Below are 57,671 nucleotides of genomic sequence, written 5' to 3' on the forward strand. Positions count from 1 at the left end.
CAAGAGCGAAAGTCGGGCATACCGTAAAAATTGAAGTTGAAATTGAAACAAAAGAACAGTTAGAAGAAGCTATCAAGGCAGGAGCAGATATTATAATGTTTGATAACCGTAGCCCAGAAGAAATCCGTGCATGGCTTCCCATTGTTCCACCAACTATTGCGACTGAAGCATCTGGGGGCATCACACTTGAAAATTTAAAGACATATGCCCAATCAGGTATTCAATGGATTTCACTTGGCTCCCTAACACATTCAGTTAAAGCTTTTGATATTAGTGCACTCGTTCAAATGAAAGGAGATCATTCCCTTGTCCATCACTAGTTTATTACAACAGACGTCATTACTTCCAGAGCATTATCGGGCACTATCTGTAAAGGAAATGGAATCTCGTATTTTATCAATAAAGAAAAAATTAGGGCCTAAATTATTTATTCCTGGGCACCATTATCAAAAAGATGAAGTCATTCAATTTGCAGATGCAACCGGGGATTCTTTACAGTTAGCTCAATTATCTGCAGCAAATAAGGAAGCTGAACACATCGTATTTTGCGGTGTGCATTTTATGGCAGAGACTGCTGATATGCTGACAACGAAACAGCAACATGTCTATTTACCAGATATGCGCGCTGGTTGTTCAATGGCTGATATGGCTGATATTTATCAAACAGAACAAGCATGGCCAATTCTTCAAGAACTCTTTGGTGATACGATTATTCCTCTAACCTATGTTAATTCAACTGCGGCTATTAAAGCCTTTACTGGAAGACATGGTGGTGCTTGTGTCACTTCATCGAATGCAAGGGAACTTGTTCAATGGGCTTTTACCCAAAAACAGCGGATCTTCTTTTTACCTGACCAACATTTAGGAAGAAATACTGCCTATGATTTAGGTATACCTCTTGAAAATATGGCTGTTTGGAATCCACATAAGAACATGCTCGAAACAAAAGAGCCTCTTGAAAATATTCAGGTTATACTTTGGAAGGGTCACTGCTCTGTGCACGAAGGTTTTACCGTTCAACATACAGAGGTTATTCGTAAAAAACACCCAACTATGAGCATTATCGTTCACCCTGAATGCAGCCGTGAAGTGGTAGCAGCAGCTGATGATGCAGGCTCCACAAAATACATTATTGATACAATCAATCGAGCTCCAAGCGGATCTGCATGGGCAATTGGAACAGAAATGAACCTTGTCAATCGCATTATTAAGCAGCATCCTGATAAACATATTGTCTCCTTAAATGAAAACTTTTGTCCTTGTTTAACAATGAATCGCATCGACCTTCCGCATTTGTTATGGAGCTTAGAAAGTATCGAGCAAGGGCAACCTCATAACCGTATACAAGTAGATGAACATACTACTGCTGAAGCTCTTAGCTCACTTGAAAGAATGCTAGCCAGAGGATAAATAGTTAAACTTTTTAAACAGAAAGGTTATAAGACATAACCTTTCTGTTTCATTCTGTTGATAAACTATTTAGTCAATGAAATTTTTTTGAAAAATCGGGTAAAGTCCTTTCAATTCTATGAAATGAATTGGAGGGATTTTTATGTTCTTTACTACTTCAAGACAGACCATCGAAAAAAATCGGGAGGCTTATTTAGCTATGTATGATAAGAGCCACCTGTTAGTGCAATTGGATCAATTAATTGATTGGCAATCGATTTTAAAAAAGTTGATGCGCTATTATTCAAATACACCTACCGGGCGTCCGTCTAAAGATCCGATTATTTTGGTGAAGATATTATTGATTCAAAGTCTAGAAGGGTTTCGATCTGTCCGTTTGACGTGTAAACAAGTTCAATCAAATGCCACGTATCGTTGGTTTCTAGGGATTCATCTATTTGAAAAAGTACCTCATCATAGTACAATTTCTCGTTTTTTATGGGAACGTCTGAAAGGACCTCCATTTTGGTTAGCGTTGTTTAATGAACAAGTGTGGGCCATTCATCAGGAAGGATTTATTGCGAATAAAACGTGGGCTGCAGATGAAACGGAGTTAAAGGCCAATGCCAATAAACGTTTTCGTCAACGGCTCCTTGTGAAAAAAATGGTTGAAGAGAATGAGAACGATTTAAAACGAATCAATCAATTCCGCGAAAAACAAGGAAAAAAACCATTAAAGCCGGCCCTATCTAAAGTGATATTTCATCCAACGAATTTTAGTCCTGTCGATGAAGATGCGCGCCTATCCGTTAAACATGTGGAGAGAGGGCAATTTGCGTATTATGAACATCGTATTGTCGATACATTACATGGATTTATTATTGCCTCTGAAATCACAGCAGCAAATAGACCTGGACATCAAATTTTACCTCAGCAGCTGAATCAATTGCATGAACTATTTCAGCAGTATGCGAAAGAAATTACATTAGATGCTGGCTATTATAATGCACAATGTGCGAATGAGCTCTTTAAACGAGGCTTTTTTGTCTCCATACCTTATAAAAGAAGCCAGACAAAAGAACATCCAAGCTGTCGGCGTCATCAATTCAAAAAGTTAAACGAAACGACGTATGCTTGTCCAATGGGCGTACCGTTTCGTTATACAACATCAACGCGCAAAGGCTATCACGAATTTAAAGCATCAAAAGGAAGCTGCAAAAACTGCCCGTACGCTTTAAACGAAAAAGACCGTATTTTAAGGCTTTCTATTCATCAAAAAACCTATGATCGTCTAAGAGAAATGAGATTATCATGGAAAGGGAAAATTTTAAAAACTGTCCGACCACAAACGATTGAACTAAGCTTTGCCCATAGCAAAGAATACCACGGTCTCCGTTATGCCAGATACCGTGGTATACCCAAAGTAAAAACACAAGTTTTGATGATCGCACTCATTCAAAACTTTAAGAAATGGACCAAGCTCCGTTCACTAAAACAAGTTGGACTCCATCTCACATATAAAATTATAGAAGATTCTTTTGAATAATTCAAAAAATCCCTGTGGAAATTCACAGGGATTTCATTGACAGGGTTGTTTTTCAACAACGTGAAACAGAAAGGTTATAAGACATAACCTTTCTGTTTTTGTTGATATAACACCCGCTTTCAATAGTGCTAATGGCTTCCATTTTCGTCTGCATTGCTATAATTGACAAGCCTTTATGCCCCATGATACTGTCAATTTGGAGGTGATACTAAATGGCTTTTCAATCGAAAAATATCTTTATCAATTTACCAGTAAAAGATCTAAACAAATCCATTCGTTTTTTTAAGGAATTAGGTTTTGAGTTCAATCAACAATTTAGTGATGAAACAACAGCCTCAATGATTATTAATGAGAATATCTTTGTTTTGATAATGGTTGAAGAACGATTTAAAGGATTTAGTAAGAAAGAAATTACAGATACTACTACTTCTGCAGAAGCAATCTTATGTCTTTCTGCCGAAAATCGAGAACAAGTAGATCAATTAGTGAATAAGGCACTTGCCTCTGGTGGTAAACCTTATAGTGAACCACAAGATCATGGATTTATGTATGGTTGGGGCTTTCAGGATGTAGACGGGCACATCTGGGAAGTAGTTTATATGGATGAAAATGCATTGAATCAAGAGTAAATTTTGTATCTATGAATATAAAAAAACAGTAGATGCATTTGCATCTACTGTTTTTAGTATGACCCGTACGGGATTCGAACCCGTGTTACCGCCGTGAAAGGGCGGTGTCTTAACCACTTGACCAACGGGCCCATGGCGGAGAAGGAGGGATTTGAACCCTCGCGCCGGTTACCCGACCTACACCCTTAGCAGGGGCGCCTCTTCAGCCTCTTGAGTACTTCCCCAAAATAAAAAATGGCTCCGAAGGCAGGACTCGAACCTGCGACAACCTGATTAACAGTCAGGTGCTACTACCAACTGAGCTACTTCGGAATAATGGTGGGCCTAAATGGACTCGAACCATCGACCTCACGCTTATCAGGCGTGCGCTCTAACCAGCTGAGCTATAGGCCCTTGGAGCGGGTGATGGGAATCGAACCCACGACATCAGCTTGGAAGGCTGAGGTTTTACCATTAAACTACACCCGCATAAATGGTGGGTCAGGACGGAATCGAACCGCCGACACTTAGAGCTTCAATCTAATGCTCTACCAACTGAGCTACTGACCCATTTCGTCCATGCTAAGCTTGCTCACTCTTTTGCTTCTCATGACTTTGATTTTAAAAATGGCGGTCCCGACCGGGATCGAACCGGCGATCTCCTGCGTGACAGGCAGGCATGTTAACCGCTACACCACGGGACCTTTTGGTTGCGGGGGCCGGATTTGAACCAACGACCTTCGGGTTATGAGCCCGACGAGCTACCACTGCTCCACCCCGCGATAATTTTATGCTGTTTCGAGTTTTTAAAGCACCATTTATAAAAATTTAAAACTGGAGGAGGTAGAGGGATTCGAACCCCCGCGCGGTGTTACCCGCCTGTCGGTTTTCAAGACCGATCCCTTCAGCCAGACTTGGGTATACCTCCGTTACAATATATAAATGGTGGACCTTGCAGGACTCGAACCTGCGACCGGACGGTTATGAGCCGTCTGCTCTAACCAACTGAGCTAAAGGTCCTTTAAGATGGCGGCAGAGGGGATCGAACCCCCGACCTTACGGGTATGAACCGTACGCTCTAGCCAGCTGAGCTACGCCGCCAGGATCTTTATACTGGTTAATTTACTTATGGTGGAGCCTAGCGGGATCGAACCGCTGACCTCCTGCGTGCAAGGCAGGCGCTCTCCCAGCTGAGCTAAGGCCCCATAATTTTTGGAAATGGTCGGGAAGACAGGATTCGAACCTGCGACCCCTTGGTCCCAAACCAAGTGCTCTACCAAGCTGAGCTACTTCCCGTTGTTCTTTTGGCGCGCCCGACAGGAGTCGAACCCATAACCTTCTGATCCGTAGTCAGACGCTCTATCCAATTGAGCTACGGGCGCATTTAAAAATGGTGCCGAGGACCGGAATCGAACCGGTACGGTAGTCACCTACCGCAGGATTTTAAGTCCTGTGCGTCTGCCAGTTCCGCCACCCCGGCACATTTGGAGCGGAAGACGAGGTTCGAACTCGCGACCCCCACCTTGGCAAGGTGGTGTTCTACCACTGAACTACTTCCGCATGTGCATAAGTTTTTTATCTGGCAATGAAAATAATGGTGCGGGTGAAGGGAGTCGAACCCCCACGCCTTGCGGCGCTAGATCCTAAGTCTAGTGCGTCTGCCAATTCCGCCACACCCGCTTATTATTATTTCTAAATGGTGAGCCATGAAGGACTCGAACCTTCGACCCTCTGATTAAAAGTCAGATGCTCTACCAACTGAGCTAATGGCTCGAAAAAATGGTGCCGGCTATAGGAATCGAACCCACGACCTACTGATTACAAGTCAGTTGCTCTACCTGCTGAGCTAAACCGGCATATGGTGGAGGATGACGGGCTCGAACCGCCGACCCTCTGCTTGTAAGGCAGATGCTCTCCCAGCTGAGCTAATCCTCCTGGGTGTTATGCCTAGCGACGTCCTACTCTCACAGGGGGAAGCCCCCAACTACCATCGGCGCTAAAGAGCTTAACTTCCGTGTTCGGTATGGGAACGGGTGTGACCTCTTTGCCATCATCACTAGACTTATTCGACCTCCAATACACGGCGTATTACTGCGTCAGCTGCTCTCGTTCAATCAGTCACGTAATAAGTACGCTCCTTCAATCACTTGTTTGCTTCCTTGTACTACTTGCGTCTTGAAGCTCTCTTTTTTTGTTGAAAGAATTGTTCTTTCAAAACTGGATAAACGGTGCATTGAATGCTTCAAACATATTGGTTAAGTCCTCGATCGATTAGTATTCGTCAGCTCCATGTGTCACCACACTTCCACCTCGAACCTATCTACCTCATCGTCTTTGAGGGATCTTACTTACTTGCGTAATGGGAAATCTCATCTTGAGGGGGGCTTCATGCTTAGATGCTTTCAGCACTTATCCCGTCCACACATAGCTACCCAGCGATGCCTTTGGCAAGACAACTGGTACACCAGCGGTGTGTCCATCCCGGTCCTCTCGTACTAAGGACAGCTCCTCTCAAATTTCCTACGCCCACGACGGATAGGGACCGAACTGTCTCACGACGTTCTGAACCCAGCTCGCGTACCGCTTTAATGGGCGAACAGCCCAACCCTTGGGACCGACTACAGCCCCAGGATGCGATGAGCCGACATCGAGGTGCCAAACCTCCCCGTCGATGTGGACTCTTGGGGGAGATAAGCCTGTTATCCCCGGGGTAGCTTTTATCCGTTGAGCGATGGCCCTTCCATGCGGAACCACCGGATCACTAAGCCCGTCTTTCGACCCTGCTCGACTTGTAGGTCTCGCAGTCAAGCTCCCTTGTGCCTTTACACTCTACGAATGATTTCCAACCATTCTGAGGGAACCTTTGGGCGCCTCCGTTACCTTTTAGGAGGCGACCGCCCCAGTCAAACTGTCCGCCTGACACTGTCTCCTGCCCCGCTAAGGGGCATGGGTTAGAATTTCAATACAACCAGGGTAGTATCCCACCGACGCCTCCTTCGAAGCTGGCGCTCCGAGATCTCTGGCTCCTACCTATCCTGTACAAGTTGTACCAAAATTCAATATCAGGCTACAGTAAAGCTCCACGGGGTCTTTCCGTCCTGTCGCGGGTAACCTGCATCTTCACAGGTACTATAATTTCACCGAGTCTCTCGTTGAGACAGTGCCCAGATCGTTACGCCTTTCGTGCGGGTCGGAACTTACCCGACAAGGAATTTCGCTACCTTAGGACCGTTATAGTTACGGCCGCCGTTTACTGGGGCTTCAATTCGCAGCTTCGCTTGCGCTAACCACTCCTCTTAACCTTCCAGCACCGGGCAGGCGTCAGCCCCTATACGTCACCTTACGGTTTTGCAGAGACCTGTGTTTTTGCTAAACAGTCGCCTGGGCCTATTCACTGCGGCTCTCATGCGCTTGCACGCTCAAGAGCACCCCTTCTCCCGAAGTTACGGGGTCATTTTGCCGAGTTCCTTAACGAGAGTTCTCTCGCACACCTTAGGATTCTCTCCTCGACTACCTGTGTCGGTTTGCGGTACGGGCACCTCTCACCTCGATAGAGGCTTTTCTTGGCAGTGTGAAATCAGGAACTTCGTCCATACGGACTCGCCATCACAGCTCAACGTTACAGTGTGCGGATTTGCCTACACACACGCCTTACTGCTTGGACGCGCACAACCAACGGCGCGCTTACCCTATCCTACTGCGTCCCCCCATTTCTCAAACGGTGAGGAGGTGGTACAGGAATATCAACCTGTTGTCCATCGCCTACGCCTATCGGCCTCGGCTTAGGTCCCGACTAACCCTGAGCGGACGAGCCTTCCTCAGGAAACCTTAGTCATACGGTGGACGGGATTCTCACCCGTCTTTCGCTACTCATACCGGCATTCTCACTTCTAAGCGCTCCACCAGTCCTTCCGGTCTGACTTCAACGCACTTAGAACGCTCTCCTACCACTGACATCGTAGATGTCAATCCACAGCTTCGGTGAATCGTTTAGCCCCGATACATTTTCGGCGCAGCGTCACTCGACCAGTGAGCTATTACGCACTCTTTAAATGATGGCTGCTTCTAAGCCAACATCCTGGTTGTCTGTGCAACGCCACATCCTTTTCCACTTAACGATTACTTTGGGACCTTAGCTGGTGGTCTGGGCTGTTTCCCTTTTGACTACGGATCTTATCACTCGCAGTCTGACTCCCGTGTATAAATATCTGGCATTCGGAGTTTGTCTGAATTCGGTAAACCGGGATGGCCCCCTAGTCCAAACAGTGCTCTACCTCCAGTATTCTCATCACGAGGCTAGCCCTAAAGCTATTTCGGAGAGAACCAGCTATCTCCAAGTTCGATTGGAATTTCTCCGCTACCCACACCTCATCCCCGCACTTTTCAACGTGCGTGGGTTCGGGCCTCCAGTAAGTGTTACCTCACCTTCACCCTGGACATGGGTAGATCACCTGGTTTCGGGTCTACGACCACGTACTACATCGCCCTATTCAGACTCGCTTTCGCTGCGGCTCCGCCTTCTAAAGCTTAACCTTGCACGTAATCGTAACTCGCCGGTTCATTCTACAAAAGGCACGCTATCACCCATTAACGGGCTCTAACTACTTGTAGGCACACGGTTTCAGGATCTCTTTCACTCCCCTTCCGGGGTGCTTTTCACCTTTCCCTCACGGTACTGGTTCACTATCGGTCACTAGGTAGTATTTAGCCTTGGGAGATGGTCCTCCCGGATTCCGACGGAATTTCACGTGTTCCGCCGTACTCAGGATCCACTCAGGAGAGAACGAACTTTCGACTACAGGGCTTTTACCTGCTCTGGCGGACCTTTCCAAGTCGCTTCATCTAACTCGCTCTTTTGTAACTCCGTATAGAGTGTCCTACAACCCCAAGAGGCAAGCCTCTTGGTTTGGGCTCTTCCCGTTTCGCTCGCCGCTACTCAGGGAATCGATTTTTCTTTCTCTTCCTCCAGGTACTTAGATGTTTCAGTTCCCTGGGTCTGCCTTCAAGACGCTATGTATTCACGTCAAGATACTACGCGATTAAACGTAGTGGGTTCCCCCATTCGGAAATCTCCGGATCAAAGCTCACTTACAGCTCCCCGAAGCATATCGGTGTTAGTGCCGTCCTTCTTCGGCTCCTAGTGCCAAGGCATTCGCCGTGCGCCCTTAATAACTTAACCAAGTTATTAAGCCTATAAAAAAACTTAAAAAATAAATGTGTTTGTTACAATTTCAATGTCGTTTTATCCAGTTTTCAAAGAACAAGTTTTGAAGTATTTCATTCAGAAAGAATGAACCTTCAAAACTGAACGCAAAACGTAATCTTACAAACCCAAGGTTTGTATTCCGAAATAATCCTTAGAAAGGAGGTGATCCAGCCGCACCTTCCGATACGGCTACCTTGTTACGACTTCACCCCAATCATCTATCCCACCTTCGGCGGCTGGCTCCAAAAGGTTACCTCACCGACTTCGGGTGTTACAAACTCTCGTGGTGTGACGGGCGGTGTGTACAAGGCCCGGGAACGTATTCACCGCGGCATGCTGATCCGCGATTACTAGCGATTCCGGCTTCATGTAGGCGAGTTGCAGCCTACAATCCGAACTGAGAACGACTTTATCGGATTAGCTCCCTCTCGCGAGTTGGCAACCGTTTGTATCGTCCATTGTAGCACGTGTGTAGCCCAGGTCATAAGGGGCATGATGATTTGACGTCATCCCCACCTTCCTCCGGTTTGTCACCGGCAGTCACCTTAGAGTGCCCAACTAAATGATGGCAACTAAGATCAAGGGTTGCGCTCGTTGCGGGACTTAACCCAACATCTCACGACACGAGCTGACGACAACCATGCACCACCTGTCACCGTTGCCCCCGAAGGGGAAACTATATCTCTACAGTGGTCAACGGGATGTCAAGACCTGGTAAGGTTCTTCGCGTTGCTTCGAATTAAACCACATGCTCCACCGCTTGTGCGGGCCCCCGTCAATTCCTTTGAGTTTCAGTCTTGCGACCGTACTCCCCAGGCGGAGTGCTTAATGCGTTAGCTGCAGCACTAAGGGGCGGAAACCCCCTAACACTTAGCACTCATCGTTTACGGCGTGGACTACCAGGGTATCTAATCCTGTTTGCTCCCCACGCTTTCGCGCCTCAGCGTCAGTTACAGACCAGAAAGTCGCCTTCGCCACTGGTGTTCCTCCAAATCTCTACGCATTTCACCGCTACACTTGGAATTCCACTTTCCTCTTCTGCACTCAAGTCCCCCAGTTTCCAATGACCCTCCACGGTTGAGCCGTGGGCTTTCACATCAGACTTAAAGGACCGCCTGCGCGCGCTTTACGCCCAATAATTCCGGACAACGCTTGCCACCTACGTATTACCGCGGCTGCTGGCACGTAGTTAGCCGTGGCTTTCTAATAAGGTACCGTCAAGGTACAGCCAGTTACTACTGTACTTGTTCTTCCCTTACAACAGAGTTTTACGATCCGAAAACCTTCTTCACTCACGCGGCGTTGCTCCATCAGGCTTTCGCCCATTGTGGAAGATTCCCTACTGCTGCCTCCCGTAGGAGTCTGGGCCGTGTCTCAGTCCCAGTGTGGCCGATCACCCTCTCAGGTCGGCTACGCATCGTCGCCTTGGTGAGCCGTTACCTCACCAACTAGCTAATGCGCCGCGGGCCCATCCTATAGCGACAGCGAGATGCCGTCTTTCAGTCTCTTGCCATGAAGCAAAAGAGATTATTCGGTATTAGCCCCGGTTTCCCGGAGTTATCCCAAACTATAGGGTAGGTTGCCCACGTGTTACTCACCCGTCCGCCGCTAACGTCAAAGGAGCAAGCTCCTTTTCTGTTCGCTCGACTTGCATGTATTAGGCACGCCGCCAGCGTTCGTCCTGAGCCAGGATCAAACTCTCCATAAAAGAAATTTGATTAGCTCAAATTGTTTTGCTGGCATCATGTTTGATGTCCAAAATTGTGTTTTGTTCACTAGCTAAGCTAGCTACTTAAAACTTTATTGATTACGTTTTGCTTGTTCAGTTTTCAAGGTTCATTTTTATTTAAGTCGTTTTCAGCGACTTTATTATCTTATCTCATTCTCAACTAGAAGTCAACAACTTTTTAAAAACTTTATTTTCAAGCGTTCCTTCTTGTTAAGGACAAGTAATAATATATAATATAGCATTTAAAAAATCAAGCATTTTTCATAAAAAAATTAAAAATCTTTTTAATATCTATTACAAACAATAGAATTCCTGCTAATACAATCGATCCACCAATGATTTGTGTCATGATTAAATACTCTTTAAATATCACCAAAGCTAAAAGAGCAGCTCCTACAGGCTCAAATAATATAGCTATTGAAACAACATTCGTACTAACATATTTAATAGACCAATTAAACAAAGTATGACCAAGTAAATTTGGTATTAATGCTAATAAGATAAACCATATCCAATCCATCGAAGAGTATGGTCCAAAAGATTCCCCTTTAACCAATACATATATAAATAAAGTAATGGTACTCACAACATATACAACCATCGTATAGGTTACCAAGGATAATCTCTTACGTACGTCCTGTCCTAATAAAAAATAGGCAGTTGCTAGTGCACAAGCAATGAGTGCTAGTACATCTCCATAAAAGGCTGTTCCACTTACATTAAAATCGCCCCAACCAATTAAAACACTTCCTATTATTGCAATCGATCCTGCTATGATTGTTTTCATCGTTATTTTCTCTTTAAAGAAGAAGTATGTGCCCACAAATGCAAACAACGGTTGTAGCGTTACTAAAACTGTTGAACTTGCTACTGAAGTATAGTTGAGTGATTCAAACCATAATATAAAATGAAATGCTAAAAAAATCCCCGCAACGGAAGAAAATAGCCAATCACGTCTTTTTAAGGTTATTAACTCCTTTGTATATCCTCTTAAAAACAATGGCGCCATGATTAAAACGGAAAATAGCATGCGATAAAATGCTATAATTCCCGCTTCCGCCGATGCTAATTTCACAAAAATAGCTGACATCGATACTGAAATTACACCAATTACAATTGGGATGTATGGATGAATTCTTGGCTGTTCCATAAAACCCCACCTCCCTGAAAAAATACTTATATGTCCTTACCTCCATGTTGTACAATACAAAAAAGTGATGCACATATAATAATGACAGTTTGCATATCTCTTAGCAATACGAAATATCAATGGAGGGTCGTGTATGGAAACATTATTGGAAAATATGATTACATATGAAGTTGGCATAAAATTAGTTATTGCAGCCACATTAAGTTTAGTAATCGGTATCGAAAGGGAATTAAAGAAAAAACCAGTTGGATTAAAAACAAGTTTAGTGATTGCTACTTTCAGCTGCTTATTAACGATTATCTCCATTGAAACAGCCTACTCAACCCCCGCAAGAGAAGATATCAACATTACGATGGACCCTCTTCGTTTAGCCGCGCAAATTGTCAGTGGAATTGGCTTTCTTGGTGCAGGAGTCATTCTAAGACGCGGCAATGACAGCATTACGGGTTTAACAACCGCTGCTATGATCTGGGGAGCCGCTGGTATCGGTATTGCGGTTGGGGCGGGATTTTACATGGATGCAACATTAGCGGTTGTGATCATTGTTTTTGGAATTGAGGTACTATCACCTTTTCTTATGAAAATTGGACCAAAGCGAATTCGTATGCGAGAAATTCTATTAAAAGTTCAAATTGATGATGACAACCATACAGAATCATTTCTATTATTTTTAAAGGACAACAACATTATCATTGAAAACATACGCATTAAAGATGTGCACTTAAAAAATGATAGTGTTTTACATGAGTTAGATTTACGCCTTTCCTTAATCGTCTCGGATAATTTGTTGTCATTTTATCGTTCATTACGAGCACTATCTTATATAGAAAAAATCGAAATGGAAATTTTAAACTAGTTGGAGGATTTTTTATGGCAGAACTATTAAAACTATTAAAAGACGGTAACAAACCCTCACTAATGGCTGCATTTGTAAATGCATTTTTAGGAATTATTAAAGGAATCGCCTTTTTCTTTACAGGTAACGTTGCAATGTTTGCAGAAATGATGCACTCTCTAGGCGATGCAGCAAACCAATTATTTGTGTATATAGGTTCAGCACTCTCTAAAAAGGCACCTACCAAACAATTTCCTGGTGGCTTTGGTCGTATTGTCAATTTAGTATGCCTTTTCGCTGTAATAATTGTAGCTATACTTTCTTATGAAACAATAAAAGAAGGTTGGCATCATTTTATTCATCCCACAGGAGAATCTAGCGGCATACTGATTGCCCTAGGCGTATTATTCATCGGGATTGTTTTAGAAGGGACAGTGCTAGCTAAAGCGGCTGCAGAAGTGCTACATGAAGCAGGTCAAGAAAAAGCAGGTATCGCATCTATTCCCAAAGCATTCCCATACTTGAATAGAGCAAAACCGGCAACAAAATTAGTTTTTATGGAAGATTTAGTTGCTACCGGAGGCAACTTCTTAGCCTTTGCTGCAATTTTAATTGCTTATTTTACAGGTTGGGGTCGAATAGAAGGACTTGTTTCGATGATAATCGGGGCCATGATGTTTTATGTAGTTGGTAAGGTATTCCTCGATAATGCACGTGGTGTCATCGGTGAGACAGATGAAGAGATGTTAAACCATATCGCTCACCTCGTAATGGAGGATCCGAATATTAAAGATATTGTGCGTCTTGAAGTGATTAAAGAAGGGGAATTTTTACATGTAGAATTAGTAGCTGAAGCTGATCCCCATTTATCGCTAGCCTTTTTAGATGATGTTCGCGATCATTTAACAGAAGTAATCCTAAGCCAAAAAGGAGTATCTAAAGTAGCTATTTTATTCGACGAAGATGACGGGAAAACAAGCTGGATACACGTTGGCGAAAAGCCAAATAACTCCATGTAATACTTTATACAGACAAATAGCCAATTGCCATTTTTGATATGCTCCCCATTAGGTAGACAGATTAAAAAATAAAATCTGTTTATCTAAGGGGAGTTTTTTCATGGCTCGAAGTAAGCATACAATTGAAGTGAAATTAAACGTTCTTCATTTATTAAATGAAGGCTATTATTCTATCAACGAATTATGTGAAAAATTCTTAGTAACTAAGCAAACTATTCAAATTTGGAAGATTAAATATGAAGTACATGGAGTAGAGGGACTTATCGAAGCAACCTCTTGGACGAAGTATTCCAAAGAATTAAAACTAGAAGCGGTAGAAGATTATCTTAAAGAAAGGTTAACTTTACTGGAGATTCTCGCTAAATATAAGATTAGCAGTATCTCTGTTTTAAAAAAATGGGTGAAAAAGTATACTAGTCATAGTGAAATAAAAGATTCGGGTAAAGGAATGAGCCAAACTATGACTAAAGGAAGAAAGACAACGTTTGAGGAACGTATTCAAATTGTCAACTACTGTTTAAAGAGCCAGAAAAATTATCAATTAGCAGCACAAGCCTATGATGTTTCGTATCAACAGGTATATCATTGGGTGAAGAAATTTGAAGCGACTGGTGAAGAGGGATTACGTGATCATCGCGGTCGAACAAAAAATGAAGTTGAATTAACAGCCGAAGAAAAATTAAGGTTAGAAATCAAACGAATCGAGCGTGAAAATGAACATTTACGTGCTGAAAATCTATTTTTAAAAAAGTTAGAGGAAATCGAAAGGAGGAGTCACTAAGCCAAATTCGCTTACAACAACGCTATTTAGCAATTCAAGAATTACACCAAGAGGAGAAACTTGCGATTCTTTTATTATGTGAAATCGCGGGTGTTTCGCGCGCTGCTTACTATAAGTGGCTAAGTCGCAAGCCATCTAACAGAGAAGTTGAAAATGAAGCCATTTCAAAGGATATTGATCTCCTTTACCACCAAGTAGATGGCATTTACGGCTATCGTCGTATGACGTTGACAATCAATCGTCAACGAAAAGAAAATAATCAAGCGACGGTTAACGAAAAGCGTATTTATCGTTTAATGCAGGTGAGTGGATTGAAGTCCGTTATTAGGCGAAAGAGAAAGCCTTATCGTAAATCCCCAGCACATCATGTGGCGGAGAACGTATTAAATCGGGCATTTACCTCGGAAAAGCCAAATGAAAAATGGTGTACAGATGTCACAGAGTTTAAGTATGGAAACGGGAAAAAAGCTTATTTAAGTGCAATTATCGATTTATATGATGGTTCAATTGTAAGTTATGTGTTCGGTCATTCGAATAATAATTCCCTTGTTTTCAAAACAATAAAATCAGCTATTCAATCATTACAATCAGGCGAGCAGCCATTAATACATAGTGATCGAGGTTTTCAATATACATCGAAGGGATTTAAACGAATTGTGGAAACAGCCAATATGACACAAAGTATGTCCCGTGTTGGTCGATGTATTGATAACGGACCAATTGAATCATTTTGGGGCACATTGAAGTGTGAGAAGTATTATTTGCATAAGTTCGATTCATATGAAGAGTTAAAACTAGCGATTGATGATTATATTCATTTTTATAATTACTATCGTTATCAGAAACGATTAAACGGCTTGAGTCCTTTAGAATTCAGGGCTCAAGCCGCTTAATACATTTTTTATTATTTCCACTGTCTACTTGACAGGGAGCAGTTCAATTTCAGGCAGTTGGCTATTTATTATACTAGTTTTAAATTGGGAATATCCTCATAACCAACATAGACATGGTTTGTAATCATAAAAGTAAGCAATTTATTACAGGCAATCGTTTGTCTTTTACCATTCTGTTGAATTACGATTTTGGAAAATTGTAAGGAGGCTTGACGATTAGCCAATGCATATTCTTCGGCATTTAATATATCTCTGCCATCCACATGACAGCCCAATACGAAATTCCCTGCAAAAGAATCCTTTAATACATTCGGATGCATGGATTGATAATGGACTTCAGCAATTGAATCTTCGATATTCATGAATTGATGGGCTACCAAATAATGTTTTAAAGCACCTTTTAAATCAATTGCAATAGCCGTATCCGCTAAAATTGTTCGATAATAAACAGGAACAATTTCAGCACCCCCCAAATAAGGCTTAACTTCTACAACAATTTCTCCAAAAGGACGAACAAATAATTGTACAATTGCTTTATTTACACCATCCGAAAAAATAACATTCGTTTGCCCAAAACGTAAGCTTTTAAAAAATATGCTTTGATCTACAATGTATCCAGTGATAATTTTATCATTTTCAATTTGCAATGATTTCGCTTCTATACCCAATACTTCTACACAATTTTGCATTTTATAAACGTGTTGCTGAAATGGCATTTCTATACAGCTTAATGTAACAATACGGTTCTCTAGCAATTGTTTCAACATTTGATCCTCTCCTCTTTGTTTAATATTGTCATTATTTTAGTAAAGGTGGCTGAACAACTTCTGAACATCACTACACGAAGTGAGTGATTATGACAAAAAATTATTCTTTTCTATCATTCGAAAATTACCTCATAGTTAAATAATTTACAATATAGGTTGAATGACTCAATAAAAAAACGTGACTTTTATCACTTAAAACAAAGAAAAATATATTATTAACCACTTTTATATCTATCTATTTTATTATATTGCAGGACTATAGAAACTTCTACGACAAATTTCAACACTTATCGTTAATTTTTCTTAACCTTGCAACAAAAAAATATGAGGCTATAAGCATAGCCTCATACCAGACTGTAGACAAAAGCCATTGAGAGGTTCACTCTCGATGGCTTTTGTCATTTTTCTTCCTATTTCTTTTTTAGATTTGGTCCTATACAACCAAATCTAGCATACTCTTCGAGCATAGTTGCTCTCTTAAGCTACTTGCCACGTCCAAGTAGCCAGTTTCTTTAAATTCATGGCAGCAAAAGTAAGCATCGCCTGCATAGACAATTTTTTTAGACCTCTTAAGGTTGTCCATCGCATACCATGCTTTTCTTTTGCATCTGCAAAGATACGCTCAATCGTTTCTTTGCGCTTTGCATAGATTTGTTTGATGTCATTGGAATGGCGTAAATGTTCTGCTTCCTCTACATACGATTCCCAAATATGACGTTGAATGAGTTTTTGATGTTGCTTACTTTCTGTACATTGGGATAGGCTCGGACACTTCGCACAAATCAAAGGATTCGATTTATATTGACGATACCCTTCTTTAGTCGTTGTCGTATACTTCAATATCTGTCCTTGTGGACAAAGATAACAATTATAGTGCTCATCATATATATACTCATGTTTTCGGAAGAATCCATCTTTCGTTTTAGGACGTGTATAAGGAAGAACAGGCAACATTTGATTCTCTAATAAAAAGTTTGTAATTGCGGGTGTTTTATAGGCTGCATCTGCCGCAACAGCTAATGGTTTTTGAACGTTTTCAATGACTTTTTCCACAAGTGGCTGTAATACATGACTATCGTGCACATTTCCCGGAGTTACAATGGCACCCAAGACAAAGCCCTTTTCATCTGTCGCTGCATGAAAAGAATACGCAAACTGTTTCGTACGTTCATCCTTCACGTAATAGCCACTTTCAGGATCTGTCGTGCTTTCCTTTATTTCTTTCCATTCTTCCTTTTCAAACTTCTCCGGGGGAAAGGGCTTTTTTCCGTGTTCCTCACGATCCATATTTAACTCTAATTGAAGTTTCTCTTCATAAGCCCGTGTTTCTTTTCGCACAACTTTTTTATCATACTTTCGTTTATTCGCACTCGCTTTCACATGCGTAGAATCGATAAATAAATGGTCTGCATGGAGGAGTCCTTGATGCATAATCTCCTTTAATATACGATAGAATATCTGCTCAAATATATCAGTGTCTTGAAAGCGACGGACATAATTTTTACCGAAGGTAGAGAAATGCGGGACTTCTGTATGGAAGCCAAATCCTAAAAACCAACGATACGCCATATTCGTTTCAATTTCTTTGATGGTTTGACGCATGGACCGTATACCAAAAACGTACTGAATAAACGTCATTTTAAAGAGAACAACAGGATCAATACTAGGGCGTCCTTTAGCAGAGTAGAGGTTTTCTACTAAAGGATAGATAAATGAAAAATCAATAGCCGCCTCTAGTTTTCGTACTAAATGATCTTGGGGAACTAATTGATCAATCGTTAGCATTTCTAATTGTTCACGTTCATTGATTTGATTTTTCGTCATCATGGTTAATCACCTCGAAAGTGTACTTTTTATCAATAGATGAATTAGGAATTCTTTATGTAGAAGTTGATTGGAACGAAGGGTGGCGACTCCTGCGGGAAAAGCGGGAAAGTCGAGATCCTGGACTGAGCGAAGCGAGGGAAGCAGCTCGACCCCGCCCGCGGAAAGCGTCCGCCCGTAGTGGAAATCAACGGCTTTACTTTATTTTATTGTAAAAGAAAAAAGACTGTAGGCAAACTCAAAATTTCATTGAGTTTGTCTACAGTCTGATATGAGGCTATAAGCATAGCCTCATACATGATGTATTAAAGAGAATTTTGTAAAATAGTTCTTACATCTTCCCCTTGCAATTTATTAAAGTTTCCAAACGGGCCATTTTGCATTGCATGATCTATTATTTGCTGGAATTTCGAATCATCAATATCATAATCAGCTAAACGACTAGGCGCCCCTAATGATGTCCAGAATGCAGATAAACGATCAATTCCCTCGTAAGCAACCTCTTCTACTGTTTTGCCTGTTGCCTCGACTCCAAATACACGTGTGGCTATACCTGCAAAACGCTCAGGATTTACTGGTACACTTAAACGCATCCAATGTGGTTGAAGAATAGCTAACCCCCCTGCGTGTGGAATGTCGTAAACAGCCGATACAGCATGTTCAATATTATGAGATGCCCAATCCCCTCGTGAACCAATTGATAGGAAGCCATTTAAACCAATTGTCCCTGCTAATAAAATGGTTTCACGTAACTCTGTATTTTCTAGATCCTCTACTAATTTTGGAGCTGTCGTAATAACCGTTCGCAATACCCCTTCACACATTTCATCTGTGATAGGAGTATTCGTTGTATTATGGAAATATTGCTCAAATACGTGTGACATCATATCCACAATTCCATACACAGTGTGATTTTTAGGTACAGTCACTGTATATGCTGGATTTAGGATTGAAAATTTCGGGAAGGCTGCTGGACTACCCCAACTTAGTTTTTCTTCTGTAGCGGCATTCGTTATCACAGATCCAGCATTCATTTCTGAACCTGTAGCAGCAAGTGTCAACACTGTTCCTAGTGGTAGGGCTTGTTCTACTAACACTTTACGTGTCACGATATCCCAAGCATCGCCATCATACTTCGCGCCAGCAACGATTAATTTAGAACAATCGATTACTGAACCACCACCAACAGCAAGAACTAAGTCAATTCCTTCTTTTTTGCATATCTCAATACCTCGTCTAGCTGTTTCCACTCGTGGATTTGGCTCTACACCACTTAATTCAAATACGGTTTTATCCGCGAGTTGCAATTTTTCTATAACAGCATCGTATACACCATTCGCTTTAATACTCCCGCCACCATATACAACTAATACTTTGTTTCCAAATTGCTCTAATTCTTTCGGTAATTTTTCAAGTGCATCCTCACCAAAATGTAGTTTCACCGGGTTAAAAAAAGTAAATGAATCCATCTAATTCGCCCCTTTCTAGTTGGATTTTCTCATAATTATGCTAGAGAAAGCAAAGATTACACGCTGTCATCGCTTTGCTATTTCTAAAGAGTTGCTTCAAACTGTTCAGATTTTGTTCAGGTAATAGTTGTATAGTACTTTTTATTACATAAAATAAAAGGAATTTTTGCACATGCTTATTATTGTAATTGTTGTCGTAACTATAATTTTGGGCTTTTTCCTGTTACGATTTTTTAAAATCAAAAAAATAAGGAACGAAAAAAAGATGCTATTAGAACAGCGTCTAGATCACCTTCTTCAATCGAATAAAAATGAAAAAAATGAGTCATCCCATTAGTATAGGAATGACTCATTAGCTTATTTTTACTTAAACCCAACCACGGAAGCGAGAAGCTTCTGCCGTACGGCGAACACCTACCATGTAAGCTGCTAAGCGCATGTTGATGTTACGTGTTGTTGCTGTTGTATATACATTATCAAATGCTTCAACCATTTTTTTGTATAGACGCTCTTCCACTTCTTCTTCTGTCCAATAATAACCTTGGTTATTTTGCACCCATTCAAAGTAAGAAACTGTAACTCCACCTGCAGAGGCTAATACGTCTGGTACAAGTAAAATGCCACGCTCTGTTAAGATTTTAGTTGCTTCTGCTGTTGTTGGACCATTTGCTGCTTCTACTACGATATTTGCTTTCACATTATGTGCATTGTCAGCAGTAATTTGGTTTTCAATAGCAGCTGGTACTAAAATATCACAATCAAGCTCTAATAATTCTTTGTTAGAAATTGTGTTTTCAAATAAAGTTGTTACTGTTCCAAAGCTATCGCGACGATCTAATAAATAGTCGATATCTAAACCTTCAGGATCATGAAGTGCACCATAAGCATCTGAAATACCGATTACTTTCGCACCTAAATCATGCATGAATTTCGCAAGGAAGCTTCCTGCGTTACCAAATCCTTGAATAACAACACGAGCACCTTTAATATCAATACCACGTTTTTTTGCTGCTTCTTCGATTACGATTGTAACACCTTGTGCAGTCGCACGGTCACGACCTTGAGAACCACCAAGTACTAGTGGTTTACCCGTGATGAAGCCTGGAGAGTTGAATTCATCCATGCGGCTATATTCATCCATCATCCATGCCATAATTTGTGCATTTGTAAATACGTCTGGCGCAGGAATATCTTTTGTTGGTCCTACGATTTGACTTACCGCACGAACATAGCCACGGCTTAAGCGTTCAATTTCGCCCATAGACATTTGACGAGGATCACAAATGACACCGCCTTTACCACCACCGTATGGTAGATCGACAATACCACATTTCAATGTCATCCACATTGAAAGCGCTTTAACTTCCTCCTCAGACACTTGTGGGTGGAAACGAACCCCACCTTTAGTTGGTCCTACAGCATCATTATGTTGTGCACGGTAGCCAGTAAATACTTTTGTTGTACCATCATCCATTTTTACTGGGATGCGCACTTGTAGCATGCGAAGCGGTTCCTTTAGTAATTCATACATTGCTTCATCATAGCCAAGTTTATTTAGAGCATCTTGAATGACATCTTGTGTTGATGTGAAAAGATTTAAGTTTTCAGACATTATTAAATCGCCTCTTTGTTTTTTTTAATGATAGTTATCGGCATCATTGTAACATACTTCCGAATTAAAATGTGAACATTTTGTTAAAGTTTAAATACTTTTTCAATTTGTTCAATTGACCAATCTAAATCCTCTTGAGAAATCACAAGTGGTGGTGCAAAACGAATCACTGTATCATGTGTTTCTTTACATAATAGACCTAATTCTTTAAGTTTTTCACAGTATGGACGAGCTGCTTCTGTTAGCTCCATACCGATAAATAAACCACGACCACGTACTTCCTTAATAACTGGGTTGTTAATTTCTTTTAATTTGCCTTTGAAATATTCACCAAGTTCGTGTGAACGCTCTGCTAATTTTTCATCTAATAAAACTTTAATAGATGCAATTGAAACTGCACAAGCTAAAGGGTTGCCTCCGAAAGTTGAACCATGTGAGCCTGGGTTGAATACACCTAAAATACTACGGTTTGCAGCCACACAAGAAATCGGGAATACACCGCCACCTAGAGCTTTACCTAAGATATACATATCTGGTTCTACTTCTTCCCAGTCACAAGCAAACATTTTACCTGTACGTGCTAAACCAGCTTGAATTTCGTCAGCAATGAATAGAACATTGTTTTCACGGCAAAGTTCACGAGCTGCTTTTAAGAAGCCTTCTGTTGGAATGACGATACCCGCTTCACCTTGAATTGGCTCAATTAAAAATGCAGCAGTGTTTGGTGTAATAGCAGCTTTTAAAGCTTCAAGGTTACCATAATCTACTAATTTAACGTTTGGTAGCATTGGACCAAAACCACGACGGTATTCTTCATCAGAAGATAAAGATACAGCTAGCATTGTACGACCATGGAAGTTACCATTACATGCAATAACTTCAGCCTTACCCTCTTCTACGCCTTTAACATCATATGCCCAACGACGAGCTGCTTTAAACGCAGTTTCTACTGCTTCAGCACCAGTATTCATTGGTAATACCATTTCTTTATTTGTTAATTTCCCTACTAGCTCATACCATTCACCAAGGTTTTCGCTGTAGAAAGCACGCGAAGTTAACGTTACTTTATCAGCTTGCTCTTTTAAAGCAGCGATAATTTTTGGATGACGGTGTCCTTGGTTTACAGCTGAATAAGCTGATAACATATCTAAATATTTGTTGCCTTCTGGATCTTTAACCCAAGCACCCTCAGCCTCTGAAATAACGATTGGCAGTGGATGATAGTTTGCTGCACCAAAATTTTGTGTTTGTTCAATAACTTGTTGAGTTTTTGTCATATCCTATTCTCTCCTTACTAATCATGTTGAAAAACTTTATAGAAGAAAGGGACTATGTATCACTATAAGTAGAATGATTAAAAATTTAGCAACAATTCAAACGATAAATTTGCTAACTTCTCCACAGTAAACTACGTCATGGATGTCTACGGTTTTAGCCAGGGTAGTATTACTTGGAGAAGTGTCACAAATTCATTTAGAATGCCTTAATTTCTACTTACTTTGAACAGCCCTCATGTCAATGTGAAAATTAAAGCATTTCTGAAGTTGTTTTAGCTTGCATATGCAGTTGTAGGTAGTCTGGGCCACCAGCTTTTGAGTCTGTACCTGACATGTTGAAGCCACCAAATGGTTGGTAACCTACGATTGCACCTGTACAGCCACGGTTGAAGTAAAGATTTCCTACATGGAATTCTTGACGCGCTTTTTCTAAATTCATACGGTTTTTAGTGATAACTGCACCTGTTAAGCCGTATTCTGTGTCATTTGCGATGTCAATTGCTTGGTCAAAGTCTTTTGCTTTTGCAATCGCAACAACTGGTCCGAAGATTTCTTCTTTCATAATACGAGCTGAAGGATCAACGTCAGCGAATACGGTTGGTTGCACGAAGTAACCTACTGAATCGTCTGCTGTACCACCAGCTACTAGACGGCCTTCGCCTTTACCGATTTCGATGTACTCAGTAATTTTGTTGAAAGCGGCTTGGTCAATTACTGTTGCCATGAAATTGCTGAAGTCTGTTGGGTCCCCAACTGTTAAAGCGTTTGTTAATTCAACAACGCGCTCTACTACTTGGTCATAGACATCTTCTACGATGACAGCACGAGAACATGCTGAACATTTTTGACCTGAGAAGCCAAATGCTGATTTTACGATCGATTGTGCAGCTAGCTCTAGATCTGCTTCTTTATCGACAACGATTGTATCTTTACCGCCCATTTCAGCAATGACACGTTTAATCCAAATTTGACCTTCATTTAACACAGAAGCACGTTGGTTAATACGTAAGCCGACATCACGTGAACCTGTAAAGCTGATGAAGCGAGTTTTTGGATGATCGACTAAGTAGTCCCCAACTTCAGCACCAGAACCTGGTACGAAGTTAACAGCACCTGCTGGAAGACCAGCTTCTTCTAATACTTCAATAAATTTATATGCTATAACTGGCGTTGTTGACGCTGGTTTTAATAACACTGTGTTCCCTGTTACTAATGCAGCTACTGTTGTACCAGCCATAATCGCAAATGGGAAGTTCCAAGGAGAAATGACGATACCAATTCCTAATGGAATGTAGTCATAACGGTTGTATTCACCTAGACGGCTTTCTACTGGGTGGCCATCTTTAATGCGTAGCATTTGGCGACCATAGTATTCCATGAAGTCGATTGCTTCTGCAGTATCTGCATCAGCCTCTGCCCAAGGCTTACCAGCTTCTTTTGTCAATAATGCAGAGAATTCATGTTTGCGACGACGGATAATCGCTGCTGCTTTGAAAAGAACGTCTGCACGAATGGCTGGATCAACTTTTTTCCAAGTTTTAAATGTTTCATCTGCTGCTTGCATCGCTTTTTCAGCTAAATCTTTGCTCGCTTTTGACACGCGACCAATGACTTCTGTTTTCTTTGCAGGATTGTACGAAACGATTTTATCTTCTGTTGTAATGCGTTCACCACCGATAATGAGTGGATAGTCTTGACCTAAGTAACCTTCAACTTTATTTAAAGCCTCTACATAAGCATTGTAGTTTGCCTCTTGTGAAAAATCTGTGAATGGTTCGTGTTTGTATGGAATCATACTTAATCCTCCCTTGTGAGATGTGTTTGGGTATGCAAAAAACATTGACGCAAAATATCTTTGCGTATAAAATATTCTTACACTTATTATAATGCAAAATTTCGTTGCATATTTCAAGTAAAAAATTTTTGAGGTGCACATTTTTATGAAAAATTCTGAACCTTTACTACCTTTTTATGAGTTTATTGCAACAAATGTATCCGTTGGTATTCATGCAGTAGACCTATCTGGCAAAACGATTATTTACAATACGAAAATGAAAGAAATTGAAGGATTTCATTTTGATGAACTTGCGGATCGTTCCATTATTGAAATGTTTTCCTTCCGTCAACATGAAAGTACGTTAATGCGTGTTTTACAAACGGGAAAAAAAGAAATTAACGTTAAACAATCCTACTGGAATAAAAATGGTCATGAAATTACAACAATCAATGATACTTTTCCACTTTTTGTTGAAGGCAAACTGATTGGCGCAATTGAATTTGCACGTGATATTACCTCTCTGGAAAAGCTTGTTTATCAACCCCTTCGTCGTTACGATGAACCATTAACATTTGATATGATTAAAGCTGATTCTGAATCCATGAAGCAGGTTATCGACAACGCTAAAAAAGCAGCTGCTGTAAAATTACCAGTATTATTAATTGGCGAATCTGGCACAGGGAAAGACTTAGTAGCAGAGGGCATTCACCACGCCGCTTCACCTGATCCTGATGCCTTTGTGACACTCGTTAGTCGCCGTTCAGCTCAATCGGTGCTTGATAAATTACAGCAATTATTAGAAGAAGATAAAGATTACACCTTCTTCTTCGAACGTATAGATTTTTTAAGCTTAGACATTCAAGAGCAACTTTTGGATATACTACATTCACTTCCACAGTCCAAATATATGCTAATTGGCAGTGTGGGCAGTGATCCCATTACATTGATTGCCGAAAAGAAGCTGTCAAAATCTCTATATTATTTTTTTGCTACAATGGCCATTACCATTCCTAATTTAACGGATCGAAAAGAAGACATTCTTCCATTTGTAGAAGATTATTTTAGTCGACATCGAGAACGATTTGCTTCACAAGTCACTGATCTTGCACCAGATGTACAGGAATTATTTTTACAATATGATTGGCCAGGAAATCTAAAAGAGCTTGAGCTACTACTGGATGAAATTGTTTCATTTATGACAACGGAATCCACTGTTACTTCAGATTTATTACCTTTACATTTCCGCTTCAAAGTGCAGCAGCAAGATACAAATAATCGTGAACCAGAATTTTTTATGTTCCATCAAAATCACAATGTCATGCCACTCGATGCCTATTTGCGTGAAGCCGAATCATATTATGTGCAAAATGTCTTAAATTTATATGAGGGCAATATTACAAAGGCAGCGAATGCACTTGGTATGAGCAGACAAAACCTGCAATATCGAATCCGCAAAATAAAAAAGCAATAGAAAAAACGAGGATACTTTCATTCGAAAGCATCCTCGTTTCTTTATTGACCAGATTGTTCAATCCAGTCCTGCAATTTATCTTTTAAGGAATTAAAACCATTTGCATCCGATTCATCTACACGGTCCTGCAATGATTTACGTGGTGGTGCATCTTTTTTTCTTACTGTTGCTGGGCGATCCTGTAGCGCTCTCATCGATAAACTAATTTTTTCGGCCTCTTCATCGATTTCAAGAATCTTGACTTCAACTTCTTGCCCAACAGCTAAAAATTCACTAACGTCCTTCACAAAGCCGTATGTTATTTCCGAAATATGCACAAGGCCTTGCGTATTGTCATCTAGTGCAACAAATGCACCGTATGGTTGAATACCTGTAACTTTTCCGGTCAACACGTCTCCTAATTCATATTTTTTTACCATAACCTTTGCCCACTTTCTTTTGTTTGCTACGTATATATCGCTTAAATTATAACATACGTGTAAAAACGGGGCAAAAAATCTCCTTACTCGGAAATGGCTGTAATGATGTAACGTTTTTCACCTTTTCCTGTAGTCACTGTACCTAACTGGAAGGTTAAATGCTGACCAATCATCTGAACTGATTCTGGCTTAACACCTGCTTTAATGGTTGTTTGAGAGGCATCTATGGCATAAAGAACTGTAAAATGTTCCATACCATCAAATTGAACCACTTTATTTAAATCTACATCTTGAGACAATAACCGTTTAGCTGTTTCTTGATCTCCTTTTCCTTGTGCATATAAGAATAGACTTACAACGTTCATTGGATTTAATGAATGTAGGATCATATCATCTTTGCTTGACGTATACGCATTGTATAAACCTTCCGTTTGGATAATCCACCGGTAATCAATTCGTAAGCTAGTCGAACCATCTTCTGATTCCATATAGACATCGTTACGTAAATATGAAAGCGCCATACCAATATCCTGTGTTGTCAGTTTTTCTCTTATTTTGAATGTTCCTTTTCCCTTAAATTCTTCGAGGATAAATTGTGCAGTCAAGCGCATCGAGTCTCCATACTTCCCATTTGCTGTATCATTTAATAGCTTTATATGTTCGGGGGAGTATCTATTTTTGTCATCTGTACCTTTTAAAAGTACGAGCCACGTATTTTCAAACTCTTTCTTTAAATTGTGTAATTGGAAATCAAGTCCTGATAATGATAAGTCTTTTACTAATGTTCTTTCATATAACTTTAAAATACGAGCAGATTCTTCTACAGAAAATCGTAAGTCCTCACCATTGAATAAAGAGCCCATAGCCAAATATTTAAACAAGCCCAAGATATCAGGATGAAGACGGTCAATAGAGACTGGTGCATCTTTCATAAATAGAGGATTTGTTTTAAAACTATAGGTATTCCCATCATGTGACAACTCGAAATATTGTTTTTCGGTCGTTGCAATCAATTCATTTAGTTCTTTAGGATAATCTTTCTTTGCTTGTGAAAGTACCGTATTAAACTGAGAAAGTTCCTTTGTATAATATTTCAAAACATCTTTCGTTGCGTAGTAATATTTGCTAAAGAAATATCTAGATTCGGTAAATGACATCGGTTTTTCATACGTTTCAATTTGCTCTATTAGTTCTCGAGGTGTTTGCAAACAGTCTAATATTTCTTGCTCTAATTGTGTTAAATATTTTGGATCATCAGCCATTCTATTTAAAACTATTTTTTTATTTTTAGCTTTATCATTGTATATATTATCAGCAGATTCAACAAATGTTAGTTTCTTAAAATTTTCCTCAGGTATATTGAGCTCAAGGCGTGTTTTCTCACGTTTTTCAAGATACTTCTTTTGAAATCTAGAAAACCAATCTTCATAGTTGCTTTCTATTTTTTCTTCATCTGAATGAACGAGTGCTGAAGGATGGAACATATAAGACGAAATTAGAATACCTACCAAAAGCACACTGGCAATACTTGCGATCCATACAGCCGATTTTTGCCATCTTGCAGAAGGCTTTCGAACTGGATTCATATTTTCTAGAGACTCCCTTACATTATCCTCAGCTTCAATTTGATGAAGAACACGTTGTGGATCAAGCTTCGCTTCCATTCGTTCATAGGATTTTTTCAGTAGTGCCATACGTTGGTCAAATTGCTTATCATCCATTTTCAACACTCCCATCTTGCATTAATGCTGCCTTTAGCTTTTCCTTCGCTCGTAATAATCGCACTTTCACCGTCGATAACGAAATATTTAAAACTTCAGCGATTTCTTCGTATTTTAATTCGTGGAAATAATACAACACGAGAGGATAACGGTATTTTTCGTCAAGTGCCTGAATAGCACGATGTAGATGCCTGTCCTCTTCAAACAAAAGAACATCCTCTTCAGCAGATGAATGAGTCTTTTGCTGTTGGGCTTGTAGCTTGTCCTCTTTAGCCTGCTGCCGTTGTTCCTTACGATAATAATCACGCGTAGCATTTAATGTGATTTTATAGAGCCACGTGGTAAATCGATCCTGTTTAAATTGGTGTAAAAAGCGATAAAGTTTAACAAATACCTCCTGTGAAACATCAGCTAAATCATTTGTATGTACGCCACATTGAAAGGCAAACTTTTCAACGGTTTGCTGATGTATGCGGATAAGCTCGATATAGGCTTCTTTATCTCCTTGCTGCGCCCTTGCTATTAGTTCAACCTCCGTCATAGCTCTCCCCCCTTTTTGATAATGAAACGAAGTATTCTACCTAATTGTTACATAATTTAAATGTCTTTCCTCATATGTCATCTCTCTATATTTTTACTCCATCAAATGTCTTTCTTGCTATCATCAATTTTCTGATATTTGCTTGTGTTATGAGAATATTGAGGTAAAATAATACTTTAGTATAAGGAGGATTTATTTTCGTGTCGTCGAGGGATCAATTTACAACAAAAATTGGGTTTATTTTAGCTGCCGCAGGAAGTGCTATAGGGTTAGGAGCCATTTGGAAATTCCCCTATATGGCGGGTACGAATGGCGGTAGTGTCTTTATTTTATTATTTATTTTATGTACTTTCTTTATTGGCTTACCCGTCCTCATTGCTGAGTTCATGATAGGTCGTCGAGGTCAAAAGGATGCCGTCACTTCCTTTAAGGAACAAGCACCAGGAAAGCCATGGTATTTGATTGGCTGGGGCGGTATGGTAATCGCAGGCCTTATCTTATCATTCTACAGCGTTGTTGGTGGATGGATTTTAAGCTACTTGGGTCGTGCCTTTACATTTAAGCTAACGAATGCTGGCTCTGACATCAACTACGCTGATTTATTTGGCGATATTATTTCAAGCCCTTTTGAAGCAGTACTTGTACAGGGACTATTTATGTTATTAACAGTAGTCATTGTGTCAGCAGGTATTAAGGGCGGAATTGAAAAAGCCAGCACATGGATGATGCCTCTCCTCTTTATTTTCTTTATTGTCCTAGTTATTCGCTCTTTAACTTTAGATGGGGCTATGGAAGGCGTTAAATTTATGTTTGTACCTGATTGGTCCTATTTAAATGCTGAAACATTTTTAATGGCCTTAGGACAAGCTTTCTTCTCATTAAGTGTAGGTATTGCGGTTATGATTACATATGCTTCCTATTTATCTAAAACAGAGAAGATTGGTAACTCTGCGATTAATGTAGCATCTATGAATATTATTATCTCTTTACTTGCAGGACTTGTTATTTTCCCAGCAGTATTTGCGCTTGGTTATACGCCTGATCAAGGGCCAGGCTTAGTATTCATTATTTTGCCAGCTGTATTCGAGCAATTACCTCTTGGTGGCTTATTCTTAACTATTTTCTTCATTCTATTGCTTTTTGCTACAGTCACTTCTTCCATTTCCATGTTAGAAATAGTCGTGGCAATCGCTATTGGTGATAAACCAGAAAAACGTAAAAAAATTGCTTGGATTGGTGGAATCGTTATTTTCATCTTTGGTATTCCAAGTGCCCTTTCATTTGGCATATTAGCAGATGTAAAAATAGTAGATCGCTCTATTTTTGACTTTGTTGATTTTATGACTAATAGCATCGGAATGCCGATTGGAGCTTTGTTGATTTCAATTTTTGCAGGTTATTATTATACAAGGGATATTTCACGTAAAGAATTAGCTGCGTCTAGCTTCATGTTTAATATTTGGTACATTTTAATTCGCTACGTCTCCCCACTCGCCATTTTTATTATTTTCATTCAGGGGATTTTGCCTTTATTTAAATAAGTACTAGCCTCATGATGCATTAAAAAAGAGGTTGTCCATTGACAACCCCTTTTTTTATAAGGAATATGCAAAATATTTTAAATAATACATTTCGCTTCAAATTTAATGGCAATTAGTTTGTAAGAAATGGCTACACAATCTTCAAACGGTATCCATTGCTCAAACGAATGCTCATATGTTTCTTGAATAACCTTTGCAAGTGTTGATGGATCATCAATCCCTTGCAATGCTGCAACTACATCTGCTGTTTCTGTATCATAATGGTCTGGACCTAAGTGGAATGGATCCCACTCCTCTAGCAGATGGACAGCTGCTTGATTCATTTTTATATTTTCCAAAATACTCACCTATTATCCTTTGATCATACTCGTATGATACCATAGTAAAAAAAAAAGAAAAGAGTGATTTGCTTGTCTATTTTTGATCAAACTATCAAACGTCGATGTACAAACTCTGTAAAATGGGACGCAATGGAAAAGGTTTATGGCCTAAACGATGCCTCAGATATCTTACCAATGTGGGTAGCCGATATGGATTTTGCAGCTCCACCAGCCGTTTCAAAGGCTTTACAGCAACATGCTGAACATACTATTTTTGGCTATAGTTATATGAGTGAAGAAGCGATTCAATCCATTGTAGACTGGCAAAGTAGTCGCCATGACTGGCACATTGAGAAAGAAGCCATTCTATTCTGTAATGGTGTTGTGGCTGCATTAGCTAACAGCATTGTTGCCCTAACTAACCCTGGTGACAAAGTACTCATTTCACCTCCAGTTTATCCGCCATTCTTTAACATACCAAAAAGTAATGGTCGTGAAGTTGTAAGCTGCCCATTGGTTGAAGAAGATGGAATGTTTGTCTATGATTTTGAAGCCTTTGAGCAGGCTTTAGCACAAGATGTGAAAGCCTACATACTATGTAACCCGCATAATCCAGGAGGCTATGTATGGGATGAAGCTACTTTAAAGGAAATTGTACGACTATGTGCTATGTATGATGTCATCATTATTTCTGATGAAATCCATGCTGATTTAATGATCAATGGGGATAAACATATTCCTTTAGCTAAAGTTGCAGGTGATGAAATCAATCGCATTGTTACGTGTATGGCTCCTACTAAAACTTTTAACTTAGCAGGAATTCAAGTTTCATATATGATCGTATCAGATAAGAAAAAACGCTTGAAGCTAGAGGCCATCAATATGGCAAGTGGTCAAGGCTCATTAAATACATTTGCCTCTGTTGCCCTTCATGCTGCTTATACAGAAGGGGCTCCTTGGTTAGATGAATTACTCCCTTATATTTCTGCCAATATGGAGTATGTGAAAGCTGAGTTAGAGCAAATTCCAGGCATTCGTGTTACGATTCCTCAATCCACTTATTTAATCTGGATTGATTACCGAGAGCTGGGGCTTGAAGAGAAGGAGATCATGACTCGCTTACTTGAAATCGGAAAGCTAGCACTAGAACCAGGAACAAAATATGGAGAAGAAGGCCGTGGCTTCCTACGTATGAATGTTGCTTGTTCATTTGATACTGTGAAAGATGGCGTCGAGCGTTTTAAAAAGGTCTTTGCACAATAATAATGGTTGAAAGGATATCTCTCTTTTGGAGATATCCTTTTCTATGTTTAAAAGCTTAATTTTGTGGAAAAGGTTCTTATCAATCGGATTTATAAAGAGGTGTTTTACATGGACATTGTCCCATTAACGATTAAACGTGCCTATATGACCTTCCTTTTTCCCTTCGCCTATTCCGAAAAAAATCGTCAAAAAATCAGTGATGTACTATTAGATGAGGACTTTTCTTTTTTTACCTTGAAAAATACATCACTTGAAGACGCCTTTTATGGTGATTTGACGATTATACATGAGGAGCTTGCCCAATTTTTCTATCCTTTTTTGGAGGATAAATTATTTCCAAACGAAATGAATAGCCCTGACTTTATTCGTTTTTCCAAAGCTTTTTATACACAAGGCGCCTTACACCTTCAAGAAAGTCAAATCAATTATGATTACGAAGTGATGAGTATTGATGTGGCATTATGTCCTTTTGGGAATGGGATTATAACAGTCAGAACAAATATTACAGATCAATCGCATGATCTAAGTGATATCTTAAATTTTATCCACTATTTTAGAGTATTAGAGGCAAAACTAAGAGAGGAAAAAGGTGCAAGTCATCATTTTTCATTTGGTCATTGTTCTTCTACGAGTGAATTATTATTTAAGTATTTTATACCTTATTTAAAGCCCTTTCTATTACATCAACAAGACCATAGCTATGAAGGCTTACCTTTCTTTGAAGATGAGAGAATGTTTGCCTCAGCATATTTAATTGCTGAGGAAGAAGCTAAAATTATACCTGAGCATTTATTTCGATTGGGACAAGTAGATGGTAGGACACCTGCTGGCAAACCCTTTATTTCTAGCACTAATCCTGAATATATCTCTAATTATGTACAAGAGCATGCCCATACACGTTGGGCTCCGAACAGTTATATTATCACCTCGTCACAGGCACAAATAACGATGACAAATAGGCCGTTTGCCAAATGTACACATAGTATTCAAGAATTTATGGGTACGCACTATTACAATTTGTTCATTCATTATTTTTATAAAATGATGCTCTTAAAGCTTTCCTATGAGTATAGTGAAATAAAGTGGGGCAAAGATAAACAGGTTGTCAATGAACTAATCGAGCTCATTACAAAGTTTTCTGCACGCTATTATTTTGAAGAAGTCATCGTACGAACAGAAGGCAGAGAAATTTCTCAATTGCTACGAAAGTATTTCCGTATAAATGAACATTATGTCGAAACGAAAGAAACATTGAATAGTTTGTATCGAACACAGGAAGATCAATCTGATAATCGAAGTAATAATTTACTATTTATTTTAACAGTCTTTACTGTAATATCAGGCATTTATGGGATGAACTTAGTCATTGAAGGTTGGAAGGATAGCAGTGATTTCGATAGCATCGGTAGTTATACACTCTTTGAATGGGTAGCCTTTATTACTGCATTGAGTGGGATTGGTTTATCCCTTGTCCTTGTTTGTGTCACTGCCTTTAAAACACTACGAAACATGGTGCGTCGTGCTAAAAAAAAATATAAATAAAAAGAATCTGTCTCCAGGGAGGCAGATTCTTTTTATTTAAATATTCTGTTGGTTATTTGTACTTTTCTTTTCTGCTAAAATCCGTGCTTCAATTTCCTTAGATTTCATTTCTTGCTTCTTAGAAATTTTTCTAAAAAGCGTAAACACGATAATACATAGAATAAGCATAATTAAAAATTCAAATGCCGCTGGAATATAACCTGATTTGTCTTCTGGGAAATATAAAAATTGATACATAAAGTTTTGCATTTCTACACGTCCTTATACGTATTATTCAAAGACTGTAATTGACTCAATTTTCACATCTTCTAATGGTTTGTCACGGAAATCTTTTTCCACATCCGCAATTTTATCCACAATGTCCATACCTTCTACTACATGACCGAATACTGTGTGTTTATGGTCTAACCAAGGTGTACCACCGTTTTGAGCGTAAGCTTCGATGATTTCTTCAGGGAAGCCTGCACCCTGTAATTGACGAAGCATATCACTTGGAAGGTGCTTCATTTGTACAATAAAGAATTGAGAACCATTTGTGTTTGGACCTGCATTTGCCATTGAAAGCGCTCCACGTAGGTTAAACAATTGCTCTGAGAACTCATCTTCAAAGGAATTACCCCAAATTGATTCTCCGCCCATACCAGTACCAGTTGGGTCGCCACCTTGAATCATGAAGTCTTGAATAACACGGTGGAAAATAATGCCGTTATAGTAGCCTGATTTAGCATGACCTAAAAAGTTCTCAACCGTTTTTGGTGCGTGCTCAGGGAATAATTTAATTTTGATAGCACCTAATGTTGTGTTCATTTCTACAAGCACTTCGCCTGCTTGTACGTCTGTTGTTAATTGTGGAAACATGGAAGTCTCTCCTTTAATGATAAATTTCAGTTTCAATGAAAAAGATGCCTGTGCACCCTTTCTGACCTCATTTTAGTCTAACATACTTCCTACCGGTTTTCTCCCTCAAAGTATTGACGATTTTTGCACTTTTACTATTCCTTTTTAAAACTATATAAATAGGTCCGAGCGAGTATTTGGAATCTATCCAAAATATGTTATTCTGATGAAGGATTTATAGAAAGAGTGGAGGCACACATGAAAAAGGCTTTTGGTTTTTTTATTATCGTTCTATCCCTTCCTGCTTTATGGTGGATTAGCACAAACATTAAAACAGAAATCCATATGGCACAAGCACATGAGGAACAAATGACTAATGCTATACATTTACCTGAGGTAGAGGCCCAGCTACCTGTTACCCTTATTGATCGAAATGGGCAAACATTTAGTGAGGAATATGTCGAATGGCGGCAGCCACTAAGTTTACAAGAAATTCCACAAATTGCCCAGGAAATATTCATTACCAGTGAGGATGCTGATTTTTATACGCATATTGGCTTTGATTTGAGTGCGATTATTCGTGCGGTTGTAGCCAATTCAAATAGCAACACAACCTCTCAAGGTGGTAGTACAATCACGCAGCAGCTTGTTCGGATGCGTTATTTATCTGAAGAAAAAACATATGAACGGAAATTAACAGAGCTTTTTTATGCATATGAATTAGAAAAGGAATTTGATAAAGAAGCCATTTTAACGATGTACCTGAATGAGTCCTATTTTAGCAATCAAGTTTATGGCATTGGCGGAGCAGCCACCTATTATTTTCAAAAGCCACTCCAAGAATTATCCATAGCTGAAATAGCCTTCATTGCGGCCATCCCAAATAACCCCTCCCTTTATAATCCTTTAAAGAATTATGATCAAACTAAAGCAAGGCAGGAGCGCTTGTTAGATACCCTTGCAGCAAATGGGGCTATTACAGAGGAAGAGGCAAAAAACTATAAGGCTGATTCCATTACATTAAATGTGAAAGATAAAATTCAAAGTTATCCAATGTATAGTACTTATGTTCTTCAAGAGTTAAAATGGCTTGTTGCAGAAAAAGAAGGCTATGCGGATCGACTAGGCTTTACAGATAATGAGGAAGAGAAGAAAAAAATTAAAGCGCAATTAGATAATCGACTCAATACATTATTTCAAAATGGACTCATCATTCACACAGCGCTTGATCCAACTAAACAGCAGCATGATGAGGAAAAAATGTCAGCTATTTTAGGAACTAGCCCATTGCAAGCAGCAGGTGCAACTATTGAGAACCAATCAAGAGAAATAGTTAGTCTGTATGCAGGGAAGAACTATGAAAAATTTGATTTCCATCGTGCATTTCAAGGAACACGCCAACCAGGGTCAGCCTTTAAGCCTCTGGCAGTCTATGCACCGTTCTTCGAAACAACAGCTCATACACCTGATTCGATTGTCAACGGTGGTCGTTATTGTGTTGGCTCGTTTTGCCCACAAAACTATGGGGGCTATACGTATGGTGATGTGTCAATTCGTACTGCTTTTCGACATAGCTATAACACATCTGCACTTCGCCTCTTTCAAACAGTTGGGGTTGAAACAGCCTTTGATTACCTTAATCGCTTTCACTTCCGCTCGATTGTAGAGAAGGATCATAATTATGCCGCATCATTAGGAGGGCTCACCTATGGTGTAACAGCATTAGAACTCGCAGATGCTTATACTAGCTTTATTGATGGCTCTTATGTACTTGCTCATAGTATACGCAAAGTCACAGCTTTCGATGGAACAGAACTTTATAGTTGGGATACACAGCGTGAGCAAATTTGGTCTCCTAAAACAGTAAAATACATGCGTGAGCTCCTTGCAGATGTTGTAGCAAACGGTACAGGTCAAGGTGTCTATAGTAACAGCAGCTATGTTGGGGCAAAAACAGGGACAACGAATGACTATCGTGACTACTGGCTTGCTGGACTCAATGACGATTATACCGCTGCCGTATGGTTAGGGTATGATAAACCTCAATCAATGCAGCAATTAGAAGAATACAAAATTCATCATCAATTATTTAATGTTTTGCTTGAGTAGTGAAACAACCAAAAGGTAGTAGTCTTAGCGACTACTACCTTTTCAAAGTGTTAAAAAACAAACCATTAATAAAATTTTTATGAAAGGTGGAAATGGTTTTCCGTTACAGGCTACTTTCTTTCCTGTGGGCGAGCCGGAGTCAAAATGTTAGCTTTTTAGCAACAGTTTTCAAATAAAGTGAAAGTTTCATTATTCTTTATGGAGGATGCTGTTATCATTTTAATAGTATGTATTAATTTGCAAACGGCAAACTTGCCAAAATGCCATTATAGAGCTTTAATACGACATAAACAACTAGAGTTAAAAGAATCGTCCACATAAAAAGCTCAAAGATTAATAGACCGATTGTGCCTCCCATTGATATAAAATGACTCATTTTATAAATCAGGTAAATAAAGTAGGTAAATATTGTGATGACAAAGATACCAATTAAAACATAAATAAATTGGATGGCAAATGCAGAACACATAGCACCTACAAATAAGATAATATAGCCACCTCGAGCCTGACTAACTGTGGCCCCTTCGTTATCCTTTGAAAAGAACAGCATTCCTACCTCATGAATGGTTTCTCCAACAAGCTTAAGGGCAGAAAATAACATAAAAAAAACAATGGCAAAAACAATGAGTAGAAATACACGTAATTCAAAATCTGATAAAAACTCTCGCATTCCCGAATACACACCGATGGCTTGAAAAATCTGTAATGATTTACCAACAGCATACATACCAAATGTCAAACTAAACAATAAAATTGTAATTAATGGTAGATAACCATAGATATATGGGTTCCTCATAAAAAATTTTTTTCCTTTATTTTTATTGATAACTTCCTATTTATAATATAACGAAAATTCTCCAACGACCGCAAGCTAAATCCCAATAGTGCATATGCATTCCCAATTAAAGTACGTTATAATTGATTTACTTACCTGCATAAAGGAGGGTTTTTTTGTTACAAGTACTTTATATTTTTATTCCAATGCTTGTTGCAATATTAGTGCCATTATTATATAAACGCATGAATAATATTCACACAGGTTGGTTTGTTCTTGCTGTACCTGTTACGCTTGCTGTTATTTATACAACATATATTGCTCAAGTTTCTAAAGGTGAAGTATTTACTGCAGAGCTACCTTGGATTCCATCTCTTGATATTTCCATCATCTCATATTTAGATGGACTTAGCTTATTATTCTCATTACTCATTACTGGAATTGGCTCGTTAGTTGTGCTTTACTCCATTTTTTACTTAGATAAACATAAAGAAAAATTACATAACTTTTATGTTTACTTACTGTTATTTATGTCAGCCATGCTGGGAGTAGTACAGTCAGATCATTTAATTACACTCTATTTCTTCTGGGAGCTAACATCCATATCATCATTTTTACTCATCGGCTATTGGTATAATCGGGATGCCTCACGCTTCGGAGCATTAAAGTCTATGATGATTACAGTTGGCGGCGGTTTAATGATGCTAGGTGGTTTCGTTCTTCTTTATTTAATGGGAGGAACCTATTCCATTCGAGAATTGATTGTTATGGCCCCAAATTTAGTAGACCAACCTTTATTCACTTGGTCACTTGTCCTATTACTCTTGGGAGCATTTACAAAATCCGCGCAATTCCCATTCTACATTTGGTTACCAGATGCCATGGAGGCGCCAACACCAGTAAGTGCATACCTTCACTCAGCTACAATGGTCAAAGCAGGTATCTATTTAGTTGCACGATTTACGCCGATATTTGCTGCCTCTGAGCTTTGGGTGTGGCTTGTAACGGGTGTAGGTATCTTAACTTTATTCTGGGGCTCCTTCTTTGCAGTGAAGCAAACTGATTTAAAAGGTATTCTAGCCTTCTCCACAGTGAGTCAGCTTGGACTTATAATGTCACTACTCGGGGCAAGTGCTGTTACTTTTCATGCAAATGGCTCAGTCGATACCATTAAATTTGCTGCATTTGCTGCCATTTTCCACCTTATCAATCATGCAACATTTAAAGGCAGTCTCTTCATGATTGCAGGCATTGTTGATCATGAAACAGGAACTCGAGATATTCGTAAACTTGGTGGTTTAATGAGTATTATGCCAATTAGTTTTACTGTGGCTGCAATAGGAAGTTTATCAATGGCTGGTCTTCCACCATTTAATGGCTTCTTAAGTAAAGAAATGTTTTTAACAGCCATGCTTGCACTTCAAAAGTTTGAATTCTTCGGCTTTGAAACATGGGGAGCACTCTTCCCTATTGTTGCGTGGATTGCTAGTATTTTTACATTTATCTATAGCTTCTATTTTGTTTTCCGAACATTTAATGGGAATTACAAACCAGAGCAGTTACCTCATAAACCACATGAGGCGCCGATCGGTATGCTAATTTCGCCTATTCTTTTAGCGGCTTTAGTTGTGACAATTTTCTTTATTCCAAACTTTATCGGTAATACCTTTGTAAAACCAGCCGTTCAAGCGATACAGCCATTTTTGTATGATTCACCCCAAGCTGTTGATATTCATGTATCTGCTTGGCACGGCATCACCCCAGAGTTATTGATGACAGTTGGGATTATAATAGTTGGGGTATTGTTATTTGTTGCCTTACCAAAATGGCAGGGGATGTATCAACGATTCCCGCAAGCGTTAACATTAAACAATGCCTATGACAAAATCATGCAGGGATTAGATGTTGGCTTAAATCGTATTTCCCGACGCTATATGACAGGTTCTATGCGTCACTATTTACTTTATATGTTTAGCGGAATAACTATTATTGTAATCGGGTCTCTATTCGTGAAAGATGCATTTAGTATTTCATTCCAAGGAGCCTCCCCAATTAATTTGTATGAAATTATCTTGATCGTCGTTTTATTAATTGGTACGGCCATCACCATCTTGGCCAAATCACGTTTAACAGCCATTATTGGGCTTGGTACTGTAGGCTATACAGTCGCCTTATTCTTTGTCATTTTTAATGCACCTGATTTAGCGCTGACACAGCTCGTTATAGAAACGATTTCAGTAGCACTATTTTTATTAGCATTTTACCATCTACCTAAGCTTGGTAAACGCGAGGAGCGAATGAGGTTCCAGTTAAATCGTGCCATTGTTTCCATTGCAGTTGGTGTGATGGTAACACTTGTTGCGCTGTCAGCTCATTCCCAAAAATTAATTCCGTCTATTGCTAAGTACTACGAGGAAACCGTCTATTCTCTAGCGGGTGGTGGAAATATTGTAAACGTAATTTTAGTAGACTATCGTGGTTTCGATACATTGTTTGAAATTACAGTACTCGGCATAGCTGGCATGGCCATCTTAGCTATGATTAAGTTACGTATGAATAGAAAGGAGAACACTCATGAAAACAAATGATGTGATCATACAATTTACAGCTAAAATTGTATTTTTCATTATTTTCTTCTTCTCCATTCATATTTTTTTAGCTGGTCACTATACGCCTGGTGGAGGCTTTGTAGGAGGTCTGTTAACATCAAGTGCACTGGTTCTTTTAGTGTTAGCCTATGATATCAACACAGTCCGTCATATTCTACCTATTAATTACACATATTTAACAGCCATTGGCTTACTATTAGCCCTTGCTACTGCGGCATACCCCATGTTTGTGGGCAAACCGTTTTTCACACATTTCTTTGATTATTTCGATTTACCGCTTCTAGGCAAACAGTCATTACACACGGCTATGCTTTTTGATAGCGGTGTCTATTTGGTTGTTGTCGGCGTTACGATGACCATTATTCAAACGATTGGAGAGGATGAATAATGGAAATAATTATGGCCTTTGTGATCGGCTTTCTTTTTATGGCAGCGGTCTATTTAATCCTATCAAAAAGTTTATTGCGCATTATTATTGGAACAGGTCTGTTAAGTCATGGTGCTCATCTACTCATCTTAACAATGGGTGGTCTTGGTGGTGAAGCTCCACCCGTCTTAAACGAAGGTGCCAAAACATTTGCTGATCCCTTACCCCAAGCACTTATTTTAACTGCGATTGTTATAAGCTTTGGGGTGACAGCATTCTTCCTTGTACTTGCCTACCGTTCCTATCAGGAGCTTAACACGGATGATATTAGCTTAATGAGAGGAAGTGATGAGGATGAATAACTTCCTACTATTACCCATTATCATCCCGTTTTTCTTCGGTATGATTTTAATGTTTGGACAAAAAAATCTAACTTATCAGCGATCATTTTCATTACTTGGGATTGGACTAGCCCTCCTCTCTGCCCTTTCACTGCTTTTAACAGTGAAAGAAGATGGTATTCAAAAGGTCACATTTGGAAATTGGCCTGTTCCTTACGGTATTACAATGGTATCTGATATGGTGTCTGCATTGCTCGTTACAACGACATTGCTTATTGCGCTATTTGTTGTTTGGTATGGCTTCGGTTCTATCACGAAGGAACGCGAACGCTTCTTTTATTACCCTGGTATTATGTTTATTTTAACTGGGGTCAATGGTGCCTTTACAACAGGCGATATTTTTAACTTATTTGTGTTCTTTGAAGTATTGCTAATGGCTTCCTATTTACTCATCGTTTTAGGTGGTGAGAAGGGGCAACTGAAAGGGTCTATTAAATATATTTTAATTAATGTTATTTCTTCGGCCTTATTTGTTATAACAGTTGCCTATTTATATTCTGTAGTAGGGACATTAAACATGGCCGATATTGCGGTAAAAATTGCAGAAATTAATCAACCAGGGATTATTACTGTTATCGCCGTCCTATTTTTAATGGTATTTGGACTAAAAGCAGCCATTTTCCCATTATACTTTTGGCTTCCTACTTCGTATGCAGCAGCCCCGATCCCTGTCTTAACACTTTTTGGCGCTCTGCTCACAAAGGTTGGGGTATATGCCATTACACGTACCTACACACTATTTTTTGTACATGATTTATCCTATACGCATGATTTACTAATGGCATTAGCCATTGCAACAATTGTGGCTGGTTGTATTGGAGCACTCGCTTATTTTGATGTAAAACTCATTATTATCTATAACATTGTCATTGCAGTAGGTGTCATTTTATTTGGTGTCTCTCAAATGAATGAGACTTCATTAAAAGGAGCTATGTTTTATTTAATTCACGATATGCTCATTAAGGCAGCACTCTTTATGTTAATCGGCATTGTCATCTATATTACTGGTACATCGGATTTGCGTAAAATGGGTGGGCTTATGAAAAAATACCCTGCACTTGGTTGGTGTTATTTAATAGCAGCTTTTGGCTTAGCTGGAATTCCACCACTTAGCGGGTTTGTTGGAAAGCTGTTAATTGTTCAGGGAGGCTTTGAGGCTGGAAATATGTGGAGCAGTATTTTCATTTTGGCATCTTCATTGCTTGTTTTACTATCCGTGATTCGTATTTTCCTTTATGCCTTTTGGGGTGAGGAAAAAGAAACACAAGGTACAATCGACAAATCTACCTATAAAATGCTGTTTATGCCTACTGCCGTTTTAGTACTTATTACTGTCGCATATGGTGTCGGTTCTGAATGGATTACGCCATTTATGGATGATGCCGCAAAACTATTAAATGATCCATCTATCTATATAGATGCTGTCATGAAGGAGGAGTAACACTATGGCATTTCAAATGATTTTAAATTTTGTACTTGCCTTCGTCTGGATGTTCCTTTCCTCTAATTACACAGCAACTGGTTTTATCATTGGATTCATTATGGGAATACTTTTACTTATTCTCATGCGGAGGTTTTTCAAGTCTCGTCTTTATGTCTATCGATTATGGGCTCTGCTAAACTTAACGTTATTGTTCTTTAAAGAATTAATTCTAGCAAATGTTCAAGTGTTGAAAGTAGTGTTAAAGCCTAAGCTGGACATGCAACCTGCCTTTTTTGCTTATCCAACTGTTCTAACACAAGACTGGGAAATCACGTTATTGTCGAGTCTTATTACTTTAACACCAGGAACAGTCGTAGTGCATGTATCGGATGATGCGAAAACATTGTATGTACATGCAATTGATATTAACGATGTGGATGAAGCCATTGCTTCCATTCGAGATTCATTTGAAAAAGCGATTTTAGAGGTGAGTAGATCATGACAACATTTATTATTGCTGTAATCGTAGTGATTTGCTTATCTATGATAGCGGTCATTTATCGAATGGTAAAAGGTCCTTCCGCATCCGATCGTGTTGTTGCCTTGGATTCACTTGGTGTTTCACTCATTTCCCTAATCGGACTATTTTCGATTTTAGTGGAAACAAGCTTCTTTCTTGAAATCATTTTATTGCTAGCAATTTTATCGTTTATCGGTACGATGGCTTTCTCTAAATTCATAGAGAAAGGAGATATCATCAAACGTGACAATTCTCGCTAATAGTTTAGTTATCTTTTTCATTACTGTTGGAGTACTCTTTATTGTCGTGACAGCTATCGGACTTGTCCGCTTACCTGATTTGTATACACGTGCCCATGCCGCTTCAAAAAGTGCAACACTTGGCGTCATGTGTGTGCTAATCGGTGTATTCTTTCACTTTTGGCTGATTGAAGATCATTTCAACCCTCGTATTTTACTGGGAATACTCTTTCTCTTTATCACTGGTCCTGTTGGCGGACACATTATGACGCGTTCTTCCTATATTGCTGGTGTTAAGCCATGGAAAGGTACCGTACGTGATGAACTAGGTCCTGAAATTGACAGAATGAAAAAGGAACAAGGTGTAAAATAAACATAAAAATCTGCCCGATTACTAAATCGAGCAGATTTTTTTAGTTAAATATATCCTTTGGCAGTTAAAATATTTGTCAGTTGCTCCACACATTCTTCTATGGAATGCTGTTCTGTATCCAAAATAACTTCTGGGTTAATTGGTTCTTCATATGGAGCGCTAATCCCTGTAAAATTAGCAATTTCAGCATTCCTTGCTTTTTTATACAAACCTTTCGGATCTCTTTTTTCACATGTTTCTACTGAACACTTTACATAGACCTCTAAAAATTCACCATCCTCTACAAGTGCCCGAACTACCTGGCGATCTTCTCGATAAGGTGAAATAAAAGCCGTTAGCACAATTTGACCGCTCTCTATAAATAACTTTGAGACTTCACCTATTCGACGAATATTTTCCTTGCGCCCTGCCTCATCGAATCCTAAGTCACTATTTAAGCCATGGCGCACATTATCACCATCTAATACGAAGGCTTGATTGCTCCTTTCAAATAATCGACGGGCAAAAGCATTGGCCACGGATGATTTCCCTGAAGCAGATAAACCCGTAAACCATAAAATAAAGCTTTGATGTTTATTTTTTGAACGACGTTCCTCTTTTGTAATGGAGGCTTCATGCCAAACAATGTTTGAACTCATTTTACTACCTCCTTACTCATGCCTTTAATTAAAATGTCTACAACTTCTTTACGACTGAATGTACTTGGTGGTACTTCTCCATTTCGTAGCATCTCACGTACCTTCGTTCCTGATAGAATGACATGGGCAGAGCTATCATGTGGACACGTCTTTGTCGTAGCCATGCCTTCACATTGCTGACAATAAAAGCTATGCTCAAATTTTAGTGGGACAATTCCTAATTCATCTTCAGTAAACTGTTCAAAAATCTTTTGTGCATCATATGTGCCATAATAATCACCAACACCTGCATGATCACGACCAACAATAAAATGAGTACAGCCATAATTTTTTCTAACAAGTGCATGGAAAATAGCTTCCTTTGGTCCTGCATACCGCATAGCGGCTGGAAAAATACCTAATTGTACACGACTTTCAGGATAATAGTTTTTTAATAAAACCTCATAGCTCTCCATACGTATAGCAGCTGACACATCATCTGATTTTGTTTCACCAACAAGTGGATTTAGAAATAACCCATCAATCGTTTCAAGTGCTGCCTTTTGAATATATTCATGTGCCCTATGGACTGGATTACGTGTTTGGAAGCCAACAATCGTTTTCCATCCCTTGTCAGCAAATAATTGTCGCGTTTCTACTGGGTCAAATGAATAAGCAGGGAACTTTTGTGTAAGACGTTTAATCAACGTAATTTTTCCTCCGACATAAATGGCAGGTCGATCAAAGAGCTTTTGAACGCCAGGATGTGCTAAATCCTCTGTTCCATAGACAAGCAAAGCCTCTTTTCGTTTATTCGGCTCATAAATATCTGCCACTTCAATAACGCCATATACCTCATCACCATAAACAAGCTTCACCTCATCACCAGGCTGTAAGATGGACGCTTTCTCTTTTGTAACAGGTAATGTAATCGGAATACTCCATACTACGCCTGATGCTAAACGACTTTGTTCCACGACTGACTCATAGTCTACTTGTGTTAAAAAACCATCGATTGGGCTATACCCCCCTATAGCAATTAACTCTAAATCACTCAACGAAATCGCATCCAACTCAATTTCCTTATGAATAGTAGTGATTTCCTTTTCTGGATCAAATGCTTGCACAAGTAGCCCACCATGTGGTTGTAAACTCATTAAAATCTCCTCCTAATTCTAGTTAAATACTAAGTTTTATAGTCAAAATCTAGTGATGACACGATTCAATTTAAATGCCTTCACCTGCATCATAGATAGACTGCTCTTCTTCACGCATCGTACGCATCAGACTAATGACTCCTAGCGTCCCAACGATAATACTGCCATTCAAAATAATGGTATAAAGGTCCTTTTCTAAAAATAGCTGCACTAAAAAATAAGAAATGACTAACGAAAAGATGGGTGATACAATCCAAATGCGTATAATTTTTTTCACAATATGCTTATGGAAGATTTGCTTTCCGTTTTTGGCCATCCCCATTCCGATGATGGAAGAAGAAGTGACTTGTGTTAATGGGACTGGAAGCCCAAAAACTGAGCTTATGCCAACAAGCAGGGCACCTGTACTTGAAATGAGAATGCCCTCTGCCTTTTGAAAGCGCACTATTTTTTTACCGTTTGTTTCAAGCACTCGTTTACCAAGTAGCAGAGCACCTATTGCGACAAATGCACCGCCAAGCACAATGCCCGTTGTCACATCCATCATTCCTGCTCCCACCAACGGTCCAACTGCATTGGCAACATTATTCATCCCCGCTGAAAATGCTTCGAAAAATCCTGCTAATACGAGAAGAACAGTTAAAATTGGATGATCCTTCAGCAGTCCTCTGATTTGTAACTTATATAAAAACTTTCCACATACAAGAGCAATGACAAAGGCAACAAGTGGTACAATCACCCAAAATGAAATGATGACAAGCAGCGAATTAACGAATAATACTTTATAGGCAATTCCTACACCTACAACAGCACCCACTGTTACTTCACTCGTTGATAAGGGAATGCCTAAAAGATTGGCGAAAAATAACGAGCTTGTCGCAGAAATCAAGATAATGATGACGACCTTTACCGTTATATATTCCTGGGGCATAATACCTGAGCTTATCGTTTTGACTACTTCTCCTCCGCCTAATACAGCCCCACTGTAGACGCCTATCGCGCATAAAAGCAATGCTTGCCACGCTTTTTTAATGGCACCTGCCCCATAAGCAACACCCATTGAGGCTGCTGCACCGCTTGCTCCTATGTTCATCGCAAAAAATAAACTAATAGCTATTGCAAAATATTCAAGCATGGCAGAACTCCTTTATTCATGTAACCCACACTCGGTTTTACCAGAACCTTGCCATCTACCTGAACGTAAATCCTCCATTGTAAATGCTGGTTTCGTACAATGCTCACAGCCGATGCTTGGATAGCCTTGATCGTGTAACGGATTGTATGGCAAACTGTGCTTTGAAACATAGCGCCAGACATCCTTCCAAGTCCAATGAATCAATGGACAAACTTTAATTGATTTAAATTTATCATCACGATTTAGAAAGTTTGTTTGTTGACGTGTTGGTGATTGCTCACGACGTAAGCCTGATATCCAAGCCTTTTTACCTGATAAGGCTTCGTGTAAAGGTTTTATCTTACGAATATCACAGCACTTATTTGGGTTGGACTTCCATAGTTCGTCACCATGTTGTGTAGCTTGTTGCTCTAGTGTAAGAGCTGGCTTTTTCATGACAATGTTGAGATGTGGATATTTTTCTTTGACTTTATTAATGGTTTCATATGTTTCTTTAAAGTGTACATCTGTATCCAAAAAAACAATCGTAGCGTTAGGCTTTACCTTTGAAATGAGATCAATTAAGACAATGCCCTCAATACCAAAGCTACATGCATAGACGATTTCATCTCCATATTGCTGATAGCTCCACTGTAAAACCTCTAGTGCTGCCTTATACAAATCATCAACCTGAAAATCAATGATCGGTTCTTGCCAATTTTCATAAGTTAACATCGAATCCCCCTCATAGCAAAAAGGCGTTCTAACAAAAGACACAGAAAAAACAGGTCTTTGTTAAAACGCCTCTAGTTTGACTAGCCAGCTCTATATTTAATGATTGTTCACTAGTAGTTGCTACCTCGTTACACAATCATTCTTCTTATTACCAAATATATACTAAAGTACACCAAGCAGTCAACTAGGTTTTTGAAATATCTTTCCCATACACCCACTTGTTCCTGTTCTCTGCTGTATATGATGAGTGGTATCTAGGACACTCGCATTTAATTTTCAAAATAAATAATCTTTTTTATAATTCCTTGTTGACTAATAGGAAATATATGTTTAATGTATTACTAAAGCTTTAACCTAAATAAAAAAACGCTGATCAGAGGATCTGAAGGCCATCTCCCCATGTTGTCATTTCATTGTGGGTGATGGCTTTTTGCATTCTTAAGACAGAAAAGGGGCGAAATAATGATGAAAAAAAGGAGCTATGTTCTCCAATCATTGGCATTATTAACTATGCTTACGCTTAGTTTAGCTGGCTGTGGAAGTGCTAACTCAGATGAAAAAGCAAGCGGTCAGAAAGATAAGAAGTCTGTAGAGCTACTAAATGTCTCCTATGATCCAACACGCGAGCTTTACGAGGAGTTCAACAAAGATTTTATAAAAAAATGGAAGGATGATACCGGCCAAGATGTCACAATCAATCAATCACATGGTGGATCTGGTAAACAGGGGCGTGCAGTTATTGATGGTCTTGAAGCCGACGTAGTGACACTTGCACTCGCTTATGATATCGATGAAATTGCTCAAACGCGCGAGCTACTGAATAAAGATTGGCAAACCGAGTTTGATCATAATTCGACTCCCTATACATCTACAATTGTGTTTTTAGTACGCAAGGGCAATCCAAAAAACATACAAGATTGGGATGATTTGATTCAAGACGACGTGTCTGTTATTACGCCTAATCCCAAAACATCTGGGGGTGCGCGTTGGAACTACTTAGCTGCTTGGGCTTATGCCGGAAAATTATATAACAATGATGAAACAAAAATAAAAGGGTTTATGAAATCACTTTACAGCAATGTAGAAGTACTTGATTCTGGCGCTCGTGGAGCTACAACAACATTCGTAGAACGTAAAATTGGAGATGTCTTAATTGCGTGGGAAAATGAAGCATACCTCTCTCTCAATGAATTAGGTAAGGATGAATTTCAAATCATCACGCCTTCATTAAGTATTTTAGCAGAGCCACCAGTTGCAGTTGTAGACAAAATCGTAGATAAAAAAGGGACACGTGAAGTCGCTGAAGCTTACTTGCAGCATTTATATAGTGATATTGGGCAAGAAATTGCGGCGAAAAATTATTATCGACCACGTAATGAAACAATTCTAGCAAAATATAAAGAGCAATTCCCTCAGCTTGAACTTGTCTCAATTGATGATTTTGGTGGTTGGGCAAAAGCACAAGCAACCCATTTTAAAGATGGTGGTACCTTCGATGAAATATACGTACCACAATAAGGAGCGTTTTGATGAGCAGTTTAATCATTCCTAAAAAATCGCGGCGAATTATTCCAGGCTTTCATTTATCTCTTGGATATACAATGCTATACGTAAGTTTACTAGTGTTACTACCACTTTCCATGATTTTCATTCATACCATGTCCTTAAGCTGGTCAGCATTCATCGATATCATTACAGATCCTCGTGCTGTTGCTTCCTACAAAGTGAGCTTCAGCACTGCGCTGATCGCAGGCTTACTAAATGTGATTTTCGGTACGATTATTGCATGGGTTCTCGTCCGCTATCAATTTCCCTTTAAACGAATCATTGATGGGCTTGTAGACTTACCCTTTGCATTACCTACTGCTGTTGCTGGTATTGCTTTAACATCTCTCTATGCACCAAACGGTTGGATCGGTCAATTTTTTAATTTTAAAATTGCCTTTACACCTCTTGGCATCATTATTGCTTTAACCTTTATCGGGCTACCCTTTGTTGTACGTACAGTCCAACCCGTCTTGCAAAATATTAGTGCTGAGGTGGAGGAAGCTTCGGCAAGCCTTGGAGCCAACCGTTTACAAACCTTCCGTAAAGTTATCTTACCAGAGCTAGTACCTGCTATTTTAACTGGCTTTTCCTTAGCCTTTGCGCGCGCTTTAGGTGAATATGGCTCGGTTGTTTTTATTGCAGGAAATATGCCGATGAAAACGGAAATTACGCCGTTAATTATTATGACAAAGCTTGAGCAATATGATTATGCGGGGGCAACTGCCATAGCTGTTGTCATGCTTGTGACATCCTTTATTTTGTTGTTCACCATTAACTTGATACAATGGCTAGCCAATCGTCGGTTTGTACATTAGGAGGTACGATATGGAACAATCAACTTTTATTCAGCAGGCTAGTACAGGAAAAAGGAAAGCAGCTACACAGACTGCTGCCTTACAGGAGCCTCGTATTATTCGCTATACGTTAACATGTATTGCTTTAGCTTTTTTAGCTTTCTTTATTGTACTACCTTTAGTATCTATTTTTATTACAGCTTTTCAAAAAGGAGTCGACGTTTACTTTGCTGCGATTACACATCCAGATGCATTAGCTGCTATTAAGCTTACTTTAATCGTCGTAGCTATTACTGTACCTCTCAATGCGATCTTTGGCGTAATGGCTGCATGGGCACTCACAAAATTTAATTTTAAAGGGAAAAATCTATTACTTACTATGGTAGATTTACCTTTTGCCGTTTCACCTGTTATCGCAGGTTTAGTGTTTATTTTATTATTTGGCTCACAGGGACTATTTGGTGATTGGTTGTTTGCACATGATATTAAAATTGTTTTTGCACTTCCTGGCATTGTCCTTGCCACAATTTTCGTCACATTGCCCTTTGTTGCACGTGAATTAATACCTCTGATGCAAACCCAAGGCACATCTGAGGAGGAAGCGTCTATTTCATTGGGGGCAAGTGGCTTTAAAACCTTTTGGTATGTCACGTTACCCAATATTAAATGGGGGTTGTTCTATGGTGTGATTTTATGTAATGCACGAGCCATCGGGGAATTTGGAGCTGTCTCTGTTGTATCCGGCCATATCCGTGGTATGACTAATACGATGCCGCTTCATATCGAAATTCTCTATAATGAATATCAATTTGCAGCAGCCTTTGCAGTTGCTTCCCTAATGAGCGTTATGGCCATCTTTACATTAATTGTGAAAGACATTATTGCTTGGAAATCAAAATCTAGTTAAAAGGAGATGGTCTCAATGAGTATACAAATTCAAAACGTATCCAAAAAATATGGTTCGTTTCAGGCACTAGAGGATATATCTGTACATATTCAGTCTGGGGAGCTAGTAGCGTTGCTCGGCCCCTCTGGATCAGGAAAAACCTCTTTATTACGTGTAATCGCTGGGCTTGAAACAACAGATGTCGGTAACATCTTATTTGATGGTCAATCCATCACAGATCGCCATCCAAAAGAACGCAATGTAGGCTTTGTCTTTCAGCATTATGCCCTTTTCCGTCATATGACGGTCTTTGACAATGTAGCCTATGGGCTGAAGGTGCGCCCTCGCAAAAGCAGACCTTCAAAACAGAAAATCAAAGAAAAAGTGATGGAGTTATTGCGACTCGTGAAGCTTGAAAATTTCTCTGACCGATATCCAACACAGCTTTCAGGTGGGCAGCGGCAACGTGTCGCACTGGCAAGAGCGCTTGCCGTGGAGCCCAAGGTACTGTTATTAGATGAACCATTTGGAGCTCTCGATGCAAAAGTACGCAAGGAGTTACGTCGCTGGCTTCGAAAGCTGCACGATGAGTTTCATATTACAAGTATTTTTGTGACACATGACCAGGAGGAAGCTTTGGATGTTGCAGATCGCATTGTAGTCATGAACAATGGCAAAATCGAGCAAATTGGCAGCCCAGACGAGGTCTATACAAATCCCAAAAGTCCATTTGTCTATGATTTCTTGGGCAATGTCAATCTATTTAAAGGGCGCTTACAAAATGGTAAGCTCATGCAGGGTGAAGTTGCACTTGATGTACCTGATGCCCTGACACATTCAGATGACAATGCGATAGGCTATGTACGTCCTCATGATATTCAGATTGAGAAAACAAGTATTTCAGGTACAGTTCCTGTTAAAATCAGCCACATTCATTTGCTAGGGCCTATCGTCCAAATTGAGTTACGCCGTGAGGATCTTGATGAATTTTTAGAAGCGGAGTTATCGAAAGAACAATTTCATCTTCTTCAACTAAGGGTGGGCGATCAGGTATTTGTAAAGCCGAAACAATTAAAGGTGTTTATTCCTGAGGATTATTCTATATAAAAAACCATGTAGCAAATTTTTCTTTGCTACATGGTTTTTATTTTTAATGAAATTCTCTTCCATCATAGACAGCTGTGACATACCCAGCACGAATGACAAAGTCTCCAAAATGTTCGCCCTCTAAACGTTCCTTTGAAAAATGTAGAAGAATTGGTCGTAGCTCTGCTAAAATTTCCTCCTCACCAATATTTTCACGATAGATTTTATTTAAGCGATTGCCTGTAAAACTTGCACCAAGGTACATATTGTATTTACCTGGCCCTTTGCCAATAAAGCCGATTTCACCCATTGCTGCACGTGAACAGCCATTTGGACAACCAGACATGCGAATAACAATTTCTGTTTCATTTAAGCCAGCCTCATCAATAATGGCATCAATTTTTGTTATAAGAGAAGGTAAATAGCGTTCTGCTTCTGCCATGGCTAAGCCACATGTCGGTAATGAGACACAGGCAATGGAATTGCGGCGTAAGGCAGAATAATGCGCACCGTCTGTTAGCTTGTATTGTTTAATAAGCGTATTTATTTGTTTCTTTTTCTGGGGTGTTACATTGCTAATCATTAGGTTTTGGTTCGGTGTTAAACGAAAATCACCCGTGTGCACCTTAGCTATTTCACGTAAGCCAGTTAACAACTGATAATCCTCAAAGTCTTTTATACGGCCATTTTGAATAAATAACGTATAATGCCAATGACCATCTGCCCCTTTAATCCAGCCAAATTCATCACCTGTACGCTCAAAAGTATAAGGACGAGCCTGCTGAATTTCCCAGCCTAGACGACGCGTTAATTCTTCTTGGAACCATTCAAGTCCTCTCGCATCAATCGTGTATTTAAATCGTGCATTTTTACGGACAGAGCGATTCCCATAATCACGCTGTATCGTTATTATTTTTTCTGCTGTTTCTAATAATTTATCTGGCGTTATAAAGCCAATTTCACGAGCAAGCTGTGGATAGGTTTCATGATCACCATGTGTCATGCCCATGCCTCCACCAACCGCTACGTTAAAACCAACAAGCTGATTGTCTTCAACGATGGCAATCAGTCCGATATCTTGTGAAAAAACATCTACATCATTACTTGGTGGAATCGCAATACCAATTTTAAATTTACGCGGCAAATATTGCGCTCCATAAATCGGTTCAATTTCTACATCCTGACTATCTACTACCTTTTCTCCATCTAACCATAATTCATGATAAGCGCGTGTTCTCGGCAGTAAATGCTCACTTAGTTTTGCAGACCAATTATAAACCTCTTCATGTAATGCAGACTGGTTTGGATTGACATTACACATCACATTACGGTTCACATCTCCACATGCAGCAAGAGAATCCAATAACACCTCATTGATTTCCTGCATATATTTTTTAACATTCCATTTTAAAATGCCATGTACTTGAAATGCTTGGCGTGTTGTTAATTTTAAAGAGCCATTGCCATACTTTCTAGCCATTTCATCCATCACAAGCCATTGCGCTGGGGTAGCTGCTCCACCTGGTGTTCGTACACGTACCATAAATTGATAGGCTGGTTCCAGCTTTTGTTTCTGACGTTCATTCCGAAGATCTCGATCGTCCTGTAAGTAACTGCCATGAAATTTCATAAGGCGATTATCGTCCTCTGGGATACCAGAGCTTAATGGATTATTCATGGTACGTTCGAGTGTTCCACGTAGGTAATTACTTTCGGTTTTAATACGCTCTACATCACTTGGTTTCCCGGGCTGTGGAGGTAACACTATTTTTTCAGTCATTCTTTATCGCTCCTTTAATCCATTACACCTCAGCGTATTGGGCATACCTGAGGGTTTACTTGCTAACAAAGAGATCAACTCATTAATAAGGGAAGGTTTTCGAGAAATTTGTGTTGAACTCCATTAATAAACGTCACGTTGGTAGCGTTTTTGCTGTTTTAATTCATTCACATAGGCTTTTGCTTCCTCTGGTGTTTTCTGTCCTTGCTGCTCAATAATTTGATGAATGGTTGCATCCACATCAGATGCCATTGATTTTTCGTCACCACATACATAAATGACAGCCCCCTGCTCCAGCCACTCATAAAAACTTGCGGCATTTTCTTGCAATTTATGTTGAACATAGATTTTTTGGTCTGTATCACGTGAAAAGGCTACATGCATGTGACTTAATGTGCCAGCAGCTAGCCAACGTTGCCAATCCGTTTGATAGAGGAAATCCGTAACAAAATGCTGATCACCAAAGATGAGCCATGCTTTCCCCTCAATCCCTAACTCTTCTCGCTCCTCTAGAAAAGCTCGATATGGTGCAACACCTGTGCCTGCACCAATCATAATAATTGGCGTTTCATTATTCTCTGGCAATCTGAAATTCGGATTTTTATGAACATAGATTGGTAATGTATCACCTATTTGTATTCGTTCTGCCACACTTCCAGAGCAAACACCAAGACGTTGTCTACCTGCTGTTTCATAGCTTACCTTGCCAATCGTTAAATGAACCTCTTCGCTATTGGCCTTTTGGCTACTAGCAATAGAATAAAGTCGAGCTGGAATTTTACGCAGTAACTCTACAAATTGCTGTGCACTCCAAGTAAATGGTGTAAATTCCTCTACTAGGTCGAGCAAGTCTCTTCCTTTTGCATAGTCCTTCCAGGCTTTTGGTTCTTCAAATAGCTTAGAAAATTCTTTATGCTCTGTATAAGCAGCAATTTTTTCGAGTAACGGTTTAGATAACACCGTAATTTCTAATTTTTTCTGTAGTGCTTCTTTTATTGTTATTGTTTCATCAAAAACAGTCACTTCTGTCTCCGAATCAAATTGAAGTGCTGTCAGCAATGCATTGACTAATTGTTCATCATTCTCTGGCAGAATGCCAATGCTATCGCCAGGTTCAAAATGAAAATTAGCTCCCTCAATCGATAATTCAAGATGACGCGTCTCTTTATTGGAGCCACGACCATTTAGATTTATATTTTCAAGTACTTCAGCGTAAAATGGATTTTTTCTTGAATATGTAGATTCTTCAAGTACTTGCGCCCCTTCGGTGTGTGCTGAAGTAGACGTTGCTGAAGTTGTATGCTGAAGAAATTCCTGTTGAACCGCGGAGAACCACTGTGCAGCTGCATCATCATAATCTACATCGCAATCTATACGAGGAACAATTCTTGTTGCACCTAATTGCGCAAACCGCTCATCGAAGTCCTTACCTGTCTTACAAAAAAATTCATAGGAGCTATCCCCTAAAGCAAGAACCGAATATTGTAGGTGTTCTAATTTAGGCGCCCGCTTGCTATGCAAAAATTCATAGAATTGTATCGCTTGATCTGGTGGATCTCCCTCTCCATGTGTACTCACAATAAGTAATAGATTGGTGATCTTTTTTAAATTACTAGCTTTAAATTTCCCTAATGATGAGACAGTTACATCTACCTGCTGCTCTTTTAAAGCTGCTGCATACTTTTCAGCTAATCCTTGACTATTGCCTGTTTGGGAACCATATAAGATTGTTATTGTTTTGGTAATCGGCTGGGCTGCTGGTGGTGCCTGTTCAACAATTGCTTCAAGAGTTGCTTGGGGAGCACTTAGGTAACCGTTTAGCCAAAATTTTTGTTCAATTGTTAATTTAGGGAGAAGCTCGTTTAATAACTTCACCTGCTCTTCATTAAATGGACTGTTTATTACTTGTAATTTCAATCTTTGCCACCTCACGAATCTTCTTCATTTCATATTTTTTAATTTATCGAAGCCTTATTTTTTCCTTTTTCTCAATCTGAACCACATAGGAATTTTGAACAATCAATGTAATTGATCCGTGGTTCACAGTATTTAACATTTGGCGGACATTATCTAATGCTAGATTTATATTTTCAGTTCTTTTATCTACCATTACGAAACACCTTCCTCTTTAAAATGTAGTAATTCATCAATACGTTCCACTAATACTTTTTTCACATTGTCGTCATAGCCTAAGCTTTCACATAACATAATGTTTTGACTGTCAAAGCCTTGTAATCGCTTGGCAATACTTTGTCTTAAAATGCCTGTAAATAATAAATAAGGGACAATAAAAATTTGCTGTTGCTTCCCTTTAACTTGCAGTAACCAGTCTTCAAAGGTTGGTCCCATTCCGTATAAGAAGCATGTATCAACGGCTTTATAGTGATATTTAGTACGTAGCCTTTTGGCAATTTTGGCTAAATCCCTCTTGACGGCTGGATCACTACTCCCACGTCCTATGAGTAAAACACTCGCATTGCTGTTAGGTTGCTGTTTTTCTATTATCCTAGCTTGTAATGTGTCAATTAATCGTTCATGAATGCCAAGAGGCTCACCATATGTAAACTTTACATATGGGTATAGTTTTTGAGCTTTTGCCATTTCTTTCGGAATATCATGTTTTGCGTGTTGAGCAGCTAGTAGGAGAATAGGCATTACGGCAATCGCTGTTGCCCCTTTCCGAATACAGCTAGCAATGCCTTCTGCAATGGTTGGTGTTGCCAGCTCTAGAAAGCATATTTCCTGAATAGGTACTGTCACTTCTTGTTGTACACCTTGAAGAAAGTTTACGGCCTGCTCTACACCTTCCTTGACACGACTGCCATGTGCAATATATAAAATAGCCTGCATAATCCCACAACCTTATCCCGTTATTTGGATTGGCTGTGCGGGGTTTTGCTCAAACCAATGAATGGTTTCTCTTAAGGTCACAACCTTCCCTACTAATATGATGCTAGGGTTATGAATATTTTCTGTACGCACAATTTCCTCAATTGTAGCTAAAGTCCCCGTAACAGTTCTTTGCTTAGTAGAAACTGTTCCCCAGTGAATAACAGCCACAGGCGTTTTTTCATCACGGCCAAATTTGAGTAATTGTTGACGGATATACGGAAGATTACCAACACCCATATAAATGGCAATCGTATCAATTCCTTTTGCAAGACTTTCCCAACGGATAGCATCTTCTTTTCCATCCTGCATATGCCCAGTAACCATAGCAAAACTTGAACCTAAGTTACGATGTGTGACAGGAATACCTGCATATGCTGGAGCTGCTATACCTGACGTAATACCAGGCACAATTTCAAAGGGAATTTGATGCTTCGCTAACACATTTGCCTCCTCTGCCCCTCTACCAAAAACAAATGGGTCTCCTCCTTTTAATCTTGTGACAACATATCCTTGTTGGGCATAATCAACAAGCGTTTGGTTGATTTGCTCCTGAATCATGGCATGTTGCTGAGGCAATTTCCCGCAAAAGATTAATTTAGCGTCTTTCTTGGCATAGGCTAATAGCTCTTTATTAATGAGTCTGTCATATAAAATGACATCTGCACATTCAATGCAACGTAATCCTTTAATCGTAAGGAGGTCAACATCCCCAGGACCTGCACCAACAATATAAACTTTCCCCATTTCATCTCACTCCTTCTGTCAATTACGCCTCGCTGTCATAGCATTTCAGATTTATTCAACTGACTAATAAGGGTCCTCGAGTTTTCTATAACTGACACTTTGCTTTCGGTATAAAAACATTTACTGAATTAAGATAAAGAAAAAAGGCCAATATTATCCTTAGGCACAAAAATGCCTATGAATAATACAAGCCTCTAGTTTGCTAGTCAGCCACATATTTAATTCTTAGTAATATAATAAGAATAATAAATAATTTAGTATATTCTGTCAACACTAAATTTGATACTTCGTTAGGCGCAAAAAAAAACCAGCTGCCGATTTCAAGATCGACAACTGGTTGATCAAATTATGTGCTTACCATGGTCTACGATAACGCGGACCTGGTCCAAAATATGGACCTGGTGGATATGGTCGATAGTTTGGATAATATGGATTGTAAGGATATTGATTAAATTGAGAGCCTAGAAAACTGCCTAAAAACCCACCAAAAAACGGTGCGCCAAATGGCCAAATAAAGCCTCCAAATCCTCCGCCTGGATAACCTCCGAAATTGCGCATATGCTACCTCCCCTTTTTACTCTATCGTATGAAGGAAGATACATCTATCATATGTAGAATGCCTATTCTATCGGGATTAGTGCATAAATCACAAAAAATCAGCGAGAATAAACTCCCGCTGATTGACACGCTTTATTATTTTTCTTCCCCTAAACGTTGGACAAAATTAGCTAGTGTACGGACCATAACACCAGTACCACCTTTAGGTCCTAAATCATGAACTGCTACTGCATCAGATGTGCCTGCTATATCCAGGTGAATCCATGGTGTATCACCAACAAATTCGCCTACAAAACCGCCGCCGAAAATCATATGACCATCACGACCAGGAGAGTTATTTAAATCAGCTACATCTGATTTTCGAATTCGTTTTTTATCATTCTCTGTTAAAGGCATGCGCCAAACAAATTCATCTGTCTCTTTGGCAGCTTCCATAAATGCTTCAAAAAATGCATCATCATTTGAAAGAGCACCTGTTTTATCCATACCTAACGCAGTAATAACGCCTCCAGTTAAAGTAGCAACATCAATTAGTGATGTAGCACCTTGCTGTTTAGCATATGTAGTTGCATCTGCCAGAACTAAACGCCCTTCTGCATCCGTATTTAATACTTCTACGGTTTTCCCACTGTACGTCGTAATCACATCATCAGGTTTAAACGCTGTATCGGACACCATATTATCTGTAGAACCGATAACGGCTACAACATTTTTATTTGGACGTAATTCACCGATAATTTTCATTGCACCAAGTACAGCAGCAGCACCGCCCATATCACCTTTCATACCAACCATAGAATCCTTTGGTTTTAAAGAATAGCCGCCTGTATCATACGTTACGCCCTTACCAACAAGGCCAATTGGATCTTCAAAATCTTCAGTCGCTTTATATTTTAAGGTAATTAATCGTGGTTCTTCATAAGAGCCTTGGTTAACGCTTAATATACCACCCATACCTAGTTCCTCTAATTGTGCTTTATCTAAAATCTCTACTTCCAAATTGTATTCCACTGCTAGAGATTGTGCATAGTTAGCTAAATCCGTTGCTGTTAGTAGATTTGGAGGTAAATTTATTAGGCTACGAGCTTCATTAACAGCATCTGCATAAATCACACCTACCTCAAAGCTTGCCACCACTTCATCTAAATCCTCTGCTGTAGTCACAAGGTGAACAGCATCAATACGTTTATCTACCTCGTTCGAAGTGGTTTTATAATGTGGAATAGCATAATAGCCAAGGCCAATTCCTTCACCCGCTAAAAATGCTACATCTGCTGTTGAAATTGACTCTGTTGTAAATGATTCAAGCCAGATGGAATACTCTTTTACTTTTAAAGATCTTAATTCTTTCCCTACTAAACCAAATGCTGCGCGAATATCACCTTCTGTTAGGTTTTTACGCTCATC

Annotated in this window: 48 protein-coding genes, 20 tRNA genes and 3 rRNA genes (2 of these 71 running past the window's edge); 23 read left to right on the forward strand and 48 right to left on the reverse strand. The window is 39.4% G+C overall.

The annotated features are described in order from the left end of the window. The 4 genes from nadC to MHB39_RS17670 form a co-directional block, all read left to right on the forward strand. Positions 1-320, forward strand: partial view of a carboxylating nicotinate-nucleotide diphosphorylase gene (gene nadC, locus MHB39_RS17655; protein ID WP_036074902.1) — the final stretch only. 541 nt of this gene lie to the left of the window's left edge; 320 of the gene's 861 nt are visible here — the last part of the coding sequence; the start codon falls outside the window, past its left edge; its stop codon occupies positions 318-320. After that, complete coding sequence (gene nadA, locus MHB39_RS17660) at positions 307-1,410, forward strand: quinolinate synthase NadA (RefSeq protein WP_342544741.1); 1,104 nt, start codon at positions 307-309, stop codon at positions 1,408-1,410. The genes nadC and nadA overlap by 14 nt, the downstream gene beginning before the upstream one ends. A 142-nt stretch (positions 1,411-1,552) precedes the next feature. Then, positions 1,553-2,935 (forward strand): IS1182 family transposase, encoded by a 1,383-nt coding sequence (locus tag MHB39_RS17665; protein ID WP_257520888.1) that lies wholly within the window; start codon positions 1,553-1,555, stop codon positions 2,933-2,935. Between the two features lie 212 nt (positions 2,936-3,147). Beyond that, positions 3,148-3,564, forward strand: a complete 417-nt coding sequence (locus MHB39_RS17670) for a VOC family protein (protein WP_036074904.1) — start codon at positions 3,148-3,150, stop codon at positions 3,562-3,564. 59 nt (positions 3,565-3,623) lie between these two features. Here MHB39_RS17670 and MHB39_RS17675 read toward each other — a convergent pair. From MHB39_RS17675 to MHB39_RS17790, 24 genes are all read right to left on the reverse strand, one after another. Continuing rightward, positions 3,624-3,695 (reverse strand) — tRNA-Glu (locus MHB39_RS17675). 2 nt (positions 3,696-3,697) lie between these two features. Then, positions 3,698-3,788, reverse strand: a tRNA-Ser gene (locus tag MHB39_RS17680). Between the two features lie 11 nt (positions 3,789-3,799). Then, a tRNA-Asn gene (locus MHB39_RS17685) sits at positions 3,800-3,876 on the reverse strand. Positions 3,877-3,880: 4 nt separating this feature from the next. Next, positions 3,881-3,957, reverse strand: a tRNA-Ile gene (locus tag MHB39_RS17690). A 1-nt stretch (position 3,958) separates the two neighbouring features. Then, positions 3,959-4,032 (reverse strand) — tRNA-Gly (locus MHB39_RS17695). A 5-nt stretch (positions 4,033-4,037) separates the two neighbouring features. Continuing rightward, a tRNA-Phe gene (locus MHB39_RS17700) sits at positions 4,038-4,113 on the reverse strand. 58 nt (positions 4,114-4,171) lie between these two features. Continuing rightward, positions 4,172-4,247, reverse strand: a tRNA-Asp gene (locus MHB39_RS17705). Between the two features lie 3 nt (positions 4,248-4,250). After that, positions 4,251-4,325, reverse strand: a tRNA-Met gene (locus MHB39_RS17710). Positions 4,326-4,378: 53 nt separating this feature from the next. After that, positions 4,379-4,471 (reverse strand) — tRNA-Ser (locus MHB39_RS17715). Positions 4,472-4,486: 15 nt separating this feature from the next. Next, positions 4,487-4,563 (reverse strand) — tRNA-Ile (locus MHB39_RS17720). 7 nt (positions 4,564-4,570) lie between these two features. Then, a tRNA-Met gene (locus MHB39_RS17725) sits at positions 4,571-4,644 on the reverse strand. A gap of 28 nt (positions 4,645-4,672) precedes the next feature. Further along, positions 4,673-4,748: transfer RNA gene (locus MHB39_RS17730), tRNA-Ala, on the reverse strand. Positions 4,749-4,762: 14 nt separating this feature from the next. Then, positions 4,763-4,839: transfer RNA gene (locus MHB39_RS17735), tRNA-Pro, on the reverse strand. A gap of 9 nt (positions 4,840-4,848) precedes the next feature. Then, positions 4,849-4,925: transfer RNA gene (locus MHB39_RS17740), tRNA-Arg, on the reverse strand. A 9-nt stretch (positions 4,926-4,934) separates the two neighbouring features. After that, a tRNA-Leu gene (locus MHB39_RS17745) sits at positions 4,935-5,023 on the reverse strand. A gap of 5 nt (positions 5,024-5,028) precedes the next feature. Beyond that, positions 5,029-5,103 (reverse strand) — tRNA-Gly (locus MHB39_RS17750). Positions 5,104-5,138: 35 nt separating this feature from the next. After that, positions 5,139-5,223 (reverse strand) — tRNA-Leu (locus MHB39_RS17755). A gap of 17 nt (positions 5,224-5,240) precedes the next feature. Next, positions 5,241-5,316 (reverse strand) — tRNA-Lys (locus MHB39_RS17760). Between the two features lie 7 nt (positions 5,317-5,323). Beyond that, a tRNA-Thr gene (locus tag MHB39_RS17765) sits at positions 5,324-5,399 on the reverse strand. 3 nt (positions 5,400-5,402) lie between these two features. Next, positions 5,403-5,478: transfer RNA gene (locus tag MHB39_RS17770), tRNA-Val, on the reverse strand. A 10-nt stretch (positions 5,479-5,488) separates the two neighbouring features. Then, positions 5,489-5,604, reverse strand: a 5S ribosomal RNA gene (rrf, locus tag MHB39_RS17775). 190 nt (positions 5,605-5,794) lie between these two features. Then, positions 5,795-8,722 (reverse strand): 23S ribosomal RNA (locus MHB39_RS17780). A gap of 182 nt (positions 8,723-8,904) precedes the next feature. Further along, positions 8,905-10,457, reverse strand: a 16S ribosomal RNA gene (locus MHB39_RS17785). The 16S, 23S and 5S rRNA genes sit together here with 20 tRNA genes alongside, the layout of an rRNA operon. Before the next feature lie 271 nt (positions 10,458-10,728). Then, positions 10,729-11,628, reverse strand: coding sequence for a DMT family transporter (locus MHB39_RS17790; RefSeq protein ID WP_342544743.1), 900 nt, complete (start codon positions 11,626-11,628; stop codon positions 10,729-10,731). Between the two features lie 133 nt (positions 11,629-11,761). Between MHB39_RS17790 and MHB39_RS17795 the strand changes: the two genes are divergently transcribed. The 3 genes from MHB39_RS17795 to MHB39_RS17805 all read left to right on the forward strand — a co-directional run bounded on the left by MHB39_RS17795 (position 11,762) and on the right by MHB39_RS17805 (position 15,156). Beyond that, the gene (locus MHB39_RS17795) at positions 11,762-12,484 is read left to right on the forward strand and encodes an MgtC/SapB family protein (protein WP_016994404.1); all 723 of its coding nucleotides are present in this window, start codon (positions 11,762-11,764) and stop codon (positions 12,482-12,484) included. Positions 12,485-12,498: 14 nt separating this feature from the next. Beyond that, on the forward strand, positions 12,499-13,482 hold the full coding sequence (locus tag MHB39_RS17800) for a cation diffusion facilitator family transporter (RefSeq protein ID WP_016994403.1): 984 nt from the start codon (positions 12,499-12,501) through the stop codon (positions 13,480-13,482). Between the two features lie 100 nt (positions 13,483-13,582). Then, a protein-coding gene (locus MHB39_RS17805; protein WP_342544744.1) for an IS3 family transposase occupies positions 13,583-15,156 on the forward strand; the annotation gives its coding sequence in 2 pieces (ribosomal slippage) (positions 13,583-14,225 and positions 14,225-15,156; 1,575 coding nt in all). 68 nt (positions 15,157-15,224) lie between these two features. Here MHB39_RS17805 and MHB39_RS17810 read toward each other — a convergent pair. From MHB39_RS17810 to pruA, 6 genes are all read right to left on the reverse strand, one after another. After that, positions 15,225-15,923, reverse strand: coding sequence for a hypothetical protein (locus MHB39_RS17810; protein WP_036074919.1), 699 nt, complete (start codon positions 15,921-15,923; stop codon positions 15,225-15,227). Between the two features lie 477 nt (positions 15,924-16,400). After that, entirely contained in the window at positions 16,401-17,750 is a 1,350-nt protein-coding gene (locus MHB39_RS17815) for an IS1182 family transposase (RefSeq protein ID WP_342544747.1), read from the reverse strand. A 302-nt stretch (positions 17,751-18,052) separates the two neighbouring features. Then, on the reverse strand, positions 18,053-19,216 hold the full coding sequence (locus MHB39_RS17820) for an iron-containing alcohol dehydrogenase (protein WP_258860172.1): 1,164 nt from the start codon (positions 19,214-19,216) through the stop codon (positions 18,053-18,055). A gap of 367 nt (positions 19,217-19,583) precedes the next feature. Then, positions 19,584-20,828, reverse strand: a complete 1,245-nt coding sequence (locus tag MHB39_RS17825; protein WP_004233781.1) for a Glu/Leu/Phe/Val dehydrogenase — start codon at positions 20,826-20,828, stop codon at positions 19,584-19,586. An 83-nt stretch (positions 20,829-20,911) separates the two neighbouring features. Further along, a complete protein-coding gene (locus MHB39_RS17830) occupies positions 20,912-22,105 on the reverse strand; it encodes an ornithine--oxo-acid transaminase (RefSeq protein ID WP_004233780.1) in 1,194 nt (397 codons plus the stop codon). A 250-nt stretch (positions 22,106-22,355) separates the two neighbouring features. After that, positions 22,356-23,900, reverse strand: a complete 1,545-nt coding sequence (pruA, locus tag MHB39_RS17835) for an L-glutamate gamma-semialdehyde dehydrogenase (protein WP_342544750.1) — start codon at positions 23,898-23,900, stop codon at positions 22,356-22,358. A 145-nt stretch (positions 23,901-24,045) separates the two neighbouring features. Between pruA and MHB39_RS17840 the strand changes: the two genes are divergently transcribed. Further along, the gene (locus tag MHB39_RS17840) at positions 24,046-25,353 is read left to right on the forward strand and encodes a sigma-54-dependent Fis family transcriptional regulator (RefSeq protein WP_048394476.1); all 1,308 of its coding nucleotides are present in this window, start codon (positions 24,046-24,048) and stop codon (positions 25,351-25,353) included. Positions 25,354-25,394: 41 nt separating this feature from the next. Here the strand turns inward: MHB39_RS17840 and yugI are convergent, their stop codons facing one another. The 3 genes from yugI to MHB39_RS17855 form a co-directional block, all read right to left on the reverse strand. Continuing rightward, on the reverse strand, positions 25,395-25,772 hold the full coding sequence (gene yugI, locus MHB39_RS17845) for a S1 domain-containing post-transcriptional regulator GSP13 (protein WP_004228409.1): 378 nt from the start codon (positions 25,770-25,772) through the stop codon (positions 25,395-25,397). 83 nt (positions 25,773-25,855) lie between these two features. Continuing rightward, complete coding sequence (locus MHB39_RS17850) at positions 25,856-27,493, reverse strand: hypothetical protein (RefSeq protein ID WP_342544753.1); 1,638 nt, start codon at positions 27,491-27,493, stop codon at positions 25,856-25,858. Further along, positions 27,486-28,034: a sigma-70 family RNA polymerase sigma factor gene (locus tag MHB39_RS17855; RefSeq protein ID WP_048394469.1), complete on the reverse strand. Its 549-nt coding sequence runs from the start codon at positions 28,032-28,034 to the stop codon at positions 27,486-27,488. Before MHB39_RS17855 ends, MHB39_RS17850 begins: the two co-directional genes overlap by 8 nt. A gap of 200 nt (positions 28,035-28,234) precedes the next feature. Between MHB39_RS17855 and MHB39_RS17860 the strand changes: the two genes are divergently transcribed. Beyond that, entirely contained in the window at positions 28,235-29,575 is a 1,341-nt protein-coding gene (locus MHB39_RS17860; RefSeq protein WP_257962031.1) for a sodium-dependent transporter, read from the forward strand. 77 nt (positions 29,576-29,652) lie between these two features. On the opposite strand, the gene MHB39_RS17865 is transcribed toward MHB39_RS17860, so the two are convergent. Continuing rightward, positions 29,653-29,913 carry a DUF1871 family protein gene (locus MHB39_RS17865; protein WP_004228396.1) on the reverse strand — a complete coding sequence of 87 codons (261 nt, stop codon included), beginning with the start codon at positions 29,911-29,913 and terminating at the stop codon, positions 29,653-29,655. 72 nt (positions 29,914-29,985) lie between these two features. Here MHB39_RS17865 and MHB39_RS17870 point away from each other — a divergent pair, with 72 nt between their 5' ends. Beyond that, a complete protein-coding gene (locus MHB39_RS17870) occupies positions 29,986-31,158 on the forward strand; it encodes a MalY/PatB family protein (protein WP_342544754.1) in 1,173 nt (390 codons plus the stop codon). A gap of 108 nt (positions 31,159-31,266) precedes the next feature. Then, positions 31,267-32,700: a hypothetical protein gene (locus MHB39_RS17875; protein ID WP_342544756.1), complete on the forward strand. Its 1,434-nt coding sequence runs from the start codon at positions 31,267-31,269 to the stop codon at positions 32,698-32,700. 36 nt (positions 32,701-32,736) lie between these two features. Here MHB39_RS17875 and MHB39_RS17880 read toward each other — a convergent pair whose 3' ends face one another. Together MHB39_RS17880 and MHB39_RS17885 are read right to left on the reverse strand one after the other, a co-directional pair. Further along, complete coding sequence (locus tag MHB39_RS17880; RefSeq protein WP_016995163.1) at positions 32,737-32,949, reverse strand: hypothetical protein; 213 nt, start codon at positions 32,947-32,949, stop codon at positions 32,737-32,739. A 21-nt stretch (positions 32,950-32,970) separates the two neighbouring features. Next, positions 32,971-33,558, reverse strand: a complete 588-nt coding sequence (locus MHB39_RS17885; protein WP_004228389.1) for a peptidylprolyl isomerase — start codon at positions 33,556-33,558, stop codon at positions 32,971-32,973. Positions 33,559-33,795: 237 nt separating this feature from the next. Here MHB39_RS17885 and MHB39_RS17890 point away from each other — a divergent pair, with 237 nt between their 5' ends. Continuing rightward, positions 33,796-35,646: a transglycosylase domain-containing protein gene (locus MHB39_RS17890; RefSeq protein ID WP_333006568.1), complete on the forward strand. Its 1,851-nt coding sequence runs from the start codon at positions 33,796-33,798 to the stop codon at positions 35,644-35,646. Between the two features lie 232 nt (positions 35,647-35,878). On the opposite strand, the gene MHB39_RS17895 is transcribed toward MHB39_RS17890, so the two are convergent. Next, positions 35,879-36,442, reverse strand: coding sequence for a DUF5366 family protein (locus MHB39_RS17895; RefSeq protein ID WP_036078555.1), 564 nt, complete (start codon positions 36,440-36,442; stop codon positions 35,879-35,881). A 155-nt stretch (positions 36,443-36,597) separates the two neighbouring features. Here MHB39_RS17895 and MHB39_RS17900 point away from each other — a divergent pair, with 155 nt between their 5' ends. From MHB39_RS17900 to mnhG, 7 genes are read left to right on the forward strand one after another with little or no spacing between them, the layout of a single operon-like run. Continuing rightward, positions 36,598-39,009: a Na+/H+ antiporter subunit A gene (locus tag MHB39_RS17900; RefSeq protein WP_333006569.1), complete on the forward strand. Its 2,412-nt coding sequence runs from the start codon at positions 36,598-36,600 to the stop codon at positions 39,007-39,009. Beyond that, on the forward strand, positions 38,996-39,418 hold the full coding sequence (locus MHB39_RS17905) for a Na(+)/H(+) antiporter subunit B (RefSeq protein WP_004228380.1): 423 nt from the start codon (positions 38,996-38,998) through the stop codon (positions 39,416-39,418). Before MHB39_RS17900 ends, MHB39_RS17905 begins: the two co-directional genes overlap by 14 nt. Then, entirely contained in the window at positions 39,418-39,759 is a 342-nt protein-coding gene (locus MHB39_RS17910; RefSeq protein ID WP_004228379.1) for a Na(+)/H(+) antiporter subunit C, read from the forward strand. Before MHB39_RS17905 ends, MHB39_RS17910 begins: the two co-directional genes overlap by 1 nt. Next, a complete protein-coding gene (locus MHB39_RS17915; protein WP_333006570.1) occupies positions 39,752-41,239 on the forward strand; it encodes a Na+/H+ antiporter subunit D in 1,488 nt (495 codons plus the stop codon). The genes MHB39_RS17910 and MHB39_RS17915 overlap by 8 nt, the downstream gene beginning before the upstream one ends. Positions 41,240-41,243: 4 nt before the next feature. Next, entirely contained in the window at positions 41,244-41,723 is a 480-nt protein-coding gene (locus tag MHB39_RS17920; protein ID WP_016995166.1) for a Na+/H+ antiporter subunit E, read from the forward strand. Further along, entirely contained in the window at positions 41,720-42,001 is a 282-nt protein-coding gene (locus tag MHB39_RS17925; protein ID WP_004228375.1) for a Na(+)/H(+) antiporter subunit F1, read from the forward strand. Before MHB39_RS17920 ends, MHB39_RS17925 begins: the two co-directional genes overlap by 4 nt. Further along, positions 41,985-42,353, forward strand: coding sequence for a monovalent cation/H(+) antiporter subunit G (mnhG, locus tag MHB39_RS17930; protein ID WP_004228373.1), 369 nt, complete (start codon positions 41,985-41,987; stop codon positions 42,351-42,353). Before MHB39_RS17925 ends, mnhG begins: the two co-directional genes overlap by 17 nt. Positions 42,354-42,397: 44 nt before the next feature. Here mnhG and cysC read toward each other — a convergent pair whose 3' ends face one another. The 4 genes from cysC to MHB39_RS17950 form a co-directional block, all read right to left on the reverse strand. Then, on the reverse strand, positions 42,398-42,991 hold the full coding sequence (gene cysC, locus MHB39_RS17935; RefSeq protein WP_036078557.1) for an adenylyl-sulfate kinase: 594 nt from the start codon (positions 42,989-42,991) through the stop codon (positions 42,398-42,400). Next, positions 42,988-44,127 carry a sulfate adenylyltransferase gene (sat, locus tag MHB39_RS17940; RefSeq protein ID WP_036078558.1) on the reverse strand — a complete coding sequence of 380 codons (1,140 nt, stop codon included), beginning with the start codon at positions 44,125-44,127 and terminating at the stop codon, positions 42,988-42,990. Before sat ends, cysC begins: the two co-directional genes overlap by 4 nt. Positions 44,128-44,197: 70 nt before the next feature. Beyond that, positions 44,198-45,262 (reverse strand): inorganic phosphate transporter, encoded by a 1,065-nt coding sequence (locus MHB39_RS17945; RefSeq protein ID WP_036078559.1) that lies wholly within the window; start codon positions 45,260-45,262, stop codon positions 44,198-44,200. Positions 45,263-45,274: 12 nt separating this feature from the next. Continuing rightward, the gene (locus MHB39_RS17950) at positions 45,275-45,976 is read right to left on the reverse strand and encodes a phosphoadenylyl-sulfate reductase (protein ID WP_342544763.1); all 702 of its coding nucleotides are present in this window, start codon (positions 45,974-45,976) and stop codon (positions 45,275-45,277) included. 465 nt (positions 45,977-46,441) lie between these two features. Here MHB39_RS17950 and MHB39_RS17955 point away from each other — a divergent pair, with 465 nt between their 5' ends. Genes MHB39_RS17955 through MHB39_RS17970 form a run of 4 tightly spaced genes read left to right on the forward strand, consistent with a single transcriptional unit; the run spans position 46,442 to position 50,311 of the window. After that, complete coding sequence (locus tag MHB39_RS17955; protein WP_342546938.1) at positions 46,442-47,494, forward strand: sulfate ABC transporter substrate-binding protein; 1,053 nt, start codon at positions 46,442-46,444, stop codon at positions 47,492-47,494. Positions 47,495-47,505: 11 nt separating this feature from the next. Further along, a complete protein-coding gene (cysT, locus tag MHB39_RS17960; RefSeq protein ID WP_036078563.1) occupies positions 47,506-48,339 on the forward strand; it encodes a sulfate ABC transporter permease subunit CysT in 834 nt (277 codons plus the stop codon). A gap of 10 nt (positions 48,340-48,349) precedes the next feature. Continuing rightward, positions 48,350-49,225: a sulfate ABC transporter permease subunit CysW gene (gene cysW, locus MHB39_RS17965; RefSeq protein ID WP_342544765.1), complete on the forward strand. Its 876-nt coding sequence runs from the start codon at positions 48,350-48,352 to the stop codon at positions 49,223-49,225. Positions 49,226-49,240: 15 nt separating this feature from the next. Then, on the forward strand, positions 49,241-50,311 hold the full coding sequence (locus MHB39_RS17970; RefSeq protein WP_016991503.1) for a sulfate/molybdate ABC transporter ATP-binding protein: 1,071 nt from the start codon (positions 49,241-49,243) through the stop codon (positions 50,309-50,311). 43 nt (positions 50,312-50,354) lie between these two features. Here MHB39_RS17970 and cysI read toward each other — a convergent pair whose 3' ends face one another. The 7 genes from cysI to MHB39_RS18005 form a co-directional block, all read right to left on the reverse strand. Then, on the reverse strand, positions 50,355-52,070 hold the full coding sequence (gene cysI / locus MHB39_RS17975; protein WP_066038183.1) for an assimilatory sulfite reductase (NADPH) hemoprotein subunit: 1,716 nt from the start codon (positions 52,068-52,070) through the stop codon (positions 50,355-50,357). A gap of 123 nt (positions 52,071-52,193) precedes the next feature. Next, positions 52,194-53,987, reverse strand: coding sequence for an assimilatory sulfite reductase (NADPH) flavoprotein subunit (locus MHB39_RS17980; protein WP_288579728.1), 1,794 nt, complete (start codon positions 53,985-53,987; stop codon positions 52,194-52,196). Between the two features lie 43 nt (positions 53,988-54,030). Continuing rightward, positions 54,031-54,180: a YezD family protein gene (locus tag MHB39_RS17985; RefSeq protein WP_115672973.1), complete on the reverse strand. Its 150-nt coding sequence runs from the start codon at positions 54,178-54,180 to the stop codon at positions 54,031-54,033. Then, positions 54,180-54,920, reverse strand: a complete 741-nt coding sequence (locus MHB39_RS17990) for a sirohydrochlorin chelatase (RefSeq protein WP_048394434.1) — start codon at positions 54,918-54,920, stop codon at positions 54,180-54,182. Before MHB39_RS17990 ends, MHB39_RS17985 begins: the two co-directional genes overlap by 1 nt. Before the next feature lie 12 nt (positions 54,921-54,932). After that, entirely contained in the window at positions 54,933-55,706 is a 774-nt protein-coding gene (gene cobA, locus MHB39_RS17995) for a uroporphyrinogen-III C-methyltransferase (RefSeq protein ID WP_342544775.1), read from the reverse strand. Between the two features lie 354 nt (positions 55,707-56,060). Continuing rightward, entirely contained in the window at positions 56,061-56,264 is a 204-nt protein-coding gene (locus MHB39_RS18000) for a uroporphyrin-III methyltransferase (RefSeq protein ID WP_342544776.1), read from the reverse strand. 135 nt (positions 56,265-56,399) lie between these two features. After that, a protein-coding gene (locus tag MHB39_RS18005) for a leucyl aminopeptidase (protein ID WP_016991510.1) crosses the window boundary here: on the reverse strand, positions 56,400-57,671 show its 3' portion. 237 nt of this gene lie beyond the right edge of the window; only the last 1,272 of its 1,509 coding nucleotides appear in the window; the start codon falls outside the window, past its right edge — the gene reads right to left on this strand; it ends in the stop codon at positions 56,400-56,402.

This window comes from Lysinibacillus sp. FSL K6-4013, assembly GCF_038630435.1.
Lineage (GTDB): Bacteria > Bacillota > Bacilli > Bacillales_A > Planococcaceae > Lysinibacillus > Lysinibacillus boronitolerans.

What these genes read in the sequence shown, in the direction of transcription:
- pruA (WP_342544750.1), bottom strand. Translation starts at nt 23,900, where the DNA reads ATGATTCCATACAAACACGAACCATTCACAGATTTTTCACAAGAGGCA.
- MHB39_RS17885 (WP_004228389.1), bottom strand. Translation starts at nt 33,558, where the DNA reads ATGTTTCCACAATTAACAACAGACGTACAAGCAGGCGAAGTGCTTGTA.
- MHB39_RS17910 (WP_004228379.1), top strand. Translation starts at nt 39,418, where the DNA reads ATGGAAATAATTATGGCCTTTGTGATCGGCTTTCTTTTTATGGCAGCG.
- MHB39_RS17815 (WP_342544747.1), bottom strand. Translation starts at nt 17,750, where the DNA reads ATGATGACGAAAAATCAAATCAATGAACGTGAACAATTAGAAATGCTA.
- cysW (WP_342544765.1), top strand. Translation starts at nt 48,350, where the DNA reads ATGGAACAATCAACTTTTATTCAGCAGGCTAGTACAGGAAAAAGGAAA.
- MHB39_RS17855 (WP_048394469.1), bottom strand. Translation starts at nt 28,034, where the DNA reads ATGACGGAGGTTGAACTAATAGCAAGGGCGCAGCAAGGAGATAAAGAA.
- MHB39_RS17955 (WP_342546938.1), top strand. Translation starts at nt 46,442, where the DNA reads ATGAAAAAAAGGAGCTATGTTCTCCAATCATTGGCATTATTAACTATG.
- MHB39_RS17880 (WP_016995163.1), bottom strand. Translation starts at nt 32,949, where the DNA reads ATGCAAAACTTTATGTATCAATTTTTATATTTCCCAGAAGACAAATCA.
- cysT (WP_036078563.1), top strand. Translation starts at nt 47,506, where the DNA reads ATGAGCAGTTTAATCATTCCTAAAAAATCGCGGCGAATTATTCCAGGC.
- MHB39_RS17850 (WP_342544753.1), bottom strand. Translation starts at nt 27,493, where the DNA reads ATGGATGATAAGCAATTTGACCAACGTATGGCACTACTGAAAAAATCC.
- MHB39_RS18000 (WP_342544776.1), bottom strand. Translation starts at nt 56,264, where the DNA reads ATGCGCAATTTCGGAGGTTATCCAGGCGGAGGATTTGGAGGCTTTATT.
- cobA (WP_342544775.1), bottom strand. Translation starts at nt 55,706, where the DNA reads ATGGGGAAAGTTTATATTGTTGGTGCAGGTCCTGGGGATGTTGACCTC.
- MHB39_RS17825 (WP_004233781.1), bottom strand. Translation starts at nt 20,828, where the DNA reads ATGTCTGAAAACTTAAATCTTTTCACATCAACACAAGATGTCATTCAA.
- MHB39_RS17925 (WP_004228375.1), top strand. Translation starts at nt 41,720, where the DNA reads ATGACAACATTTATTATTGCTGTAATCGTAGTGATTTGCTTATCTATG.
- MHB39_RS17800 (WP_016994403.1), top strand. Translation starts at nt 12,499, where the DNA reads ATGGCAGAACTATTAAAACTATTAAAAGACGGTAACAAACCCTCACTA.
- MHB39_RS17830 (WP_004233780.1), bottom strand. Translation starts at nt 22,105, where the DNA reads ATGACAAAAACTCAACAAGTTATTGAACAAACACAAAATTTTGGTGCA.
- MHB39_RS17790 (WP_342544743.1), bottom strand. Translation starts at nt 11,628, where the DNA reads ATGGAACAGCCAAGAATTCATCCATACATCCCAATTGTAATTGGTGTA.
- MHB39_RS17915 (WP_333006570.1), top strand. Translation starts at nt 39,752, where the DNA reads ATGAATAACTTCCTACTATTACCCATTATCATCCCGTTTTTCTTCGGT.
- MHB39_RS17905 (WP_004228380.1), top strand. Translation starts at nt 38,996, where the DNA reads ATGAAAACAAATGATGTGATCATACAATTTACAGCTAAAATTGTATTT.
- MHB39_RS17810 (WP_036074919.1), bottom strand. Translation starts at nt 15,923, where the DNA reads ATGTTGAAACAATTGCTAGAGAACCGTATTGTTACATTAAGCTGTATA.
- MHB39_RS17795 (WP_016994404.1), top strand. Translation starts at nt 11,762, where the DNA reads ATGGAAACATTATTGGAAAATATGATTACATATGAAGTTGGCATAAAA.
- MHB39_RS17985 (WP_115672973.1), bottom strand. Translation starts at nt 54,180, where the DNA reads ATGGTAGATAAAAGAACTGAAAATATAAATCTAGCATTAGATAATGTC.
- MHB39_RS17890 (WP_333006568.1), top strand. Translation starts at nt 33,796, where the DNA reads ATGAAAAAGGCTTTTGGTTTTTTTATTATCGTTCTATCCCTTCCTGCT.
- cysI (WP_066038183.1), bottom strand. Translation starts at nt 52,070, where the DNA reads ATGACTGAAAAAATAGTGTTACCTCCACAGCCCGGGAAACCAAGTGAT.
- MHB39_RS17950 (WP_342544763.1), bottom strand. Translation starts at nt 45,976, where the DNA reads ATGTTAACTTATGAAAATTGGCAAGAACCGATCATTGATTTTCAGGTT.
- cysC (WP_036078557.1), bottom strand. Translation starts at nt 42,991, where the DNA reads ATGAGTTCAAACATTGTTTGGCATGAAGCCTCCATTACAAAAGAGGAA.
- MHB39_RS17840 (WP_048394476.1), top strand. Translation starts at nt 24,046, where the DNA reads ATGAAAAATTCTGAACCTTTACTACCTTTTTATGAGTTTATTGCAACA.
- MHB39_RS17875 (WP_342544756.1), top strand. Translation starts at nt 31,267, where the DNA reads ATGGACATTGTCCCATTAACGATTAAACGTGCCTATATGACCTTCCTT.
- MHB39_RS17990 (WP_048394434.1), bottom strand. Translation starts at nt 54,920, where the DNA reads ATGCAGGCTATTTTATATATTGCACATGGCAGTCGTGTCAAGGAAGGT.
- MHB39_RS17945 (WP_036078559.1), bottom strand. Translation starts at nt 45,262, where the DNA reads ATGCTTGAATATTTTGCAATAGCTATTAGTTTATTTTTTGCGATGAAC.
- sat (WP_036078558.1), bottom strand. Translation starts at nt 44,127, where the DNA reads ATGAGTTTACAACCACATGGTGGGCTACTTGTGCAAGCATTTGATCCA.
- MHB39_RS17670 (WP_036074904.1), top strand. Translation starts at nt 3,148, where the DNA reads ATGGCTTTTCAATCGAAAAATATCTTTATCAATTTACCAGTAAAAGAT.
- MHB39_RS17895 (WP_036078555.1), bottom strand. Translation starts at nt 36,442, where the DNA reads ATGAGGAACCCATATATCTATGGTTATCTACCATTAATTACAATTTTA.
- yugI (WP_004228409.1), bottom strand. Translation starts at nt 25,772, where the DNA reads ATGGTAAAAAAATATGAATTAGGAGACGTGTTGACCGGAAAAGTTACA.
- MHB39_RS17970 (WP_016991503.1), top strand. Translation starts at nt 49,241, where the DNA reads ATGAGTATACAAATTCAAAACGTATCCAAAAAATATGGTTCGTTTCAG.
- MHB39_RS17820 (WP_258860172.1), bottom strand. Translation starts at nt 19,216, where the DNA reads ATGGATTCATTTACTTTTTTTAACCCGGTGAAACTACATTTTGGTGAG.
- MHB39_RS17665 (WP_257520888.1), top strand. Translation starts at nt 1,553, where the DNA reads ATGTTCTTTACTACTTCAAGACAGACCATCGAAAAAAATCGGGAGGCT.
- MHB39_RS17920 (WP_016995166.1), top strand. Translation starts at nt 41,244, where the DNA reads ATGGCATTTCAAATGATTTTAAATTTTGTACTTGCCTTCGTCTGGATG.